This window comes from Caulobacter sp. GW821-FHT09A05, assembly GCF_059418465.1.
In genome coordinates, this window is record NZ_JBWKPX010000029.1 from 1 (window position 1) to 53,783 (window position 53,783).

Sequence of the window (53,783 nt, forward strand, 5' to 3'; positions counted from 1 at the left end):
GGCATCATCGTCGCCCTGCTGCGCTCAGGCCAAGCCTGGGATCCGCAGTACGCACGATAAACACAGTTGCTCATCCGTCGGCTCCGCCGACACCTTCTCCCGCAAGGGGAGAAGGAGAGGGGGAAGCATGACGACCATCGATCCTGACTGGCTGGCCGCCTTCCTGCGGGACGAGCGCCTGCCCGCCGACTTCGCCGCCGAGGTCGAGCGGCTGCACGCGCCGCTGGCCGCCCGGATCGCGGCGGTGGCCCTGGGGCCGGCTTTCGTGGTCGGGGTCTGCGGCCCGCAGGGCTCGGGCAAGACCACGGCCGTCCGGGTCGTGGCCGCCCTGCTGGAGGCGCGCGGGCTGAAGGTGGCGACCCTGTCGCTGGACGACCTCTACCTGCCGCGCGCCGATCGCGAGGCCCTGGCCCGCGACGTCCACCCGCTGCTGCGCACGCGCGGCGCGCCGGGGACGCACGACATCGCCCTGGGCCTGGCTGTGCTGGACGGCCTGGCCGGGGAGGGCGAAACCGCGCTGCCGCGCTTCGACAAGGCCACGGACGACCGCGCGCCGGTCGAGGCCTGGCCGGTGGTCGCCGGCCCCGTCGACGTCGTGCTGTTCGAGGGCTGGTGCGTCGGGGCGCGGCCCGAGCCGGCCGGGGCCTTGGCCGCGCCGCTCAACGCCCTGGAGCGCGACCGCGACCCGGACGGCGCGTGGCGCGCCCACGTCAACGCCGCCCTGGCCGGCCCCTATCGCCCCCTGTTCGCCCGCCTGGACCTGCTGGTGCTGTTCACCGCGCCGGATTTCGAGACGGTGCTGGCCTGGCGCCAGGAGCAGGAGGCCAAGCTGAGGGACCGGCTGGCGGCGGCGGGGCAGGGCGGGGCCATGACCGACGACGAGGTCGCCGTCTTCGTCCAGTATTACGAGCGCCTGACCCGCCATATCGCCCGCGAGATGCCGGCCAGGGCCGACGTCGTGGTGGCGCTGGACAAAGACCGCCGTTCGTCCATCCTCTGATCGGCCATTTGGTCGCGCGGCACGGCGTCGCACCAGATATGGTGTGCCCCCATTTCCGCTTCCACCAGTGCTAGTTTCCCTTTGTCGGCGAAACGACTCACCGAGTCGCTGGCGGTGGAGCTTCCGGGCCATGAACACACTCTTCGGCGGGACCTATTCGACCCATGCCCGGCGGGTGGCGGTCTGGAACCGGGCCGCCCCGATCCCGGGCTGCGACAAGGCGATCTGGCGCTGCGACGACCAGGGCCGGATCATCCGCTGGGCCGACTATGAGGACCCTTTCTCCCGCTACGGCTGGACGATCCTGCGCGGGCGCGGCGAGAGCCGCCTGGCCCAGACCCTGGGCCTGTCCGCCGCCAGGCCGATCCATGTCAGCCACGCCGAGCGCTTCGACGCCGCCTCGGCGCGCAAGGCCGCTTGACGCGCGACGGCCTGTCGCCTTTCCTTGATCTTTTGACAAGCTTGCTTGACATGATTGCAACAATATAAGACAAGCATCCTTGTCAAAAAGACAGGGAGCCAAGACATGACGTCCGAACGCGGCGAGTTTCGCGCCCTCAAGAAGTTCATGCTGTTCGCCGGGTTCATCGGCGCGATCCTGCTGTCGGTGCGCGTCGGAGCCCTGGGCGGGGCGTGGTCGTTCGTCGGCGGCCTGGGCACGGTGGCGGCGTCGCTGGCCTTCGCCTACGGGGCCAACCGCCTGTTCCGGCGCGAGCCCCTGCGTCCGCCGATGCTGCGCTACATGCTACGGTTCGGGATCTCGATGTCGGCCTATGTGGTGCTGCTGATCGGGGCGACGATGCTGCATCGCCAAGGCCTGACCGCCGGGCCGCTGGGCTACCTGATCGCCCTGGCCCCGGCCGCGGCCATCCTGGGCACGATCGCCAGCATGGGGTTCTACCTGGCCGAGGAGACCGACGAGTTCCATCGCGAGGTCCTGATCCAGAGCCTGCTGTGGGGCATCGCCGTGACCCTGGGCGCGGCCAGCGTCTGGGGCTTCCTGGAGACCTTCGGCAAGGCGCCGCACGCGCCGGCCTGGGCGGTGGTGCCGATCTTCGCCGTGGCCATGGGCCTGTCCCAGCCGCTCATCGCCCGGCGGTACCGCTGATGAAGAACCGCCTCAAGGTCCTGCGGGCCGAGCGCGACTGGAGCCAGGCCGACCTGGCCGAGCGCCTGGAGGTCTCGCGCCAGACCGTCAACGCCCTGGAGACGGGCAAGTACGACCCCAGCCTGCCGCTGGCCTTCAAGATCGCCCGCCTGTTCGGCCTGCCGATCGAGACCATCTTCCAGGACGAAGCCTGACGGTCAGGCTGTCCAGGCCCTCGTCCGAAAATTCAAACGTTTAACCCGGAGACTGTCATGAACGTCCGCCGCATCCTGGCGCGCGCCGCCTTCGCCTGCGCCGCCACCCTCGTCACAGCCGCCGCCGTCCTCCATCCGGCCCATGCCGCGCCCGTGGCTGTCCCTTCGGCCGCCGCGCCCCGCTTCACGGTCACGGTGACCGGGCAGGGACCCGACGTGGTCCTGATCCCCGGCCTGGCCTCGTCGGCCGCTGTCTGGGACGACACCGTCAAGCAGCTGCAGGGCCGCTACCGCCTGCACGTGATCCAGGTGGCCGGTTTCGCCGGCGCCCCGGCCGGGGCCAACGCCGAGGGACCGGTGATCCAGCCGACCGTCGACGCCCTGGACGGCTACATCCGGTCGGCCAAGCTGAAGTCGCCCGCCGTGATCGGCCACTCCATGGGCGGGCTGATGGGCCTGATGCTGGCCCGCCAGCATCCCGAGGACGTTGGCCGGCTGATGGTGGTCGACAGCCTGCCGTTCTACGCCATGGTCTTCTCGCCCGCCGCGACGGTCGAGAGCATCAAGCCCCAGGCCGCCGCCATGCGCGACCGCACGGTCAACGCCACGCCCGAGGCCTGGACCGCCATGGAGACCGCGATGATGGCCCGCCTGGTCAAGTCGCCCGAGGGGCTGAAGGCCGCCACGGCCGCGACCCTCGCCTCGGACCGCTCGGTGGTGGGCCGCGCGCTCTACGACGACCTGACCACCGACCTGCGCGGCGAGCTGGCGTCGATCAGGACGCCGACGACGATGCTCTATCCGTGGGACCCGGCCATCGCGCCTCAGGCGGCGTTCGACCGGCTCTACACCGGCGCCTACGTCCCGATGACCCAGGCCAGGGTCAAGCGGATCGACGGGTCGTACCACTTCATCATGCTGGACCAGCCGGCCGCCTTCGCCTTCGAGGTCGAGGCCTTCCTGAAGTAGACGCCTTGCCGGCCGATGCCTGGAGCGGAACAGTGGCGGAATGCTGATTCTGCTCGGATCCGTCCGCCGCTTCGCCCTCGCCCTCGTCGCCGTCCCCTTGCTTGCTCTTGGGGCGATGGGGGCGAGCCCCGTCCTGGCCGAGCCCGCCCTTTGGGCGATCAAGGACAAGGACTCCACCATCTACCTGTTCGGTACGGTGCATGTGCTCAAGCCGAGCACCCAATGGCGGTCGCCCAGGATCGCCAAGGCCTTCCAGGAGGCCGACGACGTGGTCATGGAGATTGAGCAGCCCGAGGACCCGGCGGTGACGCGGGCCCTGATGCTGAAATACGGCGTCGACCCGGCCGCGCCGCTGTCGGGCAAGCTGAAGCCCGAGCGCTACGCCAAGCTGCGGGCCGCGGCCGAGGGCATGGGCTTTCCGCCCCAGGCCCTGGAGCCGATGCGGCCCTGGCTGGCGGCCCTGACCGTGTCGCTGACCCCGCTGCTGCGAGCCGGCTACGACCCCGAGAGCGGCGTCGAAAAGCTGTTGACCGCCCAGGCCAAGGCGGCGGGCAAGCCGATCTCGGCCTTCGAGACCATGGAGCAGCAGGTCCGCTTCTTCGCCGACATGACGCCCGCCCAGGAGACCCAGCTGCTGGACTCCACCCTGGACGAAATCGACGAGGGCCCGGCCAAGATCGACGCCCTGGTGGCCGCGTGGGCGGCCGGCGACCAGGGCGAGCTGAAGCGCCAGATGGTCGACGAGATGCAGGACGACTATCCGGACGTCTACAAGCTGCTGCTGGTCGGCCGGAACCAGGACTGGGCCAACCAGCTGAAGGCCAAGCTGGCCGGCTCGGGCGTCAGCTTCGTCGCCGTCGGGGCGGGCCATCTGGCCGGGCCCGACAGCCTGCAGGCGCAACTGGCCAAGCTGGGGATCAAGGCCGAGCGAGTGAAATAGGACCTCCGAGCGGAAGGTCGGGCGGCCTCACGCGTCCAGGAAGGCCAGCGCCTTGGGCACGAAGGCCTCGTGATACTGGAAGATGCCGCCGTGCCCGGCGTCCTCGTAGAGAACGAGTTCGGCGTTCGGCAGGCGCTTGGCCAGGTCGACCGAATTGCGGCTGGGCACCATGATGTCGTGATCGCCGTTGGCGACGAGGACGGGGTTGCGGATCGCGCCCAGGTCCTGCGGCGCCTGCCGGCCCCAGGCGTGGATGGCCGTCAGCTGCCGAAGGAACGCGGCGATGGTGATCGGCTTGTCGCGATCGACCTGGCGTTCCTTCAGCCGCGCCAGGAAGGCGCTGGCGGCCCGCCGGCTGGTCTTGGACGCGGTGAAGAACAGATAGGACTTGGGATCCTTGAAGGTCAGCATGGCCTTGACGATCAGCGGGGCGGACACCCGCCCGACGTCGCTGATGCCTTGGCCGCCGGCCGGGCCGGTTCCCGTCAGGATCAGCTTGCGGATCAGGTTCGGCGCCTTCCGCACGACGTCCTGCGCCACGAAGCCGCCGAGCGAGAAACCGAGCAGGTCGACCTGCGCCAAGCCGAGGGCGCGGATCAGGGCGATCACGTCCTGGGCCATTTCCGCCACCGTCAAGGGCGCGTCGCCGCCCGAGGCGCCCACGCCGCGATAGTCGACGGCGATCACCGGTCGGGTCGCGGCCAGGCCGTCGACGATGCGCGGGTCGAAGTTGTCCAGCACCGCGCCCCAGTGGTTGAGCATCACCAGCGGGACGCCGGTGGTCACGCCGAGCCGCCTGTAGGCCAGCTTGGTTCCCGCGACGTCGATGCCGCGGGTCGGCGCGCCCCGCCAGGTATTCGTCGGGTCGGCGGACGTTGGCTGAGGCGTGTTCACGATCGTTTCCTCGGATGTTGGCGACGGAGCCCCGGCCGGGCGCGCTCACTTCAGCTTGACGACGACCTTGCCCTTGGCCCGCCCGGTGTCGAGATAGGCCAGGGCGTCGTTGAGCGCCTCGAAGGGGAACACCCGGTCGACCACCGGCCGGAGGGCCCCGGCCTCGACGAGCGCGGTGATCCGGCCCAGCTGCTCGCCGTCCGCCCGCATGAACAGGAACGAATAGCTGACGTCGTGGGCCTTGGCCTTGCGCCGCACGCCGGCGCTCAGCGGGCGCAGGGCCAGCCGCAGGGCCCAGTTCAGTCCCCGCTCGCGGAAGAAGGCGGGATCCGGCGGACCCGAGATCGAGATCAGCTTGCCGCCGGGCTTGAGCACCTCGATCGACTTCAGGAGCGTGTCGCCGTCCAGGCTGTTCAGGGCCAGGTCGTAGCCGGACAGGACCTTCTCGAAATCCTGGGACTTGTAGTCGACCACGACATCGGCGCCGAAGCCCCTGACCAGGTCGATATTGGCCGTGCTGGTCGTGGTCGCGACCGTCGCGCCCAGGTGCTTGGCCAACTGGATGGCGACAGCGCCGACGCCGCCCGAGCCGGCGTGAACGAGAACCTTCTGGCCCTTCTGGAGCTTGGCGCGCTCGACCAGAGCCTGCCAGGCCGTCAGCCCGACCAGCGGAAGGGACGCGGCCTCCTCCATGCTGACCGACTTGGGCTTCAACGCCACGTCGGCCTGGTCGATGGCGATAAGTTCCGCAAAGGTCCCGATCCGGCCGTCGCGCGGCCGGGCGTAGACCTCGTCGCCGACCTTGAAGGCCCGCACGTTCGCGCCGACGCGGACGACCGTCCCGGCCACGTCATGGCCCAGAATGAACGGCGGCCGATAGGACAGCAGCGACTTGAACTCGCCGTCGCGGATCTTGGAATCCAGCGGGTTCAGCCCGGCCGCGTGCACCTCGACCAGCACATCCTCGTCGCCCGGCGTCGGGGTCGGCATGTCGCCCAGTCGCAAGGCGCCCTTCTTCTCATACTGGTCGAGGATGAAGGCCTTCATCGGGATCGTCTCCAAGCGCTGCCCCGACGAGCGAGGCGTGGCGGAATATTCATGATCATCATCATGATTGTTGCTAAATATGATAGCCATCATGTATGTGTCAACGGGCCATTGGAGGATTGTCGGAATGAAGGTCAGCCGCGAGCAGATGCAGGCCAACCGGCTGCGCATCCTGGACGCCGCCAGCCGGCTGTTCCGCGAAAAGGGCTTCGACGCCGTCAGCGTGGCCGAGGTGATGAAGGCGGCCGGCCTGACGCATGGCGGCTTCTATGGTCATTTCGACTCGAAGGACGATCTGGTCGCCCAGGCCATCGGGCACATCTTCACCGTTCAGGAAGCCGGGCAGGGCGGGCAGGACGGGCTGGCGGGCTATCTGGACGCCTACCTGTCGCCCTGGCACCGCGACCGCGTCGGCGAGGGGTGCCCGACGGCGGCCCTGGTCGCGGACATCCGCCGCCAGGCCGCCGCCGCGCGGTTGGCCATGACCGAGGGGTTCCGGTCGCAGATCGACAGGGTCGCCGCGACGATGCCCGCCGACGACCCGGCGCGGGCGCGCCGCCAGGCGGTCGGCACCTGGGCCGCCATGGTGGGGGCCGTCGTCCTGGCCCGGGCGATCGACGATCCCGTGCTGTCGGAGGAAATCCTCAGCCAGACCCGGTCCTGGATCGAGGAAAAGGCGCCGGACGCCTAGGCGCCCTGGGCCGCCGCGCCCTGCTTGGCCCGCAGATAGATCGACCGCTTCGGCGTCGCCATCACCCGGTGCAGCATCGGCTCGAACGCCTCCAGCGGCATCGACGGATAGGCCGGGTCGAAGGCCTCCTGGTCGTAGAGATGGCAGAACTGGGCGGTGTATTCGAAGCTGGGATGGCCGCGGAACTGGTCGCGCATGTCGCGGTCAAGGCCCAGGTGATGGAAGAAATAGTAGTCCTGGAAGATGGCGTGGTGGGCCACCATCCAGTGGTTCTCCTCGGAAACGAAGGGCTGCAGGATCGCCGCGGCGATGTCGGCGTGATTGCGCGGGCCCAGGATGTCGCCGATGTCGTGCAGCAGGGCGCAGACGACATATTCCTCGTCGCGGCCGTCCTGGAAGGCCCGGGTGGCGGTCTGGAGGCTGTGGTCCAGCCGGTCGATGGCGAAGCCGCCGCAGTCGCCTCGCAGCAGTTTCAGGTGCGAGATCAGGCGCTTGGGCAGGTCGCGGCCGAACTCCGTCGAGGCGTCGGCGATGATCGCCCAGTCCTCCCGCGTGCCGTCGACCATGGCGTGGAATTTCGCGCGTTCTGGGGCGCGATCCTGGGCGCGTTCCGGGGCGCGCTCGGACCCGTTCGCGTGGTGCTGGCCGTCGGCCATGGCGCTCTCCTCCCGAACGTCTGTTTGATCCGATCGTGCGCCGGCCCAAGGGCGTCGTCAACGCGGGGCCCAAAGAAGCCATTGAGAAGACGGCGCGAACCGGCTAGACGGGCTCGGCGCTTGGACGGCGCGGCTTGCCCATTCGTCCAACGCGGGCGTAGCTCAGAGGTAGAGCGTCTGCTTCCCAAGCAGAATGTCGTGGGTTCGATTCCCATCGCCCGCTCCAATTCCTTCGATGAAACCGTTGGCGAGCGCGATCCGCCGGGATCGCCGGCCGTCCGGGGACGCCAGCTCCTGGAAAAGGGCCGCGCTTGCGCCCGCCCGGCGAAACTTGGTACTTGGCGCCCTGAAGCGGCGGGGCGGGCTTGTTGGCCTGTCCCGTCGTCGCTATTTCGCGCTCTTCGCTTTTCCAGACAGACGAGACTCCGCCCGTGGCGAAACCGGCCAAAGCCATCATCCTCAGCGCCGGCCAGGGCAAGCGCCTGTCGCCCCTGACCGACACCCGCCCCAAGTGCCTGGTCGAGCTTTCGGGCCGCACCGTGCTGCACTGGCAGCTCAAGCATCTGGCCGAGGCGGGGATCACCGAGGCGGTGGTGGTGACCGGCTTCGCCGCCGACACGGTCGAGAAGGAGGTCGCCGGGCTCGACATTCCGGGCCTGAAGGTCCGCACCCTGTTCAACCCGTTCTACGCCCTGACCGACAACCTCGCCACGTGCTGGCTGGCGCGCGGCGAGATGCGCGGCGACTTCCTGCTGCTGAACGGCGACACTCTGTTCGCGGCGCCGATCGCCGCGCGCCTGATCGCCGCCCCGCCGGCCCCGATCACCGTCACCATCGACCGCAAGGCCGCCGGCTACGACGCCGACGACATGAAGGTGCTGACCGAGGGCCTCAGCCTGCGCGCCATCGGCAAGACCATCGAGCAGTACGACGCCGAGTCGATCGGCTTCCTGCGCTTCGATCCCGAGGGCGCGGCCCTGTTCACCCGCATCGTCGAGCAGGCCCTGCGCACGCCGGAAGGCCTCAAGCGCTGGTACCTCAGCGTCATCAACCAGATCGCCCAGGAGCACGACGTGGTCCACGTCCAGTCGATCGAGGGCCTGGACTGGGCCGAGATGGACTTCCCCGAGGACCTGCCGAAGAACCGCGAACTGGCGGCGGCCTGGGTGGCGGCGGGCGAGTAGCGGCCTTGCGCCTGCGTCGCGAGCGCGCCGACGCCCTGCCGTCGGATCAGGCGCCCGACTGACGGGCGCCGCCGGCCTGCCGACAATCTGCTCAGCTGGAGGCCCGGACGCCTGTCACGGCGTTGTCATGCAACATGCCTATAGGCCGCAGGCCCGCAAAGAAGTAAGCGGGTCCTTACAAGCGACGGCGGACTCAACGACCGGCGCTTTTTCGATTCTCTCTTGTCGGCTCGGTCTTCCTGTCACGAATAGGGTGGGGTTCAATGTCTCGTTTCAATGCTCGTAAAGGCGCGCTCCTGCTGGGCGCCGGTCTCTCGGCCCTGTCGTTCGCGACGGCGGCCCTCGCCCAGGAGGCGTCCTCGACCGCCCTGGACGAGATCGTGGTCACGGCCGAGCGCCGCTCGGAAAACCTGCAGAAGGTGCCGGTCTCGGTGGCCGTGGTCGGCGGCGACCAGCTGCGCGCTATCCAGGGCGGCGGCGACGACATCATTTCGCTGTCGGGCAAGGTGCCCAGCTTCTACGCCGAGACCACCACGGGCCGGATCTTCCCGCGCTTCTACATCCGCGGCCTGGGCAACATCGACTTCTACCTCGGCGCCTCGCAGCCGGTGTCGATCATCCAGGACGACGTCGTGCTGGAGCACGTGGTGCTGAAGTCCAACCCGGTGTTCGACGTCAAGCAGGTGGAAGTGCTGCGCGGCCCGCAGGGCTCGCTGTTCGGCCGCAACACCACCGCCGGCATCGTCAAGTTCGACACCAACAAGCCGACCCAGACCCTGGAAGGCCGCGCCAGCGCCTCGTACGGCACCTACGGCACGACCACCTTCGACGGCGGCATCGGCGGCCCGATCGTGGCCGACAAGCTGGCCTTCCGCGTCTCGGCGCTCTACCAGCACCGCGACGACTATGTCGACAACACCTTCGCCGGGACCAGCGCCGACGGTACCGTCACCCCGAAGAAGAACGCCATGGGCGGCTTCGACGAGAAGGACGTGCGGATCCAGCTGCTGGCCACCCCGACCGAGCAGCTGACGGTCCTGGCCTCGGCCCACGCCCGCAACTACGAGGGCACCTCGACCCTGTTCCTGCGCGGCGCCCTGAAGAAGGGCTCCAACAGCTCGACCGCCCCGCGCGACAGCGTCGCCTTCGACGAGGCCAACAACAATCCGCAGGCCTACGACACGCAAGGCGCGTCGCTGAACATCGCCTACGACTTCGGTCCGGTGACCCTGACCTCGATCAGCGCCTATGAGACGACCAGCGGCTACAGCCGCGGCGACACCGACGGCGGCGCGGCGGCCAACTTCCCGGTCAATGGCGTTCCCAACGGCTTTGGCCAGTCGATGGGCCAGGTTCGCGACCTCGACCAGCTGACCCAGGAAATCCGCCTGGCCAGCAACGGCGACGATCGCATGAAGTGGCAGGTCGGCGCGCTGTACTTCGACTCGCGCGACACCACCGACTTCTTCCAGCGCGCCTATTTCCTCACCACCGCCGCCCGCAACCCCAACAACTGGGTCGAGCTGAACAACCTCAACACCTCCTGGGCGGTGTTCGGCCAGGTCAGCTACAAGCTGACCGACGCCCTGACGGTCACCGGCGGCCTGCGCGACACCTACGACGCCAAGAAGACCAAGCTGGCCAAGACCGCCAACACCGTCGCCAACGTCTCCACCTATGCCGGCCGTCGCTACGTGCGCCTGTCGGACGAGCAGGTCAGCTGGGACCTGTCGGCCAACTACGAGGTCAATCCGGACCTGAACGTCTACGCCCGCGTGGCCAAGGGCTTCCGGGGCCCGACCATCCAGGGCCGTTCGGCGGTGTTCAACAGCGACTTCACGACCGCCAATTCCGAAACGATCCTGTCGTGGGAAGCCGGCTTCAAGAGCACCCTGCTGGACAACACCCTGCGCCTGAACGCCTCGGCCTTCACCTACGAGGTCAAGGACATCCAGCTGAACGGCAACGACTCCAACGGCAACGGCGTGCTGTTCAACGCCGACAAGGCCAAGGCCTACGGCCTGGAAGCCGACGCCGAGTGGCGCCCGATCGCCAACCTGACCCTGACGGCCGGCGCCAGCCTGCTGCACAGCGAGATCCAGGACAAGCGCGTCTACGCCCAGGTCTGCGCCCTCAACAGCGTGGTGGTCTGCACCGTCAAGAACCCGACGATCGCCATCGTGGGCCCGTTCGGCACCAGCACCTTCGCCCAGATCGACGGCCAGCCGCTGCCCAACGCGCCGAAGTACAACCTCAGCTTCACGGGTCGCTACGACCTGCCGGTGGGCGCCGACGGAAAGCTGTTCGTCGCCACGGACTGGAACGTCCAGGGCTATACGAACTTCGTGCTCTACAAGACCGACGAATTCTATTCGAAGGGCAATTTCGAAGGCGGGCTGAAGCTCGGCTACGAAGGCGGAAACGGGGCCTACGAGGTGGCCCTGTTCGGCCGCAACATCACCAACGAGAAGAACCTCAAGGGCGTCATCGAGAACTATATGGCCGCCGTCTACAACGAACCGCGCATCGTGGGCGTCTCGGTCAGCGCCAAGCTGAAGTAACGTCCCCGCCTTTCCCGCGTTTTCGGAAAACCCCGTCGCCCAAGCCGCTCCGCGGCGCCGGCGGCGGGGTTTTTTCGCGCCCCGGCCGCGGGTTTCCTATCGGTTGCGTCACGGGTTTTGCCCAATCGGGGATTGCGTCAATTCCAAGGTTCGGTCAAGTTTGTGACGGGACGCGCCTCGTGGATGGCTCAGTATCGCGTCGGAAGTCGCGACGTCGGCGTCCTGCTCGAAGAACAGTTGTCTTTACCGACAAAACGAGAGGGAGCGACCATGTCACTGAGAGTCCACGGCCTGCCTTTGGGCCAATCACGCGACCAGGCGTCGAACGGGGCCACCGCCGACGGCTGGGCCACCAGGCTGGCCAAGCTCATCCCCGCCGAGGCCCTGGGCGTCTACGGCGCGGCGATCGGCCTTCTGCCGGACATGACGGGCAAGGAGACGGCGCGGCTGATCATCCTGATCGTGATCACCCTGGCCTGCCTCGCCGTCCTGATCGCCGTACGGATCAAGAGCACCGCCCAGAACGCCGATGGGCCCCAGCCCGTGGGCATCACCATCTCCTGCGTGGCGTTCCTGATCTGGTGCGCCACCCTGGGGCCGACGAACTCTCCATTCCCCGTGCCGGAGGACTACGGATTCATCGTGTCGCTGGTCGGCATGCTGTACGTGACCCTGGTCGGGGTCTTCTACCGCGGCGATACGACCCAGTAGGCCGACATCTCGCCGCGAGGGGGCTCACCCCTCGACGATCGACCGCACCAGGTCCAGGTCGGCCGGCTTGTCGACGTCCACCGCCGCCAAGCCGTGCCGGGCCCGGACCGCCGCCGCCCTGACCCCGGCCAGGCGGCCGATCCGCGCCACCATCTCGTCCAGGGTCATCCGGCCCAGCAGGTAGCGGACCAGCATCACCGGGCCAAACAGCGCGGCGATCTTCCACGGCTGCTTGCGGTGCTTCTCGACCGTGCGCCACAGGTCGATGGCCCGCAGGCTGGCCGGGGTCTTCAGGTAGAACAGGTTGCAGCCCGAATAGCGTCCGTCGCGAAAGGCCAGGTAGGTGCGCCTGGTCGTCGGGGCGGCCGCCTGGACCAGCGCCTCCTCGCCCAGCAGGATGGCGATGTCGGCCTCGGCCGGGGTGTCGGCCATGAAATCGGTCACCCACTCGGGCTGGAGCAGGGCGTGGTCCACCGTCGTGACCAGCAAGGGCGTTCCCATGGCCTGGGCCCCGTCGTGGACGCTCTGGCTGGGGCCGGCGGCCGAGGGCAGGCGCGAGACCGTCGCGCGGGTGGTCTCGCCGGCCAGGGCGGCCTCCAGGGCCGCGTCGTTGGTCGATACGCCGATGCGCTGGGCGCCGGCCTGGTCCAGGGCCGACAGCACCCGCGCCAGCAGCGTGCGGCCGCCCAGGACGATCAGGCCCTTCTGGCTGACGCCGGCATAGTCGGCGACCGGATCGACCCCGCCGCGCGAGCCGGCCAGCACCAGGGCCTGAAACGGGGCCGCCACGGCGCTAGATCGCCTTCTCGTAGATGCGATAGGTCTTGTAGATCTCCGCGCCCATGGCCTCGGAGATCCGGCGCATCGGCGCGTTGTCCTCCAGGATCCACGAGAACTCGAACTTGTCGTAGCTCAGGGCCAGGCCGGCGTCGCGGCCGGCGTTCATCAGGTGGAACGGCACGACCTGGCCGCGCAGGGTGTCGGCGAACTTGCGCTTGAGGCCCATCAGCGGGATGCGGATCGACTTGACCCGCTTGACCTTCAGCCGCCACAGCAGCTTGGCCCAGCCGAACGGCAGCAGCTTGCCGTTCAGCCCCTCGATCGCCTCGTTGACATTGGGCAGCAGCACGATGAAGCCGGCCGGCTCGCCGTCGATCTCGGAGAACAGGATCAGGCGCTTGTCGAGCACGTCCTTCAGCGACTTGCCCAGCTGGGCGGTCTCGGCCTCGGTGGTCGGCACGAAGCCCCAGTTGCCCGACCAGGCGTCGTTGAGGATGCCGGTCAGGGCTTTGACCTCCTCGTCGTAGCGGCTCATGTCCAGCTGGCGCAGGGTCACGCCCTCGGGCAGGCCGCGCTTGACGCGCCGAACCACCACGGGCGGCAGGGCGGCCCGGGGATCGCAGACATAGGCGTAGACGTCCTTGGCCTTGGCGTAGCCCTGTTCCTCGACCCGCGCCGCCGTGTAGCGAGGATCGTGGCCCATCATCACCATCGGCTTGGTGTCGAAGCCGTCGACCAGCAGGCCGACCTCCTCGTTGATCGACAGGTTGAACGGGCCCAGGGCCCGGTCGCAGCCGCGGGCCCTCAGCCAGTCCTCGGCGGTGCGGAACAGCAGGCTGAAGATCGCCGGATCGTCCTCGGCGGCGATCATGCCGAAGTTGCCGGTCTTGCCGGTCCCGACCTCGGTGGCCAGGTGGTCGATCTGGGCGCTGATCCGGCCCACGTCGCGACCGCCGCGCACGGCCAGCCACATCTGCACGTCGGCGTGCTCGAAGAACGGGTTGGTCTTCGGCGTCAGGGCGGCCATCCGCTCGTACATCAACGGCACGACCCAGTTGGGGTCGTCGGCGTTGAGCCGGTTGGCCAGGTCGATGAACCGCTTCAGCTCGGCCTTGGAGCCGACCGGGACGATCGTCAGGTCGGAATCGGTGGTGTCGAACGGCATTCAGCCCTCCAGGACAACGAGCGCATAGATCGCGAGGGCCGCGAAGATGATCGGACCGCCCCAGACGGCCAGGATGGGAGACAGCGAGCCGCCTTCGCCGAGCGCCGACAGCAGGCCGTTGACGACCAGGAAGACCAGGCCGGCGGCTAGGCCGCCGGTCAGCAGCACCGCGCCCTGGCCGCTGCGGAAATTGGCCAGGGCGACCGGGGCGCTGAGCAGCAGCATCACCAGGGACGCGATCGGTCCGGCGAACGCCGCCAGCAGGCGGGTCTCGTAGAAGCTGGTCGGGCGGTCGCCGCCGCCGTTCAGCAGGGCGCGCCGCGCCGTGGCGGCGGTCGGCACGGGGCTGTCGGCGAACAGGGCCTGGACGTCCTGCCGGTGCAGGGGTGAGGGCCAGCTCATCCGGGCGGCGGGCGTGACGTTGACCTGCTCGCCGTTGAACCGGACGATCACGGGATTGACCAGGGTCCAGCCGCCGCCGCGCGCATAGGTCGCCGACGGCGCCTCGACGCGCTCGACCAACCGGCCGACCTTGTCGCGGCGGTAGATCTTGACCGCGTTCAGGGTTCCGCCGTCGGCCGAGGCGCCGTTGGCGATCACCAGGTCGTCGCCGGCCCGGAAGCTGCGGGGGCCGGGAACCTTGCGGTCGGCGACCGGGGTGGTGGCCCGCCACCAGTCGGCCAGCACCGGGTCGGTGCGCGGGGCGATCAGCTGGGCGCAGCTGAAGTCGATGGCGATGACCAGGAAGGCCACGGGCAGGGCCATGCCGACGATGCGATAGGCCGAGATGCCGGTGGCGCGCATGGCGATGATCGCGCTTTCGCGGGCCAGCTGCGAGAAGGCGAAGAGCCCGCCGGCCAGGGTGGCGATCGGGGCGACCTGTTCGATCAGCCGCGGCGAGCGCAGGGCGGCGTAGTACAGCACCCCGGCCGTCCCCAGGCCGCGGTCCAGGATGTCGGTGGTCACTTCCAGCAGGTCGAGGATCTGCAGGATCGAGAACAGGACCAGGGCCGCGCCGAGCACGCGCGTGCCGACCGTGCGCAGGACGTAGAGCTGGATCTTCATGCGTCAGCCTGCTCGAACCTGTCCCGGAACATCCGCCGGAAGCGCTTGATGCCGACGCCGAAGCGGCGGATCAGCTCGGTGACCGGGGTCTGACCGGGCCGCTTGCGGCTGCCGACGAACATCCAGACGCTGAGGCTGGTGAAAACCAGCCAGGGAACGCCGATGGCCGCCAGCGGCATGGCCTTGCCCGATTCCGCCAGGCTCTGGCCCAGCTGCAGGCTGTGCTGGAAGGCCAGCAGCAGCACGCCGGCGATGATCAGGCCGGGGGTGCGGTTGCCGCGCTTGGCGGCCAGGCCCAGCGGGAAGGCCAGCAGGGGCAGGAAGGGCAGGAAGGCGGCGCGCGCCAGGCGCCCATAGAGTTCGGCCAGCAGGGTGGCGCGCGGCACGACCGGGTTGGGGCTCTGGGCCTGGCGGGCCAGTTCGCCCAGGGTCAGTTCGCGTTCGTCGCCGCCGCGGCTGCGCAGCAAGGCGGCGGCCCCGGCCAGGGAGACGTTGGTGGTGAATTGGTCGAACACCAGGATGCGGTGCTCGCCGCGGGCGTCCAGGCCGATCCGCTGGCCCCTGCGCAGCAGCATGATGACGGTCTTGCCGTCGGGGGCCGAGCGCAGGTCGGCGGTGGCGGCGGTGATCACCTCCTCGCGGCCGGCGGCGTCCATCCGGCGGATGAACACCCGCGTCAGCTGCTGGCCGGCCGGGTCCGCGCCGTCGGCGGTCATCAGCAGCTTGGGCTGGTCGATGAAGGATCCGCCGTTCAGCTTGCCGTTCCAGCCGGCGTTGATCGCCTCGTGCATCACGGCCCGATAGGCGTAGCGGCTGTAGGGCTGCATGTAGCCGAAGACGATCAGGCTGAAGACCATCAGGAACAGGCCGACATAGACGAACGGCGCGGCGATGCGGGTCAGGGACTGGCCGCTGGCCAGCAGGGCGTCGATCTCCGAGCCGTCGCTGAGCTTGGTGATGACGATGAACAGCGCCACGAAGAACGCCACGGGCAGGGCCAGGCCCAGATAGTGCGGCACCAGGTTGGCGGCCAACTCGGTGACGTAGCCGAAGCGGGCGCTGCTTTGCGACAGCACGTCCAGCAGGCGCAGGACGCGCTCCAGCAGCAGGGCGATCACCGTCACGCCCAGGCAGCCGACGATCGGCCAGACCAGCAGGCGCAGCAGATAGGCGTCGATCAGCCGGAAGCGCGCGGTGCCGCGCGGCGTGGGGATGGGCTTCTTCACGCGGCCGACCAGGCCTCGGCCAGGGTCCGGGCCAGCCGTTCGGCGGCGTCCAGGTCCAGGTCGACCGTCGATCCCAGGGCGGGAACGGCCGGCCAGCCAGCGTCGCTGTAGACCCGGCCTTCATGCTCGCGCGTCCCCGCGTAGCGCGGGATCACGTGGAAATGCACGTCCTTGTCGACCATCATCAGCATCAGGTAGTTGATCTTCTCGTACGCCACGACCTTGCTCAACAGGCGCTCGACGCCCTCGGTCGCCGTCTTGAGGTCGGCGAAGGCGGCGGGACTCAGCTGGGAGAAGGCCTCGACCGATTCCTTGCATACCAGCACCAGCGACCCAAATGTCGGTTGTTTGGGCCGCACCAGGATCAGCCAGCTTTCGGTTTCGGCCACCTTTGTGCGCGGGAAGCCGAAACTCTCAGCGGTGGGATTGGTCATCTCGGCCTCGCCTGCGGGCGTTCGCCGCCGTTGCTCCTACAATAGGGACGCCGTCATTTCCATGGAAGCACGATCCGCGCCCTCGGCCTCTGTTCGGGTCCTTTTCGCCGTCAGGGACGACAGGCCTGGACCAGGACATGGCGGCCTAGCTCGCCCGTCCGGCCAGTCGCCGGATCCAGCCCGCGGGCCACCAGCCTGACCTCGATCCCGCCGTTCGCCCGACGATCGATCTCGACCTCGTGCCAGCGCGCCGCCGGATGGCCGCGTTCGCCCAGGGCCGAGGCGGAGGGAACGCCCAGCACGGGGATCGTCGCGCCGTCCGGGCCGGGGGCGGTCGACACCATCGCCTCGTGGGCGTGACCGTGCAGGACCAGGTCCGCGCCGTGACGGGCGAGCAGGGCGCGCAGGGCGTCCAGGTCCTCCAGCGACTTGCGCCGGGCCACGGCGCCCGGGACGGGCGGATGATGGATCAGCAGCACCCGGAAGGCGTCGCGATAGGCCGGGTCGCCCAGCAGGGCGTCCAGACGGTCCAGTTGAGCCTGGCCCAGCCGGCCGGTGGCCAGGTGCGGCGCGGTCGGCACGGCCGAGCAGAGGTTGAACAGCGCCACGCCGTCGCGCACCCGCACCTGCGGGAAGGTCGCCTCGCCGTCGTCGCCCAGCCAGGGCGTCCAGGCGGCGAACGAGTCGCCGTCCCGGGCGCCGACCAGGGCGTCGTGGTTGCCGGGGCTGACGGTGATGTCGCGGGCTGGGCCCAGGGCCTGCAGCCAGACGCGGGCCGCCTCGTATTCGGCCCGGGAGGCGTAGTTGGTCAGGTCGCCGGTGATGGCGATGTGGTCGGGAGCGTGGGCCTTGAGGTCGGCGATCACGACTTCCAGCACCTCGGGCCGGTGCTCGCGGTGCTTGCGCCGCCAGGCGATACGGCTCAGCAGTCGCTTGGACAGCAGGTCCCGCCAGCCGAACGCGCCCCTGGGCGGCGGCAGGTGGAGGTCCGAGAGGTGAGCGAGGCGGAATATCGACAAGTTTGGTTCACGGATTCTGGCGGAAGGCGCCGAAGCTGCTTATCAATCGCGCCAGGTTTCAAGGGGTTGTCTATCGTGAGCGCGGAAAATCAGCCAAATGAGGCCGTCAGCCCGTCCGCCGTCACGGTCGGGCTGGCGAAAACCCGCCTCTGGGGGATGACCTCCGCCGAGCGGCTGTCGCGGATCTACCGGCGCGTGGGCCTGGTCGAGGCGGGGCCCGAGACCGTCTTCATCGCCGGAGACGTGGTCGTGGTCGACGCCGGCTGGGTGTTCGACGAGTCGCTGATCAAGACCCTGGCCGGCCGCCCCGGCGTGGCGCTGGTCGACGAGGCCGGGCGGGTGGTGGCCCTCAACGTCCCGGCCGCCCGGGCCCGCGAGGCCATCGTGCGGCTCGACACCGGCGAGGACGTCACGGCCCTGGCCACGACGCGCCTGACGGCGCTGGAGCTGGGCTCGGCCTACAACAGCGCCCTGCGCAAGCGCGAGCCGCCGGTGCTGGAGCGCCTGACGCCCGAAACCCGCGTGGCCGTCGAGAAGCGGCTGTTCCAAGGCTCGTACAAGGGCGTCACCGACCTGGTGACCAAGTACGTCTGGCCCACGCCCGCCCGGATCGTCACCCGCTGGTGCGCCCTGGCCAAGATGACCCCCAACCAGGTGACCCTGATCGGCTTCCTGCTGGTGCTGGCGGCCTTCTGGCTGTTCTGGACCGGCCAGTGGGGCTGGGGCCTGGTCTGCGCCTGGATCATGACCTTCCTGGACACCGTCGACGGCAAGCTGGCGCGGGTGACCCTGACCTCGTCCAAGTGGGGCAACGTCTTCGATCACGGCATCGACCTGGTCCACCCGCCGTTCTGGTGGTGGGCCTGGTACGTGGGCGTTGGCGCGGTGGGCCTGACCATGCCCCATGGCCAGCTGGCCCTGGCGGTCATCGTCGGCGGCTACGTGCTGCAGCGGGTGGAGGAGGGGATCTTCCTGGCCCTGTTCAAGGTCGAGATGCACGCCTGGCGGCCGTTCGACAGCTTCTTCCGGCTGATCACCGCCCGCCGCAATCCCAACCTGATCCTGTTGACCCTTGCGGTTCTGGTCGGCCGTCCCGACATCGGGTTCCTGGCGGTGGCGATCTGGACGGCGATCTGCCTGGTCGTGCACGCCGCGCAGATCCTGCAAGGCTTGGTGACCCCGAAGGGGGCCGTCGTTTCCTGGTTGTCGCGCTGATGCGTGTAGGCGTCGTCCGCAATCCGATGAGTCACGCCAATATCGGGCGGTCCGACGAAGAATCGACGCCCGACGCGGTGCTGCTGGTCGAGCCGGCCACCCCCGAGGCGCTGGAGGAGGACCTGCAGGCCTTCGCCCAATGCGGCGTGAACCTGCTGGTGATCGACGGCGGCGACGGCACGATCCGCGACGTGCTCAGCCGGGCGGCGACCATCTTCGGCGAGGCCATGCCGTTGGTCGCCCTGATCCCCTCGGGCAAGACCAACGTGCTGGCCATCGACCTGGGCGTGCCGCGCGACTGGACCCTGGCCAAGGCCCTGGTCGCCGCCAAGTCCGGCCAGGCGGTGATCAAGCACCGCGCGCCGCTCGAGGTGCGCTGGGACGACGGGCGGCCCAGCCTGCGCGGCTTCGTGTTCGGCCTGGGCGCCTTCGTGCGCGCCACCAGCCTGGCCCAGACTGTCCACAAGACCGGAGCCTTTCACAGCATCGCGGTGGCCATGAGCGTGCTGGGCGCGCTGGTCGGCACGGTGATGGGCGGCAAGCGCGACCAGTGGCGGGCCGGCGTGCCGCTGTGCCTGGCCATCGACGGCGAGGAGACCCGCACCGCCGACCGCTTCCTGGTCCTGGCCACCACGCTCAAGCGCCTACCGTTCGGGGTCAAGCCGTTCGGCCCGCCGCGCGAAGGCCTGAAGTTCCTGGACGTCGACGCCCCGCCCCGGGGACTGCCGGGTGCGTTTCCGGCCCTGCTGGCCGGCAAGGACTCGGCCTGGTCCGGCCGCCACGGCTATCGGCGCGGCGACGCCTCGCGGTTGCGGATCACCACCAACCAGCCCTTGGTGGTCGACGGCGACGTCTATGACGGCGCGGGCGGGGTGACCGTGGTGCTGGGCCCGCCCCTGAGGTTCCTGGCGGCATGACCGGGACCGTCGCCAGCCTGGTGGGCGAGGAGCTGCTGGCGCCCGCCCCGCCCCAGGCCGTGGCCCTGGCGACCCGGCTGCTGGACCGGTTCGAGGGGCCGCTGGCGGTGCTGTTCTACGGCTCGATCCTGCGCACCGGCGACCTGGACGGGGTGCTGGACTTCTATGTGCTGACCGAACGGGTGCGTCCGGGCCCGCGGGGCCTGGCCACGCGACTGCTGTGGCCCGACGTCAGCTATCACGAGCTGGCGCTGGACGGCCAGGTGCTGCGGGCCAAGGTGGCGACCATGACCCTGGCCCAGTTCCAGGCGGCGACGCGCGGGCAGGGGATCGACACCACCATCTGGGCCCGCTTCGTCCAGCCCGCCGGCCTGGTCTGGAGCGCCAGCCCCGCCGTCGCCGGGCAGGTGGTCGAGGCCGTGGCCGACGCCGCCCGAACCGCCGCCCGCTTCGCCGCCGCCCTGGGTCCCGCCGAGGGGCCGCCGGCCGCCTACTGGTCGGCCCTGTTCCAGGAGACCTACGCGGCCGAGTTCCGCGTCGAGAAGGGCGGGCGCGAGCGCTCGATCCTGGCCTTCGACGTCAATCGCTATCATCGCCTGCTGGTCGCCTGCTGGCGGGAGGAGGGCCTGCTGGATATCGAGGCCGACGGCTCGGTCCAGCCCGCCCTGGACCAGGCCGAACGCCGGCGGATCCAGGCCGCCTGGCGCCTGCGCCGACGGATGGGGCGGCCGCTGAACTATGCCCGCCTGGTCAAGGCCGCCTTCACCTTCGACGGAGCGGCGCGCTACGCCGCCTGGAAGATCGAGCGCCACACCGGCATGCCGGTGGCCCTGACGCCCTGGCGCGAGCGCCACCCGGTGCTGGCGGCTCCGGGGGTGTTGTGGCGGCTGTGGCGACAGCGCCAGGCGCAGACCAAGGCCCAGAAAGCAGGAAAGGCCTGAGGTTTCCCTCAGGCCTTTCCAGTTTTGGCGATGCAGGTCCGGCGTTAGGCCGAGACGCGCTTCAGCGGGGCTTCGATCAGGCCCATGGCCACGCCGATCTCGGCGAACACGGCCAGAACCTGGTCGATCTGTTCGAAGCTGTGGGCGGCGCTGACGCTGGTGCGCAGCAGCGGGCGGCTGTCCGGCGTGGCCGGCGGCAGGGCCAGGTTCAGATAGACGCCGTTCTGCAGCAGGGCGTTCCACATGCCGATCGCGCGCTCGGTGTCGGGCATGGTGATCGCCACGATCGGGCTGGAGGTCGGGCCGGTCATGAAGCCCATGCCGCTCAGGCCGTCGTACAGGCGGCGGGCGTTGGCCATCAGCTTGTGGCGCAGCTCGGGCTGCTCCTCCAGGCGACGCAGGGCGGTCACGGTCGAGGAGACCACGGCCGGCGGCAGCGAGGCGGTGAACATGTACGGACGGCAGGTGACGCGCATGACGTCGAAGTCGTCCATGTCAGAGACGCAGAAGCCGCCGATGGCGCCCAGGCTCTTGGAGAAGGTGCCGACCACGAAGTCGACATCGGCCTCGACGCCGGCCGCCTCGGCCAGGCCGCGACCGTGTTCACCGAGCACGCCCATCGAGTGGGCCTCGTCGACCAGCAGGTAGCCGCCCAGCTCGCGCTTCACGGCGGCGATTTCCTTGAGTGGCGCGGTATCGCCGATCATCGAATAGATGCCTTCGACGACGATCAGGCGCTCGCCCGGAACGTCCTTCATGCGGCGCAGGCGCTTGTACAGGTCTTCCGGGTCGTTGTGGCGGAAGCGGATGACCTCCGCGTGGCCCAGGCGCGCGCCGTCATAGATCGAGGCGTGGCTGTCGGCGTCCAGGATCAGGTGGTCGCCGCGGCCGACCAGCGTCGACAGCACGCCCAGATTGGCCTGGTAGCCGGTGGTGAACACCATGGCGTGCTTGCGCCTGTAGAACTTGGCCAGGGCCTCTTCCAGCTCGACATGGGCCTCGAAGCTGCCGTTGGCGATGCGCGAGCCGGTGGTGCCGGTGCCGCGCTCCTGGACCGCCTTGACCGACGAGGCGATCGCCTGCTCGTCGAAGGTCAGGCCCAGATAGTTGTTGGTGCCCAGCAGGATCGTGCGCTTGCCGTTAATCACGCCTTCCGTGGGCGAGACGACCGCGTCGAAGCGCACGCTGAAGGGATCGGCGCCGGCTTGCCGGATCGCGTTGTAGGCGTCGCGATACGCGAGGTGCTTGTCGAACAGCCCCATGGCTTAGGCCCTATTCCGAAGGTCTTTAATCAGGGAGGCCAGGTCTCCGGCGGTTTCCACCGAGGCCAGGCGATCCAGAGGAATGGAGATGTCGAAGGTGTCTTCGAGCTCCATGATGATGTTCATCAAGGCCAAGGAATCGACGGCCAGATCGCGGCCGATATGGGTGTCGTTAGCCACATCGACAGAGCGTCCGAGCACCTTGCTCGTAGCCAAGCCGATTTCACGCAAAGTGAGATCCGTAACAGCTTCCATCGACGCGACGATATCCCCGACCAAGGTCCTACATAACCGAATTGTAACAGCCGTCTCGACGGAAAATCGCCGTATTCGGCTATTTTCGAGACTTTTTATCCTTCAACCAACCTTCCGAACGATACCAGCGCACGCTTTGCGCGAATCCCGCCTGGAGAGAGTAGCTCACCGGGGGAAAGTCCGGAATCGGATCGTTGCTAGATAGGCCCCAATCGGCGTGAAGCAACTCCCGAGCCTTGCCCGGGGTGAGAATTGTGTCCTTCCCGGTGACGAATGAAGCCCATTTCGACAACACCGCCAAAACCTTGATCGCCCCCGGGGGGACCCGGACCAGCCTTGGCGACGCGCCCACCGCCTTGGACGCGGCTTGCATGAGTTCGACCCAGCCATAACCCTCCGGGCGGTTGTCGGACAAGCTGAGCAGCCCCGGGCGCGGCGTTTTGACCAAGTCCGCGATCCGGGCCGCGGCGTCGTCCACATGGATCCACGCCATGCGGGCTTTTGGGTCCAAAACCGGCAAAAAGGCCGATTCAGAGGCCATTTTGAACAGTCTGAACGTCTCGACGTCGCCCGGGCCGTAGATGGCCGGAGGGCGGACGATGGTCAGATCTCCGCCAAGAATCTCGCGAGCTGCGTCTTCTCCGCCACGCTTGCTGCCGGCGTAGTCGGACAACTCCGGCTCGCGGGCGGCCAGGCTGGAGACCAGGATGAGTCGCGCCCCGGCCGTCTTGGCCGCCTGGGCGACCCGGCGCGCGCCCTCGACATTGGCCCGGTCGAAGGCGGCGCGGTCCCGCGCCTTGATCAGGCCGGCCACGTGGACGACCGCCTCGGCGCCGTCGCAGAGCGCCGTCAGGGTGCCGGCATGGGCCAGGTCGCCGATGACCAGCTGGGGCTCCAGGCCCGACCAGGCCGGATGGGTGATGTCGCGCCGGGCCAGGACCCGGACGGTCCAGCCCTGATCGGCCAGGACCCTGACCAGGCGGCGACCCAGGAAGCCCGTGGCGCCGGTGACGGCGACCACCGGGCCCGTCCGGGCCTGGCCCATGTCAGGCGCGCTCGCCATAGGCGCCGGCCAGATAGGCGGCCTTGGCCTTGGAGCGGCTGAGCTTGCCCGACGAGGTCTGGGGCAGGGCGTGGGCGCCGACCAGCTGGACCTGGGCCTCGACCTGGTGGCGCAGGCGCAGGACGCCGGCGATCTTCTCGACCAGGGCCGCGCGGGTGTCGGCGTCGCCGCCGCGCGCCTGGACCAGCACCACGACGGTCTCCTCGCCGTCACCCGGCACGGAGAAGGCCGCCACGTCGCCGCTGCGCAGGCCCTCGACCTCGGCCTCGGCGGTCCATTCCAGATCCTGCGGCCAGATGTTGCGGCCGTTGAGGATGATCAGGTCCTTGCCGCGGCCGGTGATGACGATCTCGCCCTCGACCAGGTAGCCCAGGTCGCCGGTGTCCAGCCAGCCGTCGGCCGACAGCACGCGGGCGGTCTCCTGCGGCTGCTCGAAATATTCCCGCATCAGGCTGGGGCCGCGGGCGTAGATGCGGCCCACGCCGCGCTCGGGCAGGACGGCGCCGTTCTCGTCGCGGACTTCCAGCTCGTGGCCGGGCAGGGCCGGGCCGTTGCGGGCGAACTCGCGCGAGCGTGCGGCGTCGTCGGTGATCACCGCCTCGTGCTGCTCCAGGCGCTCGACGTCCAGTCGCTCGGTCTTCAGGCCGCCGCCCAGCGGGGCCATCGACAGGGCCAGGGTGGCCTCGGCCATGCCGTAGCTGGCCACGAAGGCCTTGTCGGAGAAGCCGACGCTGGCGAAGCGCTCGGCGAAGGCGCGAAGCGGGGCGGTGCGGATCATGTCGCCGCCCAGGCCGGCGCTGCGCCACCTGGACAGGTCCAGGTGCTCGATCGAGGCCACCTCGGCGCGGCGGGCGCACAGCTCGTAGCCGAAGGTGGGGCTGTAGGAGATGGTGCCGCCGTTCTTGGTGATCAGGTCCAGCCACAGCAGCGGCCGGCGCACGAAGGCGCCGGTGGGCAGCAGGTCGACCGACATCTGACTGGTCATGGGGCTGAGCAGGAAGCCGATCAGGCCCATGTCGTGATACAGCGGCAGCCACGAGACGGCGCGGTCGGTGGGCAGCACCTGCAGGCCGTCGCGGGTGATGGCCACGGCGTTGGCCATCAGGGCCCGGTGGGTGACCACCACGCCGGTCGGAAAGCGCGTGCTGCCCGACGAGAACTGCAGGTAGCAGGTGTTGTCGGGCGCGACCTCGGGCAGGGCCTCGCCCTTGGCGGCGGGCAGGTCGGCCAGGGCGCCGGCGAAGTCCAGCGGGGTCTTGGCGGCGATGTCCGCCACCCAGTCCTTCATGCCGGACGGACCGATCAGCAGCTTGGCGTGGGCCGAGGCCAGCATGCGCGCGATCTGCTCGACATAGGCCTCGCGGCCGCCCAGCGGAGCGGGCAGGGGGAGCGGCGCGGGCACGAGGCCGGCGTACTGGCAGGCGAAGAAGGCGCGGACGAAGTCGGCCTCGGTGTCGGCGATCAGGCCGACGCTGTCGCCGGGCTTGGCGCCGGTCGCCAGCAGGCGCGGGGCCAGGTCCAGGGCCTGTTCGCGCAGCCGGGCGTAGGGCAGGGCCTCGACCAGTTCGCCGCGCAGCGAATAGAGGTTGATCCCCGTTTCGCCGGTCGCGGCGAAGTTGAGCGCGGCCGTCAGGGTGGGGAAATCGGCGAATCTCACGGTTCGCGAGGAGGACGTCGGAGTAATCATTGCGACAGGCCTTTGGCGCCGTTTTGACCTTCGGCGCAAGTTTGTTCGTCCCTGGAGCGGGCCGTTTCGGCCGCCAGGCTTCGGCGGAGCGCCAGATACATGCCGATCGCCAGGGCGGCGGCGACGGCGACCAGGGCCGCGCCGGCCCCGTTCAGGCCCGCGGCGCGGATCAGCGGGACCAGGGCCACCAGATAGACCGCGCAGACCATCGCCCGCACCCGCAGGGCCAGGCCCGCCTTGCCCAGCGAGACCAGCATCGGCTCCAGGGGCATGGCCAGCACGCCGATCGCGGCGGCGGCCACCTGCCAGTTCATGATGCCGGCCCCGGCGGCGAACGGCTTGCCCATCACGATGGTCAGGACGTCGTCGCCGAACAGGATCGAGACCAGCAGCAGCACGCCCGCCACCGCCCCGCCGATCAGGCCGATCTGGCGCGACAGCTTGCGCATGGCCTCCTCGCCGCCGGTGGCGCGCATCTTGGCCAGTTCCGGATAGAGCGCCGGCACCAGCAGCTTGGCCGGCTTGGCCATGCCGTCGGCCACCTGGCGGCCGACCCGCCACATGGCCGCCTGGGCCGGGCCCAGGACCGAGCCCACCACCAGGGTGATCACCTGGCTGAAGGCCGTGTCGATGGTGCCGCTGAAATTGGTGGCCCAGGCGAAGCGCCAGACGCCGGGCAGGCCCTGGGACAGCGGCCCGCGCAGGGTGAAGTCCTTCAGCAGCTGGCGGCGGTTGAGGTCCCACAGGGCCACGCCGTTGACATAGACGAAGGCCGTGACCGTGCCGGCGGCCCAGGCGGCCAGATAGGCCTCGATCGGGGCGTGCAGCGTGAAGCACAGGGCGCAGCCGACCAGGCGCACGGTCGAGCTGACGGCCTGCTCGGCGGCCAGGAAGCGGAAGCGGTCGAACAGGCGCAGCAGGCCGACCGAGGTCGCCGAGTCCATCACCGCGATCGACAGGGCGTAGCAGGCGGCGGCCGGCGACAGGGCGGCGGGCCAGCCCAGGAAGTGGCCGAACAGCAGGGCGCCGATCACGCCCAGGGTCACCCCCACGGCGGCGCCCAGGCCGTCGAGCAGCAGGGTGAAGCGCAGGACCTGCTGGAACCGCGGGCGGTCGCCCTGCAGCAGGGCTGAGGCGCCGTACTGCAGGAGGGTCTGCCAGGACTGGAACTTGGCGACCTCGCCGAGGAACTGGGCGAAGGCGTTGATCAGCACGATCACGCCCATCAGCTCCTTGCCCAGGCCGCGCGCGGTCAGGGCGATATAGGCCAGCCCGACCACGGCGTTGACCGTACGGCCGCCGAGCAAGGTTCCGGCGTTGGCCAGGACCCGCCTCAGGACATTGGGTTCCTGGCTCATCGGGGGCGTCGGGATTCCGGAGGCAGGCGCTCGACGATCGCCTGGGCGGCGCGGACCGAGGAAGGCGTGTCCCGCAGGTCGAAGCTTTCGGCGAAGCCGCGCCTCTGGGCCTCGACATAGTCGCCGTGCCCGCGTCGCGCGGCGTCGATGGCGTCGACAAGGCCGTCGACGCTGTCCAGCACCGGGCCGTAGCGCCAGTGATGGAAGCTCTCGTCGCCGCGCCAGGCCGCGTCGCTGGCGTTGAGGAACAGGCACGGCTTGGGCGTGCGCAGGAACTCGTAGACCTGGCTGGACACGTCGCCCAGATAGATGTCGGCCGCGCGGGTGTAGGTCATGTCGATCGCCGCGGGCCCGCCCAGGTCGAGGTGGATGCGCGGGTGGTCGACGAACGGCGCCAGGGCCTCGATCGTCGCGGGGGCCGCGCCTTCGAAGAGCCGGATATGGGGGGCGAAGATCAGATTGTAACGCTCGTCCGCGGCGAACTGCTCGAGAACCGCGCGTCCCCAGCGCGGCCAGGAGCCCAGGGCGGGGTGGAAGTGCGGATTGTAGAGCACCACCGGCTTGGCGTCCGGGAAGGCCGGCAGGGGCGAGGGCGGCAGGGCGTCGATGATGTCGAACTTGGGATAGCCGACCATGGCGCAGGTCTCAGGCGTGACCCAGCCCTCGGCGAGCATCCGGTCACGCTGCTTGGGGCCGGCGGCCATCACCAGGTCGAACTGTCTGAGGCGCGGCTCGAACGGGCCGCCCCGATCGCCCGCCCCGTGCTGGGTGTAGACCAGCTTGCAGTCCTTGACCCCCAGCTTGCGCAGCAGGGCGGTGGTGCGCTCGGGCGTGACCACGGCGTCGTAGCGGCCCAGGCGGCGGGCGTTGGCCGCCAGCATCAGGGCCTTGGGCGGCGTGGCCGCGCCCTTCAGCCGCAGGTTCCGCAGCCAGGCCGGCGGCAGCAGGCGCGAGGGGATCGGCGGGACCTTCAGGGTCTCGAGCAGCTCGCGCACATAGTCCAGGTGCTCCTGGGTGGTGGTGGCGATGTGCACGTCGATGTCGGGCCAGCCCTCGGCCAGGGCGATGGCGATGGGCAGGCTATGCAGGATCTGGTGGGTCTGGGCGATGTAGAGGAAACAGACGCTGGGCCTGTTTCCTCGCCCCTTCGAGGCGGACGTGATCACTGTTGCGGCGTGAGGCGCGTGCGCACCCGGCCCTTGAACAGCACGCGGTCGCCCTTGTCGCTGACCGAATAGCTGTCGGCCCGGATGGCGCCGTTGTTCGGGCCGGCGCCCTCGACCGCGGCTCCGCCGACCAGGTCGCCGGTGTGGGTGTCGATCAGCGCCTTCTGCGAGGCGAACTGGTAGCCCTGGCCGTTGTCGATCTTGACGTCGCCGGTCAGCAGCAGCGAGCCCTTCTCCTCCTGGTAGGCCCCGTCCTTGGAGACCACGTGCGTCGGCCTGTCCGAGCCGTAGCCGCGGGTCAACTGCGGGTTCTTCAGGAACACCTGGTCGGCGTTGTTCAGGTCGCGCGTCGCCGAGGTGGCGGTGATCAGGAAGGCGCGCCCGTCCTTCAGGGTCCCGGTGAAACGCGGGTTATCCATGCGCAGGGGCGCCGTGGCGGCGGGCGGGGCGGGCTTGACCGCCATGGCCAGGATCGCGCCCTGGCCCACGATCGCCACGGCCGTGCCGATGGCGATGGCCGGCAGGATGGTCCGCAGCGCCCGCACCGACTTGCGGTGGCGGTTGCGGTTCTTCTTGCGGACCGGACGGGCGACTGCGGGCGTGATGGCGATCATGGCTGCATGAACTGAAGGCGACGGGCCGAGGCAATGAGCGACCGACTTAAGCCTCCCGGCCCGATCTCCCAAGAGGTATTGCGACCCTGCCCCCGGCCGGGGGCGCGGTCAACGGCCGGTTATCGAGGCGCGGGGGTGATCAGGCTGTACCGTTCGGCGGCGGTCAGCGGCCGCCAGCGGCCCTCCGGCAGGTCGCCCAGGACCAGGTCGCCGATCCGGATTCGCAACAGATCGACGACGGTCAGCTCGACCAGCTCGCACATCCGCCGGATCTGGCGGTTGCGGCCTTCCTTGAGGACGAAGCGCAACTGCTGGCGGCCGACGACCTCGACCTGGGCGGGCCGCAGCTGGCGCTCGTCCAGTTCCAGGCCGTGACGCAGCAGGGCCAGCTTGTCGTCGGTGACCCAGCCATCGACCCAGACCAGGTATTCCTTCTCCAGCTCCGAGGCCGGGCCGATCACCGCCTTGGCCACCACCCCGTCCTCCGAGAGGATCAGCAGGCCGCGCGAATCCATGTCCAGCCGCCCGACCGGCGCCAGCTTGTTGTCGAAGCCGGGGATGACCGGGCTCTGGCCGACCAGGGCCTCGCGGGTCAGCAGGCGCACGGCCGGGACCTGGCCCGGGTCGGGCTGGGACGAGACGATCCCGATGGGCTTGTGGATCATCACGCTCAGGGCGCCCTCCAGCTGGGCCTGGGCGCGGTCGGACAGCACCAGGGTCTGGCCGGGCTCGATCTTGCGGCCGACGTCGTCGACCCGCTGGCCGTCGATCGACACCAGGCCCTGGCTGATCAGGGCCTCGGCCTCGCGCCGCGAGCAGACGCCGTTCTGGGCCAGCCAGCGATTGACGCGCTGCGGCTCGGCTTCGTCATAGAGTCGGGTCCAGGCCATGGTCGGGGCGTCCGGGAAGGTGAGCTGGCCTGTCTAGGACCGGTCGGCGGGGTTCCGCAACCGCCATGGGGGCGTGGCCGTTCCATCTTCGGCGAAACTGGGCTTGGAGAGACCTCATGACCGATCGCGTCGACAACGACACCGCCCTGGAAGAGGTCCTGGAATTCCTGGCCGATCCGCCCGCGCCGGGCACCCCCGAGGACGCCCGCTTCGGCGAGCGTCTGCGCCAGGTGCTGTCGGCCTCGATCGTCGACGATCCGGTCGACGAGGACGACCCTGTTCCCAGGCCCGAACTGGCCCTGGACCAGGACCTGCGCCGCAAGCTCGAGGCGGTGGCCCGGCGGCGGTCGAGCAACCCCTTCGGCGAGCATCCGGAGGGGATCGGGCCGACCCTGGGGATGGATCTGGGCAAGTCGTAGAGTTGTTGCGAAGCCGGGGACGGGCGCATGCGCCCGTCCCCGGTTGTCGCCCTAGGGTCCGGACTCTATTGGATCGTTGATTTTCAGTTGTCATCCCGGCCGAAGGTCCGCCTGGCGGACCGTAGAGCCGGGACCCAGGGGCGAGCGCACTGCGCCGGCCCCTGGGTCCCGGACAAGCGCTACGCGCTTTCCGGGATGACAACCAATTAGAGCGCCGATTTCGCTTGGGTGTCACCGACACGCAATTGAGGACGGCCCCTAAACCCGTCCGCCTGGGCTGTTCTTGAACGTGTCGCCGACCTCGCGGGAATCCCCGCCGTCCGGGCCGGCCGTGCGCCGTTCCTTCCGGCCGGTCTTGGCCGTGTCCTTGTCGGGGATCTCGCCCAGCGGCAGGGCCTCGTTGGCTCGCCGGCCCTCGGTGTTGTTCTCCTGGCCCATGGCGGCTCCTAGTGATGGGTGTGGTGTTCGGCGTTGCGCTTGCGGGTCGCGGCCGCCTTCCTGGCCGAGGCCGAGCGTTCGGCCGCCGTGCGCGAGGCCGCCGCCTTGCCGCCCTTCGCGCCGCCCTTGTGAGCGGCCGGATGGCCGGTGTCCTTGCCACGGCCCGAGCCGCCGGGCTTCTTGCCGCCGCCGTCGTCCCTGTTGACCGTCGCCCAGGCCCGCCGCTCGGCCTCCTGCTCGGAGACGCCGCGCTTTTCGTAACCTTCGGCGATATGGTCGGCCTTGCGCTCCTGCTTGTCGGTGTACTTGGACTTGTCGCCCTGGGGCATGTCGTCCTCCATCTGCTGTGACAGGAAAATCCGTCGCCCGGACGTGAGGTTCCCAGGGCCAACCTTCGGAACAAGCTGAGCAATCGGCCGTTCGAAGCGCATGGCGCGCAAACTGAAAGTGTTCTGCTGGTCCGACGGCCTCCACGACTACACCGTGGCCGCGTCGTCGCGCGCCAAGGCGCTGGAGGCCTGGGATGTCGGCCGCGACCTGTTCAAGGACGGCACGGCCCGCGAGATCGCCGAGGGACGGGCTCGCGACGCCGCCCTCGATGCGCCGGAGACCGTGGTCACCACCCCGGCCGGCGGCCTGGGTGCGGCGCTGAAGGCCTTGCCCGCCAAGGCGCGGCGCAAGCCGTCGAAGGCGGAAACGGCCCGGGCCGAAAAGCTGGCGGCCCTGAAGGCGCAGATGGAGGCCGTCGAGGACGAGGCCGAAGCCTCCGATCTGGCCTTCGCCGAGCGGAGATCCGCCCTGGACGCCGAGGAAGCGGCGGCGATCGAGGGGTTCGAGACCCGGCGGGCGGCGCTGGAGAAGGCGATCAGGGCGGCGCGGAAGTAACGTTCGCACCGACGCCGCCTGGGGACACGCGCCGGCGCATGTCCCCAGGGGCTATTTCAGACCTTACCCCGTCACATAGCGGATCAGGGCCGCCATGTTCTCGATATAGGCGCCGGTCGAGATGCCCGGCTTGGGTACGTCGGCCAGATAGGGCGAGGTGTCGGTGGGGTCGCCCACGCGGGTCTGCGAGAACTCACCCGGGGTCACGGTCATCGAGCCGTCGCCGATATAGGGGTTGCTGACCGCCTTCATCGGGGTGGGCCACCAGCCCTCGGCGTTCAGCTCGGACATCAGCTGGGCGACCTGCGCCTCCGAGGTCTTGCCCTCGGCGGCCTTCAGGGCCCCGACATTGAGGTCCGACACCGAGATGTCCTTGGTGGTGAAGTAGCGCGGCAGGGCCTGGCCGCCGCCCTTGACCTTCAGCGGCGAGTCCTTGCTGGCGATCTCGGGCGGCGTGGCCTTCAGCGTCTCGTAGCGCTTGCGCAGCTTGTCGATATTGACCGCGCGGAACGACGAGTAGTGGACGATCGTGTTGTCCCAGTGCTTGTCGACGAAGTACTCGCCGTTGAACACGTTGGAGCCGCGGCGGTGGACGTAGAGCGGCTCGTTGGTCCCGATCTCGATGAAGGTGGGGTAGCGCGGCTTGCCGGGGGCGATCTTGTCGTCCAGCTTCAGGCCGGCCAGCCAGTCGATGGTCTCGGGGATGCGGTCCAGGTACTTCGGGTCGCCCGTCAGCTGGTAGTAGTCCATCAGGTTTTCGAGGTTGCCGGCCGTGGTGTGGCTGGCGAAGGCCTTGGGCTCGTAGGTGCGCGCCCCGGCCGGCTTGAGGTCGGCGACCGTGTGCTGCAGGCCCCAGCCGGGCTGCGGCATCGGCTGGTGGGCGGCGATGTAGACGTCCATGGCCCGCCTGATCGGGTCGAGCACGCGCTTGTCGCCCAGGGTCCGCCAGACCATGATCAGGAACTTGATGTTTTCGTCGACGACGCCGTCGTTGAAGGTGATGTAGCCGGTGTAGTCCGGATGGCCCTTGTTCTCGAAGCCGCTCATCAAGGGGAAGCGCTGCGGCCAGCCGCCGTTCGGGTACTGGGCGTCGAGGACGAACTGGATGGCCTTGTCCAGCGCCGGCCTAAAGGCCTTGTCCTTCTTTTCCAGATAGATGCGCAGCATCAGCTGGCAGCTCTCGGCCGTGCCCTCGTCGTCGAACGTGGCGTTGCCGTAGTAGTGCTGGAATTCCTCGAGCCGCCAGCCGTTCTTGCCGATGGTGTCGTACCACTTCTTCAGCGACCCCGGCCCGGCCAGGTCGCCCATGTAGTTCCAGCCGCCCGCCGGGTGCTGGATCTTGATCAGGGCCTGGGCCGCCTTCTTGGCCGCCTCGTAGTAATATTCGTCGCCGGTGGCGTGGTAGGCGTCGAGGAACAGGTGGCCCATGGTCGCTGTGCCGGGCGGCTGGACCCAAATCATGGTCGGGAAGGCTTCCATCTCGCCGAACCGTCGCGAGAAGTCGGGCAGGTAGCTCCAGACATAGCCGCCCTCGTAGGCGGCCTTCTCGGCCATGAAGGTCGTGGCCTTCTTCATCGTCGCCAGGACCTGGTCCCTGGACGGCGCGGCGCCCTGGGCCAGGGCCTTCAGCGGGGCCATGGCCGTGGCGACGGCGAGGGTGGCGGTGGTCGTCGCCAGCAGACGGCGGCGGGTGAGGGGGCTCAGCGGCATGTGACGGGACTCTCCCAGGGACTTTCGCGTCGAGCGGCCCGCGACGCAAGGACGCGGCAGGCCGGCTGGGGGAGGAGCAAGAGGCGGCTTCCAGCGCCTCTCGATCCTGGTCGTCCTCCCGGTCGGTCCTTGCCGAAACCCCTGTCGCCGTTGATCGGCGCGGTGTTGGCGTCTGTTATGATACCGGTGTCATGACTTGACCAGCGCCTTTTGGTGGAGCTCTGTTATGTGACGCGGCGTCAGGTCCTGCGACAGGCCGTCACGTTGTGCCTGTCCGGCCGTTCGGCGAAAACAGGTCATCGGTTTTTGAGGCGACGCCGCCGCGCCGGGTTCTGGTAGCGCGCGACGCCGTCCTGTTGGGGAACAGGACGACGGCCCCGGGTCAGCAATGATCCGGGGCCGTTTTCAGTTCTGGGACCGGTACCAACTAAGCCATTGATTTTATGTGGGGTTACACCGTTCTGCGACCAGCGGTCACATGGCTGGATTCGTTCATTCCTTCTAAATGTCCGCCATGCCCAGCCAACACGATCACCTGAACGAAGCCGAGCGCCTCGAGCGACAAGCCGAGCTCGCCGACAGCGATCACGCCCGTGAGGCGCTGCGCCGCATGGCCCAGACCTCGCGCCTGTCCGCGGCCCTGGTCGGCATGCTGGAAGCCAGCCGAGAAGAGCTGCCGGGCTAGTCCGGCGCGTGGATCGCCCCTTTCCGCGCAAAGTCGTTCCCCGGATACACGCATCGCTTGAATTGCTGCGCGGCTCGGTGAACATGGGCTCCAGCAAGGAGACCCTGGTGGCGGGCGAGGGATCGGACAAGGCCGTTCTGGAGGGCGCCGGCGCGTACTTCCTCAGCATCGTGGAAGCCAGCCGCGACTGCATCCGGGTGATCAGCCCCGAAGGCCTCGTCGAATACATGAACGCCCGCGGCCAGGCGCTGTTCGAGATCGAGGATTTCGCCGGCCGCAACCGCAACCGCTACTGGCCCGACATGTGGCCGTCCGAAAGCCGCGCCGCCGTCGAGCAGGCCCTGCGGACCGCCATGGCCGGCGAAGCGGCCGCCTTCCGCGCCATCTGCCCCACCGCCAAGGGCGATCCCCGCTGGTGGGACACCACCGTGTCGCCGATCCTCGACGAGGGCCGGGTGATCCGGGTCCTGGCCACCTCGCGCGATGTTACCGGCGAGATGCGCTCGGAAGCCCAGCGGCAGTTGCTGGTCAACGAGCTGAACCACCGGGTCAAGAACACCCTGGCCACCATCCAGTCGATCGCCAGCCAGTCGCTGCGCAACGCCGGCGTCGACCTGGCCGTGCGGGGCGCGTTCGAGGGCCGGCTGATGGCGATCGCCGCCACCCACAACGTGCTGACCGACGAGAACTGGTCGGCCGCCAGCCTGCGCCAGATCATCGACGGCTCGGTCACGCCCTATCGCAGCAATGCGTCGCAGCTGACCATCAGCGGCGAGGACCTGATGGTTTCGCCCAAGCCGGCCGTGGTGCTGGCCCTGGCCTTCCACGAACTGGCGATCAACGCCTTGAAGTACGGGGCCCTGTCGGCGGCGGGCGGCCATGTCGACATCGGCTGGTCGGTGGCGGGCGGCGACCAGCTGGACATCACCTGGACCGAGCAGGGCGGCCCGCCCGTCCACCCGCCCGAGCGTCGCGGGTTCGGCTCGCGGATCGTCGAACTGGCCCTGCCCAACGAGCTGGGCGGCGCGGTGGACGTCGATTACCGCCCCGAAGGCCTGCGCTGCCGCATCCACGCGCCGCTGGCCGCCCTGGACAAGGTCGACGCCTTCATGCCGCTCGCCTGAGGGGCGCGGTCAACTTCCCGACACGGTGAACCGCGATCCTCCTGGGCCGTTGTGCAAGCTTGAGCGGCGCTGAGGTCGCGGAGGCGCGTCGCTGATGATCCCAGGGGAGGCGAAGACAGGGCTGGCGGTCGCCTGGGCGGCGTCCCGCGCCTTCGTCGCGCGTCATCGCTGGTGGTTCGCGGCGGGGATCGGCGCGCTGCTGTCGCTGGCGGTCCTGCTGGCCTGGCTGGGCGCCAGCCTGCCGATCTCGCGCGCCCTTGAGCCCTTGCCCAACCGGGCGCTGATCCTGCTGGACAGCCAGGGCCGGCCCTTCGCGCGGCGCGGGGCGTACAAGGAGGCGCCGGTGGTCATCAAGGCGCTGCCCAAACATGTGCCGGCCGCCTTCATCGCCATCGAGGATCGCCGCTTCTACCATCACATCGGCGTCGATTTCGGCGGCATGGCGCGGGCCATGGTGGTCAACGCCAAGGCCCATCGCACGGTCCAGGGCGGCAGCACGATTACCCAGCAGCTGGCCAAGAACGCCTTCCTCAAGCCCGAGCGCAGCCTGCGCCGCAAGGGGCAGGAGGCGATGATCGCCCTGTGGCTGGAGCTGCGGTTGTCCAAGGACGAGATCCTGTCGCGCTATCTCTCCAGCATCTATTTCGGCGACGGGGTCTATGGCCTGGGCGCGGCGGCCCGGCACTATTTCGGCAAGCCGCCCGAGCAGCTGTCGATCGGCGAGGCGGCGATGCTGGCCGGCATGGTCAAGGCCCCGGTCGACCTGGATCCGGTTGACCATCCCCAGGCGGCCGGCGCGCGGGCCCGGCTGGTGCTGGACGCCATGGTGCGGACCAAGGCGATCACGCGTGAACAGGCCGACGCGGCCGGCCATGTGGTGGTGCGCACCACCCGGGCCGACCTGCCGGTGGGCGGCTATTTCGCCGACTGGATCTCGCCGCAGGTCAAGTCGGCCTTCGACGGGCCCGGCTATGGCGAGGTGCGCGTGCCCACCACCCTGGACAGCCGCCTGCAGCGGATCGTCGAGCGGGCCGTGGCCAAGGACATGAAAGGCGCGGCCAAGGCCAAGGTAGGGCAGGTCGCCGTGGTCGCCATGCGGCCGGACGGCCGGGTCGTGGCCATGCTGGGCGGCGCGAACTATCGCCAGACCCCGTTCAACCGCGCCGTCCAGGCCCGACGCCAGCCCGGCAGCGCGTTCAAGCTGTTCGTCTACCTGGCCGCCCTGCGCGACGGGGCCACGCCCGACAACCTGGTGATCGGCGATCCGGTGACGATCGGCGGCTGGACGCCCAGCAACTACGAGGGCGGGGGCGGACGCGACCTGACGATCCGCGACGCCTTCGCCCAGTCCAACAACATCATCGCCGCGCGGGTGTACCAGCAGGCCGGCGGGCCCGAGGTGGTCCGGGCGGCGCGGGACCTGGGCATCGTCTCGCCGCTGCGCGAGGACGACGCCACCCTGGCCCTGGGCACGGCCGAGACCACCTTGCTGGGGCTGACCGCCGCCTACGCCGCCGTCGCCTCGGGCAAGATGCCGGTCCAGCCGTACGGCAGGCCCCGCACGACGCCGCTGGCCGCCGCCGACATGGACACGGCCGAGCGGGCGGCGCTCTACGACCTGCTGGGGGCGGTGGTCGAGGAGGGCACCGGCCGCGCGGCGCGCCTGGGCCAGAAGGCCTACGGCAAGACCGGCACCACCCAGGACTATCGCGACGCCCTGTTCGTCGGCTTCACCGGCGACCTGGTGGTGGGGGTCTGGGTCGGCAACGACGACCATTCGCCCATGAACCGCATGGTCGGCGGCGACCTGCCGGCCCGCATCTGGCGCGACGTGATGACGAGCGGCCTGAAGGCCGGCCTGGTGGCGCGGGACGGCCCGCCGGAACCGCGCTACGAGCGTCTCCCGCGCGCCGAGCCCGAGGTCATCGAGGAGGCACCGCGACCCAGGCGTGTGCCGAAATGGCTCCGGAGGCTCTTTGGGTTGTAGAGGCCCCCTCCGCACCGCCTGGAAATCCGCGGCGCCGAACGCGCTGGCCCGCCGCTTGCTGCCACCCCTGCGCCGCGACCCAGAATGGGACGCTTCTCGATCGCTCGCCGGGCGCGTGGTCGGGAGGTGCTGGACGGCGTAGTCGGAAAGGCGCTTGGAATGAACCCGAAGGCAGTGCTCCTGATCGGAGCGACCACGATGACGCTCGCCGCGTTCGGACCCGTGACGGCCTCCCTGGCGGACGGCTATCCGGCCACCGTCGCCCCGATCGCCAAGGCCAGGCCGAAACCCGTGGTCAGGACCCGGGTAAGGATCGTCGAGCGCCCGGTCTATGTCGAAAAGATCGTCAAGCAGCCGGTCTATATCGAGAAGCGGACCGAGGTGCCCGTCGACCGCCCCGTCTATATCGACCGTCCGGTGGACCGCATCGTCGAGAAGCGGGTCGAGGTTCCGGTCGACCGCATCGTCGAAAAGCGCGTCGAGGTTCCCGTCGTCAAGATCGTCGAGAAGCCCGTCGACCGTCCCGTCTATATCGACCGTCCGGTGGATCGGATCATCGAGAAGCGGGTCGAGGTTCCGGTGGATCGTCCGGTCTATGTCGACCGTCCGGTGGACCGTGTCATCGAGAAGCGGGTCGAGGTTCCGGTCGACCGCCCCGTCTATGTCGATCGCCCCGTCGACCGCGTCATCGAAAGGCGGGTGGAGGTGCCGGTCGAGCGGGTCGTTCGCGTGCCGGTCTATGTGGAACACCAGGAGCGGCGGGTCGAACGCCGCGGCTGCGACTGCGACGGCGACCGCGGCTATTACGAACAGGGCCGGGTCTACGGCCGGACCGAAGGCAGCGTCGAACGCTCGGAAGAGAGCTACGAGTCCGAGTCGAGCCGCTACAGCGAGGAAGGCCAGGGCTGGAGCTCGCAGGGCAGCTACATGGCCGGGGACGGCTACGCCCAGTCGCTGGGCGGCGTCGGCGGCGGGGGCTATTACGGCTATTCCAGCGCCCGCTACGGCGCGGGCGGCGGCTGGCTCGGCGGCCAGACCTATGGCCGGTCGGGCTATTCGGGAGGCTACTCCAGCGGCTGGGCCGGCGCCGGCGGCGCGTCGAGCGCCCGGGCCAGCTCCAGCGCCAGTTCCTCGACCAGCGTGACGGTGTCGGGCGGCGGTCACTATGGCGGCGGCGGACACGGTGGTGGACATGGCGGCGGCCATGGCGGCGGTTCGACGGGCGGCCACGGCGGCTGCTGCGGCCGCTGACCGCGTCCGCCTGAAAAGCGGTGTCCACGGAGCGAAACGGCGCCATTCTGCATAGTGTGGCCGCCGGAATCGGGCGTCAGTCGTCGATGGGGGATCACGCGCGGCCCTAGGCCGCGGTCAGGAGCCGATCATGGACTTGATCCTGGTGGTCACCAAGCCTTTCGACTGGAGCGTAGAGCGCCAGGGCCAGACCCTGTCCCGCCACTCCAGCCAGGAGGCCGCCTACAAGGCCGCCCTCGACTACGCCAGCGCGCTGTTCGACGAGGGAGTCCGGACCCAGGTCACGATCAAGCCCGAACCGCGCACCTTCGCCGGCGCCGAGCTCGGATAGGCGAGCTCACTCGGACGCCAGGCACACCTCCACGCACCGCCGCGCCAGGGCCTGGGTCGCGTCGATGAACGGCACGGCCAGGTCGGCCGCGTCCATCACCAGCGGGACCTCGGTGCAGCCGGCCACCACGACCTGCGCGCCCTTGCCGGCCAGGCGGTGGGCGAGGGCGGCCATCGTCCGGCGGGAGTCCGGACCCAGGTCGCCGTGCTTGATGCGATAGAGCAGGGCCATGAACTCGACCTGCTCGTGATCGTCCAGGGTCACGGCCTCGATCCCCAGGTGCGAGAAGGTCCGGCGGTAGAGGGCCAGGGCCCCGCCGGTGCCCAGCACGCCGACCCGTTCCGCCCCTTCGGCCATCGCCGCCAGGCCGGCGGTCTCGATCAGGTCGACCAGGGGCAGGCCGCTGGCCCGGACCTGGTCGGCATAGGCGTGGGCGGTGTTGCAGGCGATGGCCAGCACCTGGGCGCCGGCCTGGCGCAGGCCCACGGCCATCTGCGCCAGAACAGGCCCCGCCGCGTCGTCGCCGTCGTTGCGGTCGGGGACCTTGGGGTTGATGTCGACCAGAACCCGCAGGTGGTCCTGCTCGCGGCCGGCCGGCGTGGCGGCCTGCAGCTTGGCCAGGAAATCGAGGGTGGCGGCCGGGCCCATGCCGCCGAGAACGCCCAACACTTTCGACGGGGTGGTCTTGGACATCAGCTGGCCTCTTGCTTCGGCTGGACGCCCCCTCCGTCACGCCGCGTATTCGCGGCGCGCCACCTCCCCCGTTTCACGGGTGAGGAGAAGGTCGGCGCGGTTTCCTCCTCACCCGCATAGCGGGGGAGGTGGCGCGGCGCCATAGGCGACGTGACGGAGGGGGCGTTCCGGCGCTCAGCCGGCCAACGCCTCCTCCAGTTCGCTCTGATAGCCGAACAGCCCCTGCGCCCCGCCGGTGTGCAGGAACACCACGCGCTGATCCTTGAAGGCGCCCTTGCGGGCCTGGTCGATCAGGCCCTTCATCGCCTTGCCCGAATAGACCGGGTCCAGCAGCAGGCCCTCGGTGCGGGCCGCCAGGGTCAGGGCGTCGATCACGCCCGGGTCGACCAGGCCGTAGCCTTCGCCGACATAGTCGCAGTCGGCCACGACCCTGTCGCGCGTCACCCGGCCGGCCGCGCCGATGGTTTCGGCCGTGGCGACCGCCAGGTTGAAGACGTTCTCCTCCTGCCTGGCCTTGGGCGCGCGGACGCCGAAGCCCAGGATTGGGATGTCGAGGCTGAGGGCGGCGAAGCCCGCCACCAGGCCCGCCTGGGTGCCGGCGCTGCCGGTGGCGGTGACCAGGCGGTCGATCCTCAGGTCCATGGCGTCGGCCTGCACCACCAGTTCGCGGGCGCAGTCGACATAGCCCAGGGCCCCGACCGTGTTCGAGCCGCCGCCCGGAATGACATAGGGCTTGCCGCCGCGCCGGCGCACGGCCTCGGCCGAGGTTTCGAGCTCGGCGACCATGTCGGTCCCGCCGGGTACGAACCGGATCGCCGCGCCCATCAGCCGGTCCAGCAGGACGTTGCCGTTGCCGACATAGTCGCTGGCCTTCGAGCCGGTGCGCTCCTCCAGGATGACCTCGCTCTTCAGGCCGAAGCGCGCCCCCGCGGCGATGGTTTGGCGCACGTGGTTGGACTGCACGGCGCCCTGGGTGACCAGGGTGTCGGCGCCTTGGGCCAGGGCCTCGCCCAGCAGGAACTCCAGCTTGCGGGTCTTGTTGCCGCCGCCCGCCAGGCCGGTGCAGTCGTCGCGCTTGACCCACAGGTCGATCCCCAGCGCGGCGCCCAGGCGGGGCAGGGGCTCCAAAGGCGTCGGCAGATGGGCGAAACGGGCGCGGGGGAAGCGGGCCAGGTGCATGAGCGTCCTTCGTGGCGGAGGGCGAGCGTCAGGCGATTCCCTACAGGCTCGGGCGCGGTCGTGCTATGCTGGCGAACGAAAAGCACGAACCGGCGGATCGGCCGGCGGGAGGATGTCATGGCCTCGATCACGGGCCTTCGGTGGAGCGCCGGCCTCGCGGCGGTCCTGCTCTGCGCGGCCCCGGCCGGCGCCTCGACCCTCGTGATCGGCGGCGGCGCGGCCAAGGAATGCGCCGACGCCGCGATCGGCGGCCGCTCGGACAACGCTTCGGTGACCCGGTGCACCCTGGCCCTGGAAACCGAGATCCTCGGCTTCCGCGACCGCGCCCGCACCTATGTCAATCGCGGGGTGCTGCAGATGCGCCAGCGCGACTTCGCCGGGGCGGTCAGCGACTTCGACGCCGCCTCGAAGATCGATCCCGACCTGGGCGAGGCCTATGTCAATCGCGGCGCGGCCTATGTGGGGTCCAGCCGCTACGGCGAGGGGCTGGTCCAGATCGACCAGGGCCTGGCCCTGGGCGTCAAGGATCCGCAGAAGGCCTATTTCAACCGCGCGATCGCCCACGAGAACCTGGGCGACGTGACGGCCGCCTATCGCGACTACACCAAGGCGGCGGAACTGGACCCCGATTGGGACGCGCCCAAAAAGGAACTCACGCGTTTCACCGTCAGACGGCCCTGAACGCGACGCATTGAAGGCGTTATAGATAGGGTCCTGAATCGGAGCCCTGGCGGCATGAGCGCAATTCGCACGACGATCCTGGCGACGATCCTGGCGGCGGGTTCGGCCGTGGCCCCGGGCGCGCCCGCTTTTGCCCAGACCGACCTGCGGGCCCTGCGCCAGCGTGACGAGATCCTGCAGCAGCAGGACATCGCCCGCCAGGACGCCCTGGCCGCCCAGCGCGAGCGATCGGCGGCCCAGAGCCGCTACGACACCCAGTTGACCCTGCGGACCCTGGACGAGGCCGCCAGGCCGCCGGCCCAGCCTACGCTGCGGCCGGCCCTGTCGCCGACTCCGCCGCGGGGGCCCAGCGCCGACGACATGGTCGCCGACAACGCGCGGATGGATCGCCTGACCGACCAGGCCCTGGCCGCCAGCAACGCCCGCCTGCGGGCCATCAAGCCGGCGTTCTGACGCCGTTCGCAACACCAGGAGACCGATCGCATGGAATGGGGTGGGGGACGCCGCGAGGGCAATATCGAGGATCGGCGCGGCCTGGGCCCGGTGGGCGTCGCCGGCGGCGGCATCGGCGCGGTGGTGCTGGCGGTCATCGGCTATTTCGTCTTCGGGGTTCCGCCCGAGACCACGATGAACGCCGTCAACGGCGCGCAGCAGCCCGCCGCCCAGGAGGGCGCGCGCGGCCAGGTCAGCGACCGCGAAGGCCAATTCGTCGACGTGATCGAGACCTCCAACACCGATGTCTGGGGCCCCCTGCTGGCCAAGCACGGGGTCAACTATCGGCCGCCCGCGGCGGTGGTGCTGTACGACCAGGCCACCGGCACGGGCTGCGGCACGGGCCAGTCGGCCATGGGGCCGTTCTATTGCCCGGCCGACAACAAGGTCTATCTGGACCTCAGCTTCTGGAACGAGCTGGAAAGTCGGTTCGGCGCCAAGGGCGAGTTCGCCCGGGCCTATGTGATCAGCCATGAGATCGGCCACCACATCCAGAGCCTGACCGGCGCCTCGGACCAGGCGCGACGGATGGGCGCGCGGGGCGCCGAGAGCGGCTCGGTGCGGCTGGAGCTGCAGGCCGACTGCTACGCCGGCGTCTGGGCCCGCCACGCGCCCGAGGCCTCGGGCGGCGGCATCCAGATCTCCAGGGCCGACATCGAGGACGGCCTGGGCGCGGCGGCGGCGGTCGGCGACGACGCCATCCAGGAACAGGCCCAGGGCCGGGTCATGCCCGACAGCTTCACCCACGGCACCTCGGCCCAGCGCATGCGCTGGTTCGGCAAGGGCTACGACGCCGGCGATCCGGGGGCGTGCGACACGTTCGCGGCGCGGACCCTGTAGGGCGGAGCGCTTCTCCCCTTCGCGGCGGTTCCCGCATTCCTCCGTTCGCCGCCCTCCGTCCGCAGCAGGGGCGGGAGGGCAAAACCGCAAGATCGGTCGAGCGCCGCGGGGCCGTCAGCGACTAACTGAAGCCGCCACGGAGGAGGCACGATGAAGGCGGCGCTTCGAAACTACCATGCCCGGATGCAGCGGGTGCTGGACCATGTGGACCAGCATCTCGACGGTGACCTTGACCTGGAAACGGTGAGCGGTGTCGCGGCCTTTTCCAAGTTCCATTTTCACCGGCAGTTCATGGCGACCTTCGGGTTGTCCGTGCATCGCTATGTCCAGCTCGCCCGCCTGAAGCGCGCGTCGCACCAGCTCGCCTCCAAGGAGGCCCGCAGCGTGACGGAGATCGCGATGGAGGCCGGCTACGACGCGCCGGACGCCTTCGCCCGCGCCTTTCGGCGCAGGTTCGGGCAATCGCCTTCCTCGTTCCGGAAATCGCCCGACTGGGCGCCGTGGCTTGCGGCCTTCGGGCCTTTGGACAATGCGAGGAGCAAGCTCATGCAGATTACCTATGAACCCGGCGACGTGATGATCCGCGACATGCAGCCGACGCCGGTGGCGATCCTGGAGCATCGGGGCGACCGGGCGACGCTCGGCGCCACGATCGAGCGGTTCATCACCTGGCGCAAGGCCGCCGGCCTGTCGCCCGAGACCAGCCCGACCTTCAACATCTTCCGGTCCGAGAGGATTCCCGAGAACCCCGCCGACTACAGCATGGACCTCTGTATCGGGACCGACCGGCCGATCGAACCGGGGGACGAGGTGATGAAGGCCGGCGTGATCCCCGGCGGTCGCTGCGCGGTGCTGCGGGTCGTCCACGACACCCACAACCTGGAGCCGGCCGCGCTCTACCTCTATCGCAACTGGCTTCCCGCCAGCGGCGAGGAAGCCCGGGACTTTCCGATCTATTGCCAGCGGCACTTCTCGTTCCCGCCGAACGCGTCCGTGCACGAGGTGGTCGTCGAACTGTTCCTGCCGCTCAAGTAGCGGCTTCTGAACGACCGGAGGCCGGCCAGGCCCGTCGTCCTGCCGAAGGGGGCGACGGGTCTAGGTCGGCAGGCGGGCGCCGAGGTACTCGGCCGGGTTCACCGCCGTCGGGTGGCCGCGATTGCTCAGCACCGCCGTCACGTAGCCGGAGGCGGGGTAGATCGCCAGGTCGCCGTTGACCCCGGGCGCGCCGCCGCCGTGGCCGTAGCAGGTCGCGCCGTTGCGGCTCTGCACCTTGAAGCCCAGCGCCCAGCGCGACGCGCCGCCGGCCTCGACCCGGGCGGTGGTCGCCAGGCGGGTGTGGGCCGGGTCGAGCAGGCGATGCTCGCGCAGCGCCGTGGCGAAGGCGTGCAGGTCGTCGACCGTGGAATAGCCGCCGCCCGCCGGCAGGCCGTCATAGGGCGCCAGCGGCTTGAGCCCGGCCAGGGCGCTGCCGGCATAGGGCAGGGCGTCGCCGTCCCGCGGCCGCTGGCTGGTGGCCGCCATGCCGGCCGGCCGGAAGACGTGCTCGGCGAAATAGGCCTCGTAGGCCTGGCCCGAGACCCGCTCGAGGATCGCGCCCAGCAGCACAAAGCCATAGTTGCTGTAGGCGAACCGGGCCCCGGGCTGGAACAGCGGCTCGCGCGGGCCGTACAGCCGCACATAGTCCGACACCGTGCGCAACTCGTCCTGGTGGGCGTCGTGGAACGGCCCGAAGATATCGCCCGTGCCGCCGGTGTGGGTCAGCAGGTGCTCGACGGTCAGCCGTCTGGCCAGGGCCATGTTCGGATAGTCGGGCAGGGCCGCGGCGACCGGCGTGTCCAGCGCCAGCCGCCCGGCCTGGACCTGCTGGAGGATCGAGACGGCAGTGAACATCTTGCCCATCGAGCCGATGCAGAACCGCGTGCCGACCTGGACCGGGCGTCGCCGGGCGTGGTCGGCCAGGCCGTAGGCCTCGCGCAGGATCGCCCGGTCGCCGCGCGCCGCCAGCACCGCGCCGGAGAAGCGGTCGGCCCGGGCCTGGGCGCGCAGCTTGCCCGTCAACGCCGCGACCGCCCGGGACTCGCTCAGCCGGGGGATCGCGAAGCCGTCCGGCGCCGTTGCGCCAGAAAAGGCGATGTCGGCCAGGCCGCCGTCCGGTCCCGCCGTCACGACGACCTTGGAGAACCGGTCCCAGGCGCGGTCCTGGACCCAGGCGGTCAGCTCGCCGGAGGCGGTCAGGCTGACGCGCAGCACGGTGAAACCGCCCGACGCCTCGCGCGTGGCCAGGTCCTCGTCGACATAGGGCAAGGCGTCGGGCAGGCGCGCCTGAATGAAGGCCCGATAGGCGGCCGGGTCCTGGCCATTGAACACCGCCAGCCAGCGCCGGAACCAGACCTTGGCGGGCTCGTCGCCGGCCAGGGACGCGGCTTCGGCGCATTGGCCGGCGCCCGCCCCCAGGCCGCCGCCCAGCAGGATCGAACCCGCCACGAAACCCCGCCTGTTCATCCGCCGAATTCTCCTGTAGAGCCTCACGAGAGAAATGTAAGTGCTTACGGATATTGTCAATGGCCGACGACCCGCCGCCTTCGGGCGACTACATCCAGCGGTCCGGCGCCGCCGCGCTCGGCGCACGGCTGCGCCGGTTGTCCGAGCGGATCGACCGCGACGCCGGCCGGCTCTACGCGGAGCTCGACGAGCGGTTCGAGCAGCGCTGGTTCGGCGTGCTCAACCAGCTGGAGCGGAACGGCCCGCGGTCGGTCGGCGACCTGGCGGCGGTCCTCGGCGTCACCCACGTCTCGGTCAGCCAGGTGCGCCAGGCCCTGGTCGCCGAGAGGCTGGTGGCCGAGGATCGCGACCCCCGCGACGGCCGCAGCCGCGTCCTGCGGCTGACCGACGACGGCCAGGCCCTGGCCCGGCGGCTGGCCCCGGCCTGGAGCGCCCTGTCGGCGGCGGCGATCGCGCTGAACGCCGAGGCCGGGGACGCCCTGGCGGCGCTGGACCGGCTGGAAGGGGCCCTGGACCGGGCCTCGATCCTGGATCGCGCTCGGCGGGCGCTGGAGCAGGCTCCGGAGCCGAAAGTCTAGGGGCGCGTCCGCCGCGCCGCGAACAGCGCGGGGATCCCGGCCGCCGGCCCGGCGCGGCCCAGCAGGTAGCCCTGCGCCGTGTCGCAGCCCCGCTCGCGCAGCTGGTCCAGCTGTTCGGCCGTCTCGACGCCCTCGGCCGTGGTCACGAAGCCCAGGCCGGCGCCCAGGTCGGTCACCGCCTTGACGATGGCGGCGCAGGGCCCGGGCTGGGACAGGCCGGCGATGAAGGACGGATCGATCTTGACCTTGTCGAAGGGAAACAGCCGCAGGCAGTCGAGCGACGAAGGGCCGATCCCGAAATCGTCCATGGCGATGCGCACGCCCAGGTCGCGCAATTCGTGCAGGGCCGCCAGGCCATCACCGCGCAGAACCGAGGCGCTGACCTCCAGTTCCAGGCGCTCGGGCGCCAGGCCCGAGGCCGCCAGGGCGCGGGATACGGTGGCGAGCAGGGTGCGGCTTCGAAACTGCACCGGCGACAGGTTGACCGCCACCCACGCCGGCTCGGGCCAGCTGGCCGCGTCCGCGCAGGCTCGTCCGATCACCCAGTCGTCGAGGCGGGCGATCAGGCCGGTCTCTTCGGCCAGGGCGATGAAATCGGCGGCCGAGACCAGGCCATGATCCGGACGGTTCCAGCGCAGCAGGGCCTCGAATCCGACGATCGCCCCCGTCCGGGTGTCGACCTCCGGCTGGTAGTGGAGTTCGAACCGCTCGGCCTCGACCGCCTCGCGCAGATCCTGTTCCAGCCTGCGGCGCGCTTCGGCGCGGGCGTCCATCCCCGGCTCGAAGAAGCACGCGCTGCCGCGTCCCTGGGCCTTGGCGCGGTAGAGGGCGAGGTCGGCGTTGACCAGCAGGGTCTCGGCGTGATCGCCGTCTTCCGGGGCCAGGGCCAGGCCGATGCTGGCCCCGATCGTGACGTGGTGGCCCTGGATCTCGAAAGGCGCGGCGACCGCTTCGATCAGCCGCCGGGCCAGGTCTTCCGCCTGCCCGCGCCCCTGTCCGTCGGGCAGGAGCACGACGAACTCGTCGCCGCCCAGCCGGGCCACCGTATCGCCTTCGCGGACGCAGGCCGACAGGCGGCCGGCCACGGCGCGCAGCAGGTCGTCGCCGATCGGATGGCCCAGGGTGTCGTTGACCGCCTTGAAATGATCCAGGTCGACGCACAGCACCGACAGCGGGTTCTTTCGCCCGGAGCGGGCCAGCGCCCGGTCGAGCCGTTCGCGCAGCAGGACGCGGTTGGGCAGGCCGGTCAGCGGGTCGTGACGGGCCAGGTGTCGGTCGGCGGCCGCCGCCAGGATCTGGGTGACGTCCTCATGGCTGGCGACATAGCCGCCGCCGGGGATCGGGTTGTGGGTGATCTGGACCGTCCGGCCGTCCTGGAGCGGGACGTGGCGGTTGATCAGGTCGCCGCCCCTGAGCGCGGATTCGATGGGGATGTCGCGGTACTCCACCCAGTCGGCCGGAGCCGAGCCCGTGGCGATCCGATAGTCCAGGATGTCCTGCAGCGGAGTGCCCGGGCGGGTCAGGCGCTCGGGCAGGGCGTACAGCCGCCGATAGGCGGCGTTGCACAGGATCAGGCGGGTCTCGCTGTCGAACATGCACAGGCCGTGGGGCATGTTGTTGAGCGCGGCGTCGAACCGCCGGTTCTGTTCGGCCAGGGCCAGTTCGGCGGCGGCCTGGGTGATCCTGTCCTGGGCGCGCCGCAGGCTGGCGGGCGTGGACCCGGGGCGCGATTTGGCCGGGGGCGAGGGATTCCCCGCCGTCGGCGGCGCTCCCGCGCCCGATCCGAGGTTTCGGGGCCTCGGCGCTCCCATTTTTCCAAGTCCTTCCGTGACCCAACGCCTTCAAGCTGCGCCTTTCGCGGTCAACGACCCGTTAGCGAGGGGCAAGGCGTTCGTGCGGCGAAACAACGCATGACCAGGCTTGCGTCCCGTTTGCGGCCGGTTTCACGGCCGCCCTTGACCCGCGCGTCAGTCGGCCTAGTGTCCCCCCGTTCACCGGGGGGCCGCTTCGCGCGGCTGAGATTGGGCGCCGCCCTGACCCGTCGAACCTGATCCGGGTCATGCCGGCGAAGGGAGGGAACGCGGACCAGGCCAAAACCCGGTCCGTAAACCGACTTAGCGCGACACGTCCGGGTCTCCTTGAAGCTTGAGGAGCGCCCGAAATGAACGTTCAACTGCCCATCAAAGACGCTATAGGCGCGATCCCGACGGGCGAACGCCCCGGTTCGCGCAAGGTCTACCAGGCCGGCGCGCTGTTTCCCGACATCCGGGTGCCGTTCCGCGAGGTCGAGGTCCATCCCAGCGCCAACGAGCCGCCGGTCACCATCTACGACCCGTCGGGCCCCTATACCGACCCGCACGCCAGGATCGACATCGAGAAGGGCCTGGAGCGTCCGCGCGAGGCCTGGATCACCGCGCGCGGCGACGTCGAGGTCGTGGCCAACCCCCGCGAGGTCAAGCCCGAGGACAACGGCTTCGCCCAGGGCAAGCACCTGGCCCCGCAGTTCACCGCCAAGCGCCCGATCTTCAAGGGCAGCCAGGGCAAGCTGGTCACCCAGCTGGAATACGCCCGCGCCGGGATCATCACCGCCGAGATGGAATATGTCGCCATCCGCGAGAACCTGCGCCGCGAGCAGAACGCCCCGTGCGTGCGCGACGGCGAGGACTTCGGCGCCTCGATCCCCGACTTCGTGACCCCCGAGTTCGTGCGCCAGGAAGTGGCCCGCGGCCGGGCCATCATCCCGGCCAACATCAACCACGGCGAACTGGAGCCGATGGCGATCGGCCGCAACTTCCTGGTCAAGATCAACGCCAACATCGGCAATTCGGCCGTGCTCTCCACCGTCGCCGACGAGGTCGACAAGCTGGTCTGGGCCACCCGCTGGGGCGCCGACACGGTCATGGACCTGTCCACCGGCCGCAACATCCACAACATCCGCGACTGGATCATCCGCAACAGCCCGGTGCCGATCGGCACGGTGCCGATCTACCAGGCGCTGGAGAAGGTCAACGGCGTGGCCGAGGACCTGAACTGGGAGGTGTTCCGCGACACCCTGATCGAACAGGCCGAGCAGGGGGTGGACTACTTCACCATCCACGCCGGGGTGCGCCTGCCGTTCGTCCCGCTGACCGCCAAGCGCGTGACCGGGATCGTCAGCCGCGGCGGCTCGATCATGGCCAAGTGGTGCCTGGCCCACCACAAGGAGAACTTCCTCTACGAGCGGTTCGAAGAGATCTGCGAGATCATGCGCGCCTACGACGTGTCGTTCTCGCTGGGCGACGGCCTGCGCCCGGGCTCGACCGCCGACGCCAATGACGAGGCCCAGTTCGCCGAGCTGCGCACTCTGGGCGAGCTGACCAAGGTGGCCTGGAAGCACGGCGTGCAGGTGATGATCGAGGGGCCGGGCCACGTGGCCATGCACAAGATCAAGGCCAACATGGACGAGCAGCTCAAGCACTGCCACGAGGCCCCCTTCTACACGCTCGGCCCGTTGACCACCGACATCGCCCCTGGCTACGACCACATCACCTCGGCGATCGGGGCGGCGATGATCGGCTGGTTCGGCACGGCCATGCTCTGCTACGTCACGCCCAAGGAGCACCTGGGCTTGCCCGACCGCGACGACGTCAAGACCGGCGTGATCACCTACAAGCTGGCCGCCCACGCCGCCGACCTGGCCAAGGGCCACCCCGGCGCGGCCATGTGGGACGACGCCATCAGCCGGGCGCGGTTCGAGTTTCGCTGGGAGGACCAGTTCAACCTGGGCCTCGATCCGGAAACGGCCCGGGCCTTCCACGACGAGACCCTGCCCAAGGAGGCGCACAAGACCGCGCACTTCTGCTCGATGTGCGGCCCCAAGTTCTGCTCGATGAAGATCAGCCAGGAAGTCCGCGAGTTCGCGGCCGGCATGGCCCCGAACTCCATCGAGCAAGGCATGGCCGAGATGAGCGACAAGTTCCGCGAGCAGGGGTCGGAGATCTACCTGAAGACGGAAGGGTAGGGGGTGATCAGCCTTCTCCTGGCGGCGGCCCTGCAGGCCGCCGCGCCGGCCGCCGCCGATCCGCTGGCTCCGGCCCGGATCGGCGACCTGCAGTGCTATGGCGCCGACCCGGTCCGCAAGACCTGCCGGGCCATGGGCGGCTACAGCTTCGCCGCCGACGGCCAGATCCTGAACAAGGCCGAGGTGGTCCTCCAGGACGCGCCCCTGGTGACCATGACCACCGTCTCGCCGGTGACGGTTAAGGACGGGGCGATCTGCGGCCCGCTGTCGGGCGTGGACAAGGCCCAGATCGCCGTGCGGGGACGCCGCCTGCCCGAAGCCGACGCCGCCCCGATCCGGGCCCGGCTCCTGGAGTCGATGGCGCCGATGCTGGGCAGGGAGGTCTGCACGACCTACCGGCGCAGCGGCGAGTGGTGGATCGCCGAGGTCACGATGGACGGCCTCGCCCGTCAGGACATGAACGACACCCTGCTGTGGGTGCCGCCCTCGGCGGGCTACAGCGTACAGCCCTGATCTGGCCAGCCCTGGCTAGGTCTCAGGGTCCGGCGTCGCCTCCATCCAGCGGATTTCCTCGTCGGGCAGGAGCCGCCAGTAGAAGTACAGCATCATCGCCATCACGCCCGACAGCGAGTGCCACAGCAGGCCATGCGGCTGGAACCAGCTGTCGGACTTGCACATCCATTCGCCGGTCTGCGACGCGCCGCGGAAGAAGGCCGCGGCGCCGAAGCTGAGCAGGCCCATCACCCAGAACATCAGGGCCGAGCGCATCCAGCCTCTCGGCGACAGGCCGATGCGAAGGCGGTCGAACCAGCGCACGTAGCCCATCTTCTTGAGGTCCGTGCATTTGACCCAGATCTCGGCGAAGACGTAGGCGAAGACGATCACCGCGATCAGGATGGTCGAGCCGTCCTCCATGCCCGGCAGCGCGTTCAGGCCGGTGAACAGCGCCACCGCGCCCAGGTAGATGACATAGAACCAGCCCTTCATCTGGCAGCGTCGCCGGAACGTGTAGAGCGGCAGGAAGCAGGTGAAGACGTACATCGACATGCCGTCCAGCCAACTGACGGTCGCCGACAGCGAGGCGTGCAGCCACATGCTTCCCAGCCCCAGGAACAGCACCGCGAAGACGTAGACCTCGGGAATCCAGCTGTCGGGGTCGTGGAAGAGATTGAGCATCCTTCGCCTCGCGCGGTCGCGCTGGATCAGGAGCAGCACGATCAGGGACGTGGCGATCGCGTAGAGATTGCTCAGCGTGTTGACCCACTGCCGCACGCCCGGCTTGCCGGAGACGACGTCCTGCGGATCGAAGGCCTCGCAGTAGCAGGTGTCCGGGTGCAGGAAGTCCGGATAGTCGGTGCGCGGGATCTTCTTGAGCACCTGAACATGGGTGACGGGGTCGATGTTGGTGCAGGAGTCCGGATGTTTCGGCCAGCCCAGCACGGCGAACAGGATGAGGGCGGTCATCAGGACCACCGTGCCGCCGCCCCACACGAAATAGCCTCTGATGGGCATTGTCGGATCCCCCGGCTCGCGACCTGGGAGCGCACGCCATGGGGATGGTGCGCCACCAGGTTGCGCATCATGGCATGGTCGCGCTTAAGTGCAACGGGCGCCGGCCGGCGCGCGCTGGCGCCCGCCGGGGATTTTTTTCAGCGCCATGTCGGAACGCGCCGCGCTCCCGCGTCCTTGAAGAACAACAACCTGCAAGGAGGACGTCATGTCCTATGTCGATGGTTTCGTGCTCGCGGTGCCCAAGGCCAGGGTCGAGGACTACAAGGCCCTGGCCGCGCTGGCCGGCAAGATTTGGATGGAATACGGCGCGCTGTCCTATGTCGAATGTCTCGGCGACGACACGCCCTATGGCGAGCTGACCTCGTTCCCGCGAGCGGTCCTGGCGACCGACGACGAGATCGTGGTGTTCTCGTGGATCACCTACAGGGACAAGGCCTCGCGCGACGAGATCGTGGCCAAGGTCATGGCCGACGAGCGCCTGAAATCGGATATGGCCAACATGCCGTTCGACGGCAAGCGCATGATCTTCGGCGGGTTCACGCCGTTCCTGGAGCTGTGAAACGCGGACACCCTCTCCCAGAGGGAGAGGGTGGGCCCACCGCGTAGCGGTGGGAGGGTGAGGGGGACGCCTTTACTGGTTTGCACGAGCGCGCTGTCGGCTCGCCGTCTGACGTTTTACACCCCCACCCTCCCATGCCTCGCGCGGGTCCCTCCCTCTCCCCTCGGGAGAGGGTTTCAGACCTCAATAGAAGAACCGCTCCTCGGCGATCTTGCCGTCGCGGATCGTGTAGAGGCCGACCTCGTCCAGGGTGGTGCGTTCGCCGGTGGCCTTGGGCGTGACGTCCATCTTGAAGCCGACCACGAACTGGTCGCCGTTGACGAACGGGCCGGTGATCTCAAAGCCGTGGACCTCGTTGTTGGCGGCCCACCATTCGCCCTTGCCGCGCACGGCCGCCTTGCCGGCGATGCGGGCCATGTCGCCGGGCATGGCCTCGATGCTGACCACGTCGTCGGCCCAGTATTTCTCGCCGGCCTCGTCGAACTTGCCGGCCTTGCAGAGGGCTGTCAGGTCGGCGGCGATGTCTTGGATGCTCATGACGAGGCTCCTTGAAGGGGGAAGGGAACGGCGCGGACCGTCCGCCACCCGGAGCCTTCGCGCAAGGCCGTTTGTTCTCCATCGGTTCTGGTTCGGCGCGGTTGCTGACAGGCGGTGTCAGCAGGGACAGGCGGCCGTCTTCTGGTCTAGCCTGCCGCCATGACTCGCACGTCCTTCCCCGGCTTCGCCGCCGCCGACCTGGCCTTCCTGACGGGGCTGGCGGCCCATAACGACCGCGACTGGTTTACCGCCAACCGCGCCGTCTACGACGATCGCCTCAAGCCGACCCTGGCGGCCCTGATCGACGCCCTGAACGGGGCCCTGGCGGCGCGCGACCTGCCGCTGGCGGGCGACCCGAAGAAGAGCGTGTTCCGCATCCATCGCGACGTGCGGTTCTCCAAGGACAAGCGGCCCTACAAGACCCACGTCTCGGCCACGCTCACCCGCGACGGCCAGAAGCTGTCGCCCGGCCTCATCTATGTCCACATCGAGCCGGAGGGCGGGCCGGCCCCGGCCTTCGACCCCGAGACCATCGACCCCCTGGACCCCTCGACCCTGCCGTCGGCCCAGGACCCGCAGGCCGGCTATTTCGGCCACGGCCCGTTCGCGGCGGCGGGCTTCTATCTCAGCGAGCGCCCGCACATCGACGCCTTCCGACGGGCCATCGCCGCCGACCCCAGGGGCTGGACGGCGGTGGAGACGGCCCTGACCGCCAAGGGCCTTGTGCTGGAGCCGGGCGAGCCGACCAAGCGCATGCCCAAGGGCTTCGAGGACCAGGCCGGCGGCCCGCTGGAGGCGGCCCTCAAGCGCACCCGCTGGCTGGTCCGCCGCCCGCTGACCGGCGCCGAGATCGACGGTGAGGGGCTGGCGGAGGTCATCGCCGACTTCGCGGCCGACGCGCGGCCGCTGCTGGCGTTCGGGTGGAAGGCGCTGGGGTAGGGGGCGGGCTCCGAACCACGGAGGGCTGGTGTTGGGCCCTGGTCGGACGTCGAGAAACGCGGTTAGCTCGACCATGGCCTTGAGATGGATCATCCTGATCGCGCTTAGCCTCGCGCTGTCCTCGTGCTCGGACATCGGCTTCGACGGCCCCGCTCGTCGGTATTCCGGTGTCTGGCTCTACGAGTTCGAAGGCTCGACCTTCGTCGAAGGCGCCACCGCGGTTCCAAAGGCGCGCCCCTCCTACGGGGAGACGGATTGGCTGGAATACCGGTTCGACCAGCCCCGCCTGGGTCGCCTCGTCGAACAGGTCGGATACGACGACCGCCGGGGCTGCTACACCGTTCAGCCGTTCTTGGTCACCTTCATCGGCCATAGGACGCAACGTCCCTTTGGAGTCGGCCACATGGGGCTGTGGCGTTCACAGGTGACGGTGCATAGGACGATCTCGTTCGAACGACTTGGCCCTGCATTCTGCTACGACAGCTAGGTCCGCCCCGCGCCATGTCCCTTCGCCGGTGTTGGGCCCAAGGTCGGGTTCCTGGCTTGGGACTGATTTCCGGACCCGACCCACAGCGGACTTAGAGCCCGGTGCGGATCTTCTGCGCTCTATGCCGTATGGCCTGCGTAGCCCCTGACTTGCTGAGAAGTCCTAGTGCCTCAGCAAGGCGCGGCGTAGGTGCCATCTCAGCAGCCCAAGCGAGCGCCATTGAGGACCAATGTTCCGCCCCGCTTTCGAGCCCCGTAACCACGAGGCTTTCGATAGGAAAATGATCTAGCGCGTCCAATTGTGCGCTGTGAGCACGAAGCCCAGTTTCGAGTGCGGAGAGCGCTTCTGTGCGGCTCATCTGTAGGAGCGGCAACAGAAAAATTGGACTTGTGCCATCACGAAGCTCGGTCGCCGAGGACGGTCCAATGACTACCCAATAGCCCTGGTCCGACAGACCAAGCCGCAGCCCGGCTTTATCCAGCTTTGCTGATGGGCGGTACCGGACCAGTTCGTCTGGCCGCTCGTGACGAGGCTCGTTTCCCATTGTTCGGCGTCAATGTTCATACAGCTAAGCTAGCCGGTACAATGTCTGCTCACCACCCCTAGCCGAAGTTGGAGTCGTCCGCTCTCGAGTGGCGCCCTTGGGCGACACCAGGTATACCGGCGACACCAGCACGCTTGCTGGCGCCAATCCTGGCCAGACACCTGGGCGCCCACCATGATGGAACTGGATCCAGCCTGCTTCTCGTCGGACTGCCCGAGCCGGGCGCTGTTCGATCAGATCGCCGACAAGTGGTCCATGATGGTCCTGACGGTCCTGGGCGAAGCGCCTCACCGGTTCAACGCCATCCGGAGGCGGCTGGAAGGCGTCAGCCAGAAGGCGCTGACCCAGTGTCTTCGTCGACTCGAGCGGAACGGCCTTGTCACCCGACGCGTCGTTTC

General features: G+C 69.5%; 57 protein-coding genes, 1 tRNA gene, 1 pseudogene and 1 riboswitch (1 of these 60 running past the window's edge). Of the genes and pseudogenes, 33 read left to right on the forward strand and 26 right to left on the reverse strand.

Annotated features, from left to right (window positions below; translation table 11 throughout):
* The first annotated feature begins 127 nt into the window (after nt 1–127).
* The 6 genes from AC07NX_RS21155 (at nt 128) to AC07NX_RS21180 (ending at nt 4,211) form a co-directional block, all read left to right on the forward strand.
* Nucleotides 128–1,000 carry a kinase gene (locus AC07NX_RS21155; protein ID WP_494644507.1) on the forward strand — a complete coding sequence of 291 codons (873 nt, stop codon included), beginning with the start codon at nt 128–130 and terminating at the stop codon, nt 998–1,000.
* 130 nt (nt 1,001–1,130) lie between these two features.
* Nucleotides 1,131–1,421, forward strand: a complete 291-nt coding sequence (locus AC07NX_RS21160; RefSeq protein WP_494644508.1) for a hypothetical protein — start codon at nt 1,131–1,133, stop codon at nt 1,419–1,421.
* Nucleotides 1,422–1,526: 105 nt separating this feature from the next.
* A complete protein-coding gene (locus tag AC07NX_RS21165) occupies nt 1,527–2,108 on the forward strand; it encodes a hypothetical protein (RefSeq protein WP_494644509.1) in 582 nt (193 codons plus the stop codon).
* Nucleotides 2,108–2,302 carry a helix-turn-helix transcriptional regulator gene (locus AC07NX_RS21170; protein ID WP_035070350.1) on the forward strand — a complete coding sequence of 65 codons (195 nt, stop codon included), beginning with the start codon at nt 2,108–2,110 and terminating at the stop codon, nt 2,300–2,302. Before AC07NX_RS21165 ends, AC07NX_RS21170 begins: the two co-directional genes overlap by 1 nt.
* A gap of 57 nt (nt 2,303–2,359) precedes the next feature.
* Complete coding sequence (locus AC07NX_RS21175; protein ID WP_494644510.1) at nt 2,360–3,271, forward strand: alpha/beta fold hydrolase; 912 nt, start codon at nt 2,360–2,362, stop codon at nt 3,269–3,271.
* Nucleotides 3,272–3,311: 40 nt separating this feature from the next.
* Complete coding sequence (locus tag AC07NX_RS21180; RefSeq protein WP_494644512.1) at nt 3,312–4,211, forward strand: TraB/GumN family protein; 900 nt, start codon at nt 3,312–3,314, stop codon at nt 4,209–4,211.
* Between the two features lie 27 nt (nt 4,212–4,238).
* Here the strand turns inward: AC07NX_RS21180 and AC07NX_RS21185 are convergent, their stop codons facing one another.
* Nucleotides 4,239–5,105 carry an alpha/beta fold hydrolase gene (locus AC07NX_RS21185; protein ID WP_494644514.1) on the reverse strand — a complete coding sequence of 289 codons (867 nt, stop codon included), beginning with the start codon at nt 5,103–5,105 and terminating at the stop codon, nt 4,239–4,241.
* A 45-nt stretch (nt 5,106–5,150) separates the two neighbouring features.
* Nucleotides 5,151–6,152 (reverse strand): NADP-dependent oxidoreductase, encoded by a 1,002-nt coding sequence (locus AC07NX_RS21190; protein WP_494644515.1) that lies wholly within the window; start codon nt 6,150–6,152, stop codon nt 5,151–5,153.
* 127 nt (nt 6,153–6,279) lie between these two features.
* Between AC07NX_RS21190 and AC07NX_RS21195 the strand changes: the two genes are divergently transcribed.
* Nucleotides 6,280–6,843 (forward strand): TetR/AcrR family transcriptional regulator, encoded by a 564-nt coding sequence (locus AC07NX_RS21195; protein WP_494644516.1) that lies wholly within the window; start codon nt 6,280–6,282, stop codon nt 6,841–6,843.
* On the opposite strand, the gene AC07NX_RS21200 is transcribed toward AC07NX_RS21195, so the two are convergent.
* Nucleotides 6,840–7,499, reverse strand: coding sequence for an HD domain-containing protein (locus AC07NX_RS21200; protein ID WP_494644518.1), 660 nt, complete (start codon nt 7,497–7,499; stop codon nt 6,840–6,842). The two genes, AC07NX_RS21195 and AC07NX_RS21200, sit on opposite strands and share 4 nt — an antisense overlap.
* 151 nt (nt 7,500–7,650) lie before the next feature.
* Here AC07NX_RS21200 and AC07NX_RS21205 point away from each other — a divergent pair.
* The 4 genes from AC07NX_RS21205 to AC07NX_RS21220 all read left to right on the forward strand — a co-directional run bounded on the left by AC07NX_RS21205 (nt 7,651) and on the right by AC07NX_RS21220 (nt 11,955).
* Nucleotides 7,651–7,725, forward strand: a tRNA-Gly gene (locus AC07NX_RS21205).
* A gap of 205 nt (nt 7,726–7,930) precedes the next feature.
* Nucleotides 7,931–8,683, forward strand: a complete 753-nt coding sequence (locus AC07NX_RS21210) for a phosphocholine cytidylyltransferase family protein (RefSeq protein WP_494644519.1) — start codon at nt 7,931–7,933, stop codon at nt 8,681–8,683.
* Nucleotides 8,684–8,946: 263 nt separating this feature from the next.
* The gene (locus AC07NX_RS21215) at nt 8,947–11,244 is read left to right on the forward strand and encodes a TonB-dependent receptor (RefSeq protein WP_494644521.1); all 2,298 of its coding nucleotides are present in this window, start codon (nt 8,947–8,949) and stop codon (nt 11,242–11,244) included.
* Nucleotides 11,245–11,514: 270 nt separating this feature from the next.
* Nucleotides 11,515–11,955, forward strand: a complete 441-nt coding sequence (locus tag AC07NX_RS21220; protein WP_494644523.1) for a hypothetical protein — start codon at nt 11,515–11,517, stop codon at nt 11,953–11,955.
* A 24-nt stretch (nt 11,956–11,979) separates the two neighbouring features.
* Here the strand turns inward: AC07NX_RS21220 and AC07NX_RS21225 are convergent, their stop codons facing one another.
* From AC07NX_RS21225 to AC07NX_RS21250, 6 genes are all read right to left on the reverse strand, one after another.
* Nucleotides 11,980–12,744 (reverse strand): nucleotidyltransferase family protein, encoded by a 765-nt coding sequence (locus AC07NX_RS21225; RefSeq protein ID WP_494644525.1) that lies wholly within the window; start codon nt 12,742–12,744, stop codon nt 11,980–11,982.
* Nucleotides 12,745–12,748: 4 nt separating this feature from the next.
* On the reverse strand, nt 12,749–13,900 hold the full coding sequence (locus AC07NX_RS21230) for a dATP pyrophosphohydrolase (RefSeq protein WP_494644526.1): 1,152 nt from the start codon (nt 13,898–13,900) through the stop codon (nt 12,749–12,751).
* Complete coding sequence (locus tag AC07NX_RS21235; protein ID WP_494644528.1) at nt 13,901–14,965, reverse strand: LptF/LptG family permease; 1,065 nt, start codon at nt 14,963–14,965, stop codon at nt 13,901–13,903. It lies immediately after the preceding gene.
* On the reverse strand, nt 14,962–16,191 hold the full coding sequence (locus AC07NX_RS21240) for an LptF/LptG family permease (RefSeq protein WP_494644529.1): 1,230 nt from the start codon (nt 16,189–16,191) through the stop codon (nt 14,962–14,964). Before AC07NX_RS21240 ends, AC07NX_RS21235 begins: the two co-directional genes overlap by 4 nt.
* Entirely contained in the window at nt 16,188–16,625 is a 438-nt protein-coding gene (locus AC07NX_RS21245; protein ID WP_494644530.1) for an HIT family protein, read from the reverse strand. The genes AC07NX_RS21240 and AC07NX_RS21245 overlap by 4 nt, the downstream gene beginning before the upstream one ends.
* A gap of 110 nt (nt 16,626–16,735) precedes the next feature.
* Entirely contained in the window at nt 16,736–17,644 is a 909-nt protein-coding gene (locus tag AC07NX_RS21250; RefSeq protein ID WP_494644532.1) for a metallophosphoesterase family protein, read from the reverse strand.
* Between the two features lie 156 nt (nt 17,645–17,800).
* Between AC07NX_RS21250 and AC07NX_RS21255 the strand changes: the two genes are divergently transcribed.
* The 3 genes from AC07NX_RS21255 to AC07NX_RS21265 are packed head-to-tail and all read left to right on the forward strand — an operon-like array spanning nt 17,801 to nt 20,717.
* A complete protein-coding gene (locus tag AC07NX_RS21255; protein ID WP_494644533.1) occupies nt 17,801–18,859 on the forward strand; it encodes a CDP-alcohol phosphatidyltransferase family protein in 1,059 nt (352 codons plus the stop codon).
* Nucleotides 18,859–19,776 carry a diacylglycerol/lipid kinase family protein gene (locus tag AC07NX_RS21260; RefSeq protein WP_494644535.1) on the forward strand — a complete coding sequence of 306 codons (918 nt, stop codon included), beginning with the start codon at nt 18,859–18,861 and terminating at the stop codon, nt 19,774–19,776. The genes AC07NX_RS21255 and AC07NX_RS21260 overlap by 1 nt, the downstream gene beginning before the upstream one ends.
* Nucleotides 19,773–20,717, forward strand: a complete 945-nt coding sequence (locus AC07NX_RS21265) for a hypothetical protein (protein WP_494644537.1) — start codon at nt 19,773–19,775, stop codon at nt 20,715–20,717. The genes AC07NX_RS21260 and AC07NX_RS21265 overlap by 4 nt, the downstream gene beginning before the upstream one ends.
* 44 nt (nt 20,718–20,761) lie before the next feature.
* Here AC07NX_RS21265 and spt read toward each other — a convergent pair whose 3' ends face one another.
* From spt to AC07NX_RS21305, 8 genes are all read right to left on the reverse strand, one after another.
* Nucleotides 20,762–21,979 carry a serine palmitoyltransferase gene (gene spt / locus AC07NX_RS21270; protein WP_494644538.1) on the reverse strand — a complete coding sequence of 406 codons (1,218 nt, stop codon included), beginning with the start codon at nt 21,977–21,979 and terminating at the stop codon, nt 20,762–20,764.
* 3 nt (nt 21,980–21,982) lie between these two features.
* Nucleotides 21,983–22,234: an acyl carrier protein gene (locus tag AC07NX_RS21275; protein WP_026176593.1), complete on the reverse strand. Its 252-nt coding sequence runs from the start codon at nt 22,232–22,234 to the stop codon at nt 21,983–21,985.
* Between the two features lie 79 nt (nt 22,235–22,313).
* On the reverse strand, nt 22,314–23,297 hold the full coding sequence (locus tag AC07NX_RS21280; RefSeq protein WP_494644540.1) for an NAD-dependent epimerase/dehydratase family protein: 984 nt from the start codon (nt 23,295–23,297) through the stop codon (nt 22,314–22,316).
* Entirely contained in the window at nt 23,281–24,984 is a 1,704-nt protein-coding gene (locus AC07NX_RS21285; protein ID WP_494644541.1) for a fatty acyl-AMP ligase, read from the reverse strand. The genes AC07NX_RS21280 and AC07NX_RS21285 overlap by 17 nt, the downstream gene beginning before the upstream one ends.
* Nucleotides 24,981–26,342 carry a lipopolysaccharide biosynthesis protein gene (locus AC07NX_RS21290; protein WP_494644543.1) on the reverse strand — a complete coding sequence of 454 codons (1,362 nt, stop codon included), beginning with the start codon at nt 26,340–26,342 and terminating at the stop codon, nt 24,981–24,983. The genes AC07NX_RS21285 and AC07NX_RS21290 overlap by 4 nt, the downstream gene beginning before the upstream one ends.
* Entirely contained in the window at nt 26,339–27,508 is a 1,170-nt protein-coding gene (locus AC07NX_RS21295; RefSeq protein WP_494644544.1) for a CDP-glycerol glycerophosphotransferase family protein, read from the reverse strand. Before AC07NX_RS21295 ends, AC07NX_RS21290 begins: the two co-directional genes overlap by 4 nt.
* On the reverse strand, nt 27,505–28,122 hold the full coding sequence (gene lptC, locus AC07NX_RS21300; protein WP_494644546.1) for an LPS export ABC transporter periplasmic protein LptC: 618 nt from the start codon (nt 28,120–28,122) through the stop codon (nt 27,505–27,507). The genes AC07NX_RS21295 and lptC overlap by 4 nt, the downstream gene beginning before the upstream one ends.
* Nucleotides 28,123–28,241: 119 nt before the next feature.
* A complete protein-coding gene (locus AC07NX_RS21305) occupies nt 28,242–29,012 on the reverse strand; it encodes a pseudouridine synthase (RefSeq protein WP_494644548.1) in 771 nt (256 codons plus the stop codon).
* Nucleotides 29,013–29,128: 116 nt separating this feature from the next.
* Between AC07NX_RS21305 and AC07NX_RS21310 the strand changes: the two genes are divergently transcribed.
* Together AC07NX_RS21310 and AC07NX_RS21315 are read left to right on the forward strand one after the other, a co-directional pair.
* Nucleotides 29,129–29,431: a hypothetical protein gene (locus AC07NX_RS21310; RefSeq protein WP_494644549.1), complete on the forward strand. Its 303-nt coding sequence runs from the start codon at nt 29,129–29,131 to the stop codon at nt 29,429–29,431.
* Between the two features lie 67 nt (nt 29,432–29,498).
* A pseudogene (locus AC07NX_RS21315) lies at nt 29,499–29,631 on the forward strand (hypothetical protein); the annotation flags it as partial.
* A gap of 58 nt (nt 29,632–29,689) precedes the next feature.
* Here AC07NX_RS21315 and AC07NX_RS21320 read toward each other — a convergent pair.
* On the reverse strand, nt 29,690–29,869 hold the full coding sequence (locus AC07NX_RS21320) for a hypothetical protein (protein ID WP_494644551.1): 180 nt from the start codon (nt 29,867–29,869) through the stop codon (nt 29,690–29,692).
* A gap of 8 nt (nt 29,870–29,877) precedes the next feature.
* A complete protein-coding gene (locus AC07NX_RS21325) occupies nt 29,878–30,198 on the reverse strand; it encodes a plasmid stabilization protein (RefSeq protein WP_494644553.1) in 321 nt (106 codons plus the stop codon).
* A gap of 100 nt (nt 30,199–30,298) precedes the next feature.
* On the opposite strand from AC07NX_RS21325, the gene AC07NX_RS21330 reads away from it, so the two are divergent.
* Nucleotides 30,299–30,754, forward strand: coding sequence for a hypothetical protein (locus AC07NX_RS21330; protein WP_494644555.1), 456 nt, complete (start codon nt 30,299–30,301; stop codon nt 30,752–30,754).
* 63 nt (nt 30,755–30,817) lie between these two features.
* Here the strand turns inward: AC07NX_RS21330 and AC07NX_RS21335 are convergent, their stop codons facing one another.
* Nucleotides 30,818–32,464, reverse strand: a complete 1,647-nt coding sequence (locus AC07NX_RS21335; RefSeq protein WP_494644557.1) for a pectate lyase — start codon at nt 32,462–32,464, stop codon at nt 30,818–30,820.
* 514 nt (nt 32,465–32,978) lie between these two features.
* Here AC07NX_RS21335 and AC07NX_RS21340 point away from each other — a divergent pair.
* The 5 genes from AC07NX_RS21340 (at nt 32,979) to AC07NX_RS21360 (ending at nt 37,842) form a co-directional block, all read left to right on the forward strand.
* Nucleotides 32,979–33,149: a hypothetical protein gene (locus tag AC07NX_RS21340; RefSeq protein ID WP_099052243.1), complete on the forward strand. Its 171-nt coding sequence runs from the start codon at nt 32,979–32,981 to the stop codon at nt 33,147–33,149.
* Between the two features lie 107 nt (nt 33,150–33,256).
* Nucleotides 33,257–34,273 carry a sensor histidine kinase gene (locus tag AC07NX_RS21345; RefSeq protein WP_494644598.1) on the forward strand — a complete coding sequence of 339 codons (1,017 nt, stop codon included), beginning with the start codon at nt 33,257–33,259 and terminating at the stop codon, nt 34,271–34,273.
* Nucleotides 34,274–34,367: 94 nt separating this feature from the next.
* The gene (locus AC07NX_RS21350; RefSeq protein ID WP_494644559.1) at nt 34,368–36,260 is read left to right on the forward strand and encodes a transglycosylase domain-containing protein; all 1,893 of its coding nucleotides are present in this window, start codon (nt 34,368–34,370) and stop codon (nt 36,258–36,260) included.
* Between the two features lie 198 nt (nt 36,261–36,458).
* Nucleotides 36,459–37,511, forward strand: a complete 1,053-nt coding sequence (locus AC07NX_RS21355) for an IMCp domain-containing protein (protein ID WP_494644560.1) — start codon at nt 36,459–36,461, stop codon at nt 37,509–37,511.
* A 130-nt stretch (nt 37,512–37,641) separates the two neighbouring features.
* The gene (locus AC07NX_RS21360; RefSeq protein ID WP_494644561.1) at nt 37,642–37,842 is read left to right on the forward strand and encodes a hypothetical protein; all 201 of its coding nucleotides are present in this window, start codon (nt 37,642–37,644) and stop codon (nt 37,840–37,842) included.
* Nucleotides 37,843–37,848: 6 nt separating this feature from the next.
* On the opposite strand, the gene cuyB is transcribed toward AC07NX_RS21360, so the two are convergent.
* Both cuyB and cuyA read right to left on the reverse strand, forming a co-directional pair.
* Entirely contained in the window at nt 37,849–38,535 is a 687-nt protein-coding gene (gene cuyB, locus AC07NX_RS21365; protein ID WP_494644563.1) for a cysteate racemase, read from the reverse strand.
* Nucleotides 38,536–38,709: 174 nt separating this feature from the next.
* Nucleotides 38,710–39,714: a D-cysteate sulfo-lyase gene (cuyA, locus tag AC07NX_RS21370; RefSeq protein ID WP_494644564.1), complete on the reverse strand. Its 1,005-nt coding sequence runs from the start codon at nt 39,712–39,714 to the stop codon at nt 38,710–38,712.
* A 117-nt stretch (nt 39,715–39,831) separates the two neighbouring features.
* On the opposite strand from cuyA, the gene AC07NX_RS21375 reads away from it, so the two are divergent.
* The 4 genes from AC07NX_RS21375 (at nt 39,832) to AC07NX_RS21390 (ending at nt 42,762) form a co-directional block, all read left to right on the forward strand.
* Nucleotides 39,832–40,395 carry a tetratricopeptide repeat protein gene (locus AC07NX_RS21375; RefSeq protein WP_494644566.1) on the forward strand — a complete coding sequence of 188 codons (564 nt, stop codon included), beginning with the start codon at nt 39,832–39,834 and terminating at the stop codon, nt 40,393–40,395.
* 54 nt (nt 40,396–40,449) lie between these two features.
* On the forward strand, nt 40,450–40,848 hold the full coding sequence (locus AC07NX_RS21380; protein ID WP_494644567.1) for a hypothetical protein: 399 nt from the start codon (nt 40,450–40,452) through the stop codon (nt 40,846–40,848).
* A gap of 30 nt (nt 40,849–40,878) precedes the next feature.
* Nucleotides 40,879–41,727, forward strand: coding sequence for a KPN_02809 family neutral zinc metallopeptidase (gene ypfJ, locus AC07NX_RS21385; protein WP_494644568.1), 849 nt, complete (start codon nt 40,879–40,881; stop codon nt 41,725–41,727).
* A 150-nt stretch (nt 41,728–41,877) separates the two neighbouring features.
* A complete protein-coding gene (locus tag AC07NX_RS21390; protein ID WP_494644570.1) occupies nt 41,878–42,762 on the forward strand; it encodes an AraC family transcriptional regulator in 885 nt (294 codons plus the stop codon).
* Nucleotides 42,763–42,822: 60 nt separating this feature from the next.
* On the opposite strand, the gene AC07NX_RS21395 is transcribed toward AC07NX_RS21390, so the two are convergent.
* The gene (locus AC07NX_RS21395) at nt 42,823–44,229 is read right to left on the reverse strand and encodes a serine hydrolase domain-containing protein (RefSeq protein WP_494644571.1); all 1,407 of its coding nucleotides are present in this window, start codon (nt 44,227–44,229) and stop codon (nt 42,823–42,825) included.
* Between the two features lie 59 nt (nt 44,230–44,288).
* On the opposite strand from AC07NX_RS21395, the gene AC07NX_RS21400 reads away from it, so the two are divergent.
* Entirely contained in the window at nt 44,289–44,807 is a 519-nt protein-coding gene (locus AC07NX_RS21400; protein WP_494644572.1) for a MarR family winged helix-turn-helix transcriptional regulator, read from the forward strand.
* Here AC07NX_RS21400 and AC07NX_RS21405 read toward each other — a convergent pair.
* Nucleotides 44,804–46,618, reverse strand: coding sequence for a putative bifunctional diguanylate cyclase/phosphodiesterase (locus AC07NX_RS21405; RefSeq protein WP_494644574.1), 1,815 nt, complete (start codon nt 46,616–46,618; stop codon nt 44,804–44,806). The two genes, AC07NX_RS21400 and AC07NX_RS21405, sit on opposite strands and share 4 nt — an antisense overlap.
* A gap of 174 nt (nt 46,619–46,792) precedes the next feature.
* Nucleotides 46,793–46,898, forward strand: a riboswitch (TPP riboswitch).
* A 70-nt stretch (nt 46,899–46,968) separates the two neighbouring features.
* On the opposite strand from AC07NX_RS21405, the gene thiC reads away from it, so the two are divergent.
* Nucleotides 46,969–48,807, forward strand: coding sequence for a phosphomethylpyrimidine synthase ThiC (thiC, locus tag AC07NX_RS21410; RefSeq protein ID WP_494644575.1), 1,839 nt, complete (start codon nt 46,969–46,971; stop codon nt 48,805–48,807).
* A gap of 3 nt (nt 48,808–48,810) precedes the next feature.
* On the forward strand, nt 48,811–49,320 hold the full coding sequence (locus tag AC07NX_RS21415; protein WP_494644576.1) for a hypothetical protein: 510 nt from the start codon (nt 48,811–48,813) through the stop codon (nt 49,318–49,320).
* Nucleotides 49,321–49,335: 15 nt separating this feature from the next.
* Here AC07NX_RS21415 and AC07NX_RS21420 read toward each other — a convergent pair whose 3' ends face one another.
* A complete protein-coding gene (locus tag AC07NX_RS21420; protein ID WP_494644578.1) occupies nt 49,336–50,319 on the reverse strand; it encodes a ceramidase domain-containing protein in 984 nt (327 codons plus the stop codon).
* A gap of 205 nt (nt 50,320–50,524) precedes the next feature.
* Between AC07NX_RS21420 and AC07NX_RS21425 the strand changes: the two genes are divergently transcribed.
* Nucleotides 50,525–50,878, forward strand: a complete 354-nt coding sequence (locus tag AC07NX_RS21425; protein WP_494644580.1) for a DUF1428 domain-containing protein — start codon at nt 50,525–50,527, stop codon at nt 50,876–50,878.
* Between the two features lie 183 nt (nt 50,879–51,061).
* Here the strand turns inward: AC07NX_RS21425 and AC07NX_RS21430 are convergent, their stop codons facing one another.
* Entirely contained in the window at nt 51,062–51,415 is a 354-nt protein-coding gene (locus AC07NX_RS21430; protein ID WP_494644582.1) for a SnoaL-like domain-containing protein, read from the reverse strand.
* A 159-nt stretch (nt 51,416–51,574) separates the two neighbouring features.
* Between AC07NX_RS21430 and AC07NX_RS21435 the strand changes: the two genes are divergently transcribed.
* The 3 genes from AC07NX_RS21435 to AC07NX_RS21445 form a co-directional block, all read left to right on the forward strand.
* The gene (locus tag AC07NX_RS21435; protein WP_494644583.1) at nt 51,575–52,354 is read left to right on the forward strand and encodes a DUF2461 domain-containing protein; all 780 of its coding nucleotides are present in this window, start codon (nt 51,575–51,577) and stop codon (nt 52,352–52,354) included.
* A gap of 73 nt (nt 52,355–52,427) precedes the next feature.
* Complete coding sequence (locus tag AC07NX_RS21440; protein WP_494644584.1) at nt 52,428–52,841, forward strand: hypothetical protein; 414 nt, start codon at nt 52,428–52,430, stop codon at nt 52,839–52,841.
* Nucleotides 52,842–53,559: 718 nt separating this feature from the next.
* Nucleotides 53,560–53,783, forward strand: the 5' portion of a protein-coding gene (locus AC07NX_RS21445; protein ID WP_494644586.1) for a winged helix-turn-helix transcriptional regulator. 187 nt of this gene lie beyond the right edge of the window; the window shows 224 of its 411 coding nt (coding positions 1–224); its start codon is at nt 53,560–53,562; its stop codon lies beyond the right edge, outside the window.

What these genes read in the sequence shown, in the direction of transcription:
- AC07NX_RS21155 (WP_494644507.1), top strand. Translation starts at nt 128, where the DNA reads ATGACGACCATCGATCCTGACTGGCTGGCCGCCTTCCTGCGGGACGAG.
- AC07NX_RS21160 (WP_494644508.1), top strand. Translation starts at nt 1,131, where the DNA reads ATGAACACACTCTTCGGCGGGACCTATTCGACCCATGCCCGGCGGGTG.
- AC07NX_RS21165 (WP_494644509.1), top strand. Translation starts at nt 1,527, where the DNA reads ATGACGTCCGAACGCGGCGAGTTTCGCGCCCTCAAGAAGTTCATGCTG.
- AC07NX_RS21170 (WP_035070350.1), top strand. Translation starts at nt 2,108, where the DNA reads ATGAAGAACCGCCTCAAGGTCCTGCGGGCCGAGCGCGACTGGAGCCAG.
- AC07NX_RS21175 (WP_494644510.1), top strand. Translation starts at nt 2,360, where the DNA reads ATGAACGTCCGCCGCATCCTGGCGCGCGCCGCCTTCGCCTGCGCCGCC.
- AC07NX_RS21180 (WP_494644512.1), top strand. Translation starts at nt 3,312, where the DNA reads ATGCTGATTCTGCTCGGATCCGTCCGCCGCTTCGCCCTCGCCCTCGTC.
- AC07NX_RS21190 (WP_494644515.1), bottom strand. Translation starts at nt 6,152, where the DNA reads ATGAAGGCCTTCATCCTCGACCAGTATGAGAAGAAGGGCGCCTTGCGA.
- AC07NX_RS21195 (WP_494644516.1), top strand. Translation starts at nt 6,280, where the DNA reads ATGAAGGTCAGCCGCGAGCAGATGCAGGCCAACCGGCTGCGCATCCTG.
- AC07NX_RS21200 (WP_494644518.1), bottom strand. Translation starts at nt 7,499, where the DNA reads ATGGCCGACGGCCAGCACCACGCGAACGGGTCCGAGCGCGCCCCGGAA.
- AC07NX_RS21215 (WP_494644521.1), top strand. Translation starts at nt 8,947, where the DNA reads ATGTCTCGTTTCAATGCTCGTAAAGGCGCGCTCCTGCTGGGCGCCGGT.
- AC07NX_RS21220 (WP_494644523.1), top strand. Translation starts at nt 11,515, where the DNA reads ATGTCACTGAGAGTCCACGGCCTGCCTTTGGGCCAATCACGCGACCAG.
- AC07NX_RS21230 (WP_494644526.1), bottom strand. Translation starts at nt 13,900, where the DNA reads ATGCCGTTCGACACCACCGATTCCGACCTGACGATCGTCCCGGTCGGC.
- AC07NX_RS21235 (WP_494644528.1), bottom strand. Translation starts at nt 14,965, where the DNA reads ATGAAGATCCAGCTCTACGTCCTGCGCACGGTCGGCACGCGCGTGCTC.
- AC07NX_RS21245 (WP_494644530.1), bottom strand. Translation starts at nt 16,625, where the DNA reads ATGACCAATCCCACCGCTGAGAGTTTCGGCTTCCCGCGCACAAAGGTG.
- AC07NX_RS21255 (WP_494644533.1), top strand. Translation starts at nt 17,801, where the DNA reads ATGACCTCCGCCGAGCGGCTGTCGCGGATCTACCGGCGCGTGGGCCTG.
- AC07NX_RS21260 (WP_494644535.1), top strand. Translation starts at nt 18,859, where the DNA reads ATGCGTGTAGGCGTCGTCCGCAATCCGATGAGTCACGCCAATATCGGG.
- AC07NX_RS21265 (WP_494644537.1), top strand. Translation starts at nt 19,773, where the DNA reads ATGACCGGGACCGTCGCCAGCCTGGTGGGCGAGGAGCTGCTGGCGCCC.
- spt (WP_494644538.1), bottom strand. Translation starts at nt 21,979, where the DNA reads ATGGGGCTGTTCGACAAGCACCTCGCGTATCGCGACGCCTACAACGCG.
- AC07NX_RS21275 (WP_026176593.1), bottom strand. Translation starts at nt 22,234, where the DNA reads ATGGAAGCTGTTACGGATCTCACTTTGCGTGAAATCGGCTTGGCTACG.
- AC07NX_RS21280 (WP_494644540.1), bottom strand. Translation starts at nt 23,297, where the DNA reads ATGGCGAGCGCGCCTGACATGGGCCAGGCCCGGACGGGCCCGGTGGTC.
- AC07NX_RS21285 (WP_494644541.1), bottom strand. Translation starts at nt 24,984, where the DNA reads ATGATTACTCCGACGTCCTCCTCGCGAACCGTGAGATTCGCCGATTTC.
- AC07NX_RS21290 (WP_494644543.1), bottom strand. Translation starts at nt 26,342, where the DNA reads ATGAGCCAGGAACCCAATGTCCTGAGGCGGGTCCTGGCCAACGCCGGA.
- lptC (WP_494644546.1), bottom strand. Translation starts at nt 28,122, where the DNA reads ATGATCGCCATCACGCCCGCAGTCGCCCGTCCGGTCCGCAAGAAGAAC.
- AC07NX_RS21305 (WP_494644548.1), bottom strand. Translation starts at nt 29,012, where the DNA reads ATGGCCTGGACCCGACTCTATGACGAAGCCGAGCCGCAGCGCGTCAAT.
- AC07NX_RS21310 (WP_494644549.1), top strand. Translation starts at nt 29,129, where the DNA reads ATGACCGATCGCGTCGACAACGACACCGCCCTGGAAGAGGTCCTGGAA.
- AC07NX_RS21320 (WP_494644551.1), bottom strand. Translation starts at nt 29,869, where the DNA reads ATGGGCCAGGAGAACAACACCGAGGGCCGGCGAGCCAACGAGGCCCTG.
- AC07NX_RS21325 (WP_494644553.1), bottom strand. Translation starts at nt 30,198, where the DNA reads ATGCCCCAGGGCGACAAGTCCAAGTACACCGACAAGCAGGAGCGCAAG.
- AC07NX_RS21330 (WP_494644555.1), top strand. Translation starts at nt 30,299, where the DNA reads ATGGCGCGCAAACTGAAAGTGTTCTGCTGGTCCGACGGCCTCCACGAC.
- AC07NX_RS21335 (WP_494644557.1), bottom strand. Translation starts at nt 32,464, where the DNA reads ATGCCGCTGAGCCCCCTCACCCGCCGCCGTCTGCTGGCGACGACCACC.
- AC07NX_RS21340 (WP_099052243.1), top strand. Translation starts at nt 32,979, where the DNA reads ATGCCCAGCCAACACGATCACCTGAACGAAGCCGAGCGCCTCGAGCGA.
- AC07NX_RS21350 (WP_494644559.1), top strand. Translation starts at nt 34,368, where the DNA reads ATGATCCCAGGGGAGGCGAAGACAGGGCTGGCGGTCGCCTGGGCGGCG.
- AC07NX_RS21355 (WP_494644560.1), top strand. Translation starts at nt 36,459, where the DNA reads ATGACGCTCGCCGCGTTCGGACCCGTGACGGCCTCCCTGGCGGACGGC.
- AC07NX_RS21360 (WP_494644561.1), top strand. Translation starts at nt 37,642, where the DNA reads ATGGACTTGATCCTGGTGGTCACCAAGCCTTTCGACTGGAGCGTAGAG.
- cuyB (WP_494644563.1), bottom strand. Translation starts at nt 38,535, where the DNA reads ATGTCCAAGACCACCCCGTCGAAAGTGTTGGGCGTTCTCGGCGGCATG.
- cuyA (WP_494644564.1), bottom strand. Translation starts at nt 39,714, where the DNA reads ATGCACCTGGCCCGCTTCCCCCGCGCCCGTTTCGCCCATCTGCCGACG.
- AC07NX_RS21375 (WP_494644566.1), top strand. Translation starts at nt 39,832, where the DNA reads ATGGCCTCGATCACGGGCCTTCGGTGGAGCGCCGGCCTCGCGGCGGTC.
- AC07NX_RS21380 (WP_494644567.1), top strand. Translation starts at nt 40,450, where the DNA reads ATGAGCGCAATTCGCACGACGATCCTGGCGACGATCCTGGCGGCGGGT.
- ypfJ (WP_494644568.1), top strand. Translation starts at nt 40,879, where the DNA reads ATGGAATGGGGTGGGGGACGCCGCGAGGGCAATATCGAGGATCGGCGC.
- AC07NX_RS21390 (WP_494644570.1), top strand. Translation starts at nt 41,878, where the DNA reads ATGAAGGCGGCGCTTCGAAACTACCATGCCCGGATGCAGCGGGTGCTG.
- AC07NX_RS21395 (WP_494644571.1), bottom strand. Translation starts at nt 44,229, where the DNA reads ATGAACAGGCGGGGTTTCGTGGCGGGTTCGATCCTGCTGGGCGGCGGC.
- AC07NX_RS21400 (WP_494644572.1), top strand. Translation starts at nt 44,289, where the DNA reads ATGGCCGACGACCCGCCGCCTTCGGGCGACTACATCCAGCGGTCCGGC.
- AC07NX_RS21405 (WP_494644574.1), bottom strand. Translation starts at nt 46,618, where the DNA reads ATGGGAGCGCCGAGGCCCCGAAACCTCGGATCGGGCGCGGGAGCGCCG.
- thiC (WP_494644575.1), top strand. Translation starts at nt 46,969, where the DNA reads ATGAACGTTCAACTGCCCATCAAAGACGCTATAGGCGCGATCCCGACG.
- AC07NX_RS21420 (WP_494644578.1), bottom strand. Translation starts at nt 50,319, where the DNA reads ATGCCCATCAGAGGCTATTTCGTGTGGGGCGGCGGCACGGTGGTCCTG.
- AC07NX_RS21425 (WP_494644580.1), top strand. Translation starts at nt 50,525, where the DNA reads ATGTCCTATGTCGATGGTTTCGTGCTCGCGGTGCCCAAGGCCAGGGTC.
- AC07NX_RS21430 (WP_494644582.1), bottom strand. Translation starts at nt 51,415, where the DNA reads ATGAGCATCCAAGACATCGCCGCCGACCTGACAGCCCTCTGCAAGGCC.
- AC07NX_RS21435 (WP_494644583.1), top strand. Translation starts at nt 51,575, where the DNA reads ATGACTCGCACGTCCTTCCCCGGCTTCGCCGCCGCCGACCTGGCCTTC.
- AC07NX_RS21440 (WP_494644584.1), top strand. Translation starts at nt 52,428, where the DNA reads ATGGCCTTGAGATGGATCATCCTGATCGCGCTTAGCCTCGCGCTGTCC.